Raw genomic sequence first — 57,671 nt, 5'->3', positions numbered from 1 at the left:
ACACCTGGGACGACGGCGGCGTGCGGCTGCGGGACGGTTCGACCGGCGCGACGGCCAACGTCTTCATCGAACGCCTCGGCCCCGGCATCATCGCCGACGCGTTCCGCTGGGCGCACGAGGCGGACCCGGAGGCCAAGCTGTTCCTCAACGACTACGCCGTCGAGGACATCGGCCCGAAGAGCGACGCGTACTACGAGCTCGCGCAGCAGCTGCTCGCCGAGGGCGTCCCGCTGCACGGGTTCGCCTTCCAGGCCCACCTGGACCTGCAGTTCCCCTTCCCGGAGACCCTCGACGAGAACATGCAGCGCTTCGACGACCTGGGGCTGGAGACGGCGGTGACCGAGCTCGACGTCCGCTTCACCCTCCCCGAGGACGGGGTGCCCACCGCGGAGCAGCTCGCCGAGCAGGCCGACACCTACCAGGGTGTCCTCGAGGCATGCCTGTCGGTGGACGAGTGCAACTCGTTCACCATCTGGGGCTTCAACGACAAGTACTCGTGGGTGCCGAGCTTCTCGCCCGGCCAGGGTGCGGCGACGGTGATGTTCGAGGACTACGAGCGCAAGCCCGCGTACTGGGCCCTGCACGAGACGCTCGCGGAGGCGTCCGGCCGGTGATCCGCCCGGTCCGGCTCGCCGGACCCGCCTGAACGCCGGGCGGTCGCTCCTCCACCGGGAGCGGCCGCCCGGTCGGCGTCCGGGCGGCGCCGGCCCGGCCAGGTGATCATCTCCGTCCCCCTGGGTAGGGCCGGGGCCGACCCGAGAGGAGATCACGATGGCGAAGACGACGAAGAAGGGCGACGCCAAGCAGTCGGAGCTGCCGAGCACCCTGCAGCGGTCGCCGAAGAAGGCGCAGCGGACCTACACGAAGGCCTACGACTCGGCGGTCGACGAGTACGACGACGAGGAGCGCGCGGCGCGGACGGCGTGGGCCGCGGTGAAGCACTCGTTCGAGAAGGTCGGCGACCACTGGGAGAAGAAGGAGGGCGGCAAGAAGGGCCCCTCCGACGCGCAGGCCGCGGGCGGCCGGGGGACGGGTAAGCAGACCAAGGGCGGCGTGGACGCCAACGCCTCCAAGTCGCACCTGATGGACCTGGCCAAGAAGCTCGACGTCTCCGGCCGGTCGAAGATGAAGAAGAAGGAACTCGTCGACGCCATCCAGAAGGCGAACGACAAGAAGACGGCGAACTCCCGCAAGAAGTAGCGCCCCGTCGTGCCGCCCCCGCCCGCGGGTGGGGCGGCGCGACCTCAGCCGATGAGCAGGAAGCCGGTCTGCCGGCCGTCGAGGTACTCGACGCCGTCCCCGGTGAGCGCGATGCCCTCCTCCAGGCCCAGCCGGACGCACTGGCCGCCCCACTCGGGCACCGTCCGGCGCACCGCGAGCTCCAGGGCGTAGGCCGTGTCGAGGTGCACCGGGTGGTCGCCGGCGCCGGGCACGCCCTGCTGCTGGTCCCACTGACCGATCGCCGGGCCGGCGCCGTGCCCGTGGTAGCCGATCGGGTGGGAGTAGACGTCCCCGTCGAGGCCCTCGTCGGCCGCCGCGGCACGGGCGGCGGCGAGCACCTCGTTGCCGGTCCGCCCGGGCACGAGCGCGGCCGTGGTGAGGTCCTGCAGCCGGTTCGCCGCCGCCAGGGCGGCCCGCAGCCCGGCCGGTGCGTCGGTCTCGCCGGGGCGCAGGACGTAGGCGTTGCGCTGGGTGTCGGTGCGCAGGCCCAGGCAGCTCAGGCCGACGTCGCAGTGCAGGAGGTCGCCGGGGAGCACCTCCGCGTCCGCGGGGACGGCGGGCAGCAGCGTGCCGCCCTCCTCGGCCAGCGGCACCCCGGCCCGCTGCAGCAGCACCGAGGGCTGGAACCAGGGCTCCACGCCCAGGTCGTGCAGGCGCTGGCGGATCCACCACGCCACGTCGAGGGCGGTGGTCTCGCCGACCCGGACGACGGCGGGGGAGAACGCCTCCGCGATGACCTGGTGCGCCAGCAGGTTCATCCCGCGGAGCGCGTCGATCTCCTCCGGCAGTCGCGTCTCCAGCCAGCTCACCGCCAGCCGCTCGGCCGAGACCAGCCGCTCGGCGTACGGGCCCAGCGCCTCGGTGAGCAGCCGGTGCTCGGTGTGGGAGAGGCCGTCGGCGAGCGCGAAGTCCTCGGAGACGTCGATGCCGATGCGGCGCGGGTCGGCCTGCTCCACGAACCGGCGGACCTCCGCCCACTGGCCGCCCCCCGCGCCCTCGCCGGTGGTCCACGCGGGCAGGAACTGGCCCACCGGGTAGCGGGAGACCGCCGCGGGGGTGACGCCGTCGTCGCTGCGGTGCAGCAGCAGGATGGTGCGCCGACGGGCGGACAACCAGGACGCCGGCAGCAGCGTGGCCAGCACCGGGTCCTCGTTGTACTCGCGGCCGGCGACGATCCACAGGTCGATGCCCGCCCGGTCCATCAGGCCGGGGAGGACGTCGAGCAGCCGCTGGGTCAGCCACCGGTCGCGCACGTCGGCCTGCACGCGCAGCGGGGGCGGCACCGTGCGCGTCGGGCCGGGCGCGACGAGCGACATGCCCCCTAGCGAAGCAGAAACCCGCCGGATGCACCGGTCGAGCGGCCCGCCGCGGGCCCCGGCCTAGGAGCTGGTCTCCTCCGCGCGGGGGCTGCGGGCTCGCGGCACCCCGGCGGTGGCCACCCGGTCCCGGCCCTCCTGCTTGGCCCGGTACATCGCGCCGTCGGCCTCGTCGACCAGCCGCCAGAGCGCCGCGACGGGGTCCTCGCCGTCGGCCGGCCGGGTGACGGCGAGGCCGATCGAGGCGGTGACCCCGTGCCCGCCGGCGCCCTGCCCCCGGGCCACGGCCGCCCGCAGCCGCTCGGCCAGCAGGCCGGCCTCCGCGGCGTCGCTCACCGAACCCAGGACCACCAGCTCCTCCCCCCCGATGCGGGCGAGCACGTCGGCCGGGCGGACGGCGGCGGTGAGGGACGCCGCCACGGCGTTGAGGACGGCGTCGCCGACGGCGTGCCCGAACTCGTCGTTGAGCCGCTTGAAGTGGTCGAGGTCCAGGACCATCGCGCACACGCGGGTGCCGTCGCGCCGCGCCTGCCGCCAGAGGCGGTCGGCCTGCTCGACGAGGTAGCGGCGGTTGTGCAGGCCGGTGAGCGGGTCCAGCCGGGTCAGCGTCTCGGTCTCGGCCAGCAGGCGCTGCACGCGGCGGCGCAGCAGGTAGACCGAGGTGGCCGCGCCGTTGAGCGTGCAGGCGCTGACCCCGGCCTGGACGCCGAGGGCGGCCGCGCTGTCGTAGCTGGGCCACAGCGCCGCCACGCACACCACGGTGGTCACGGCCATGTGCAGGGTGAGCGCCCGCGGCCGCAGGAACCAGCCGGCCGCGAGGGCGGGGAACAGCAGCATGAGCGGGGTGGCGTAGCGCAGCGGGTCCTCGATGCAGAGCACGACGACGAGGTAGACCAGGTCGCCCAGCAGGACCAGGGCGAGGGTGTGCCCGTGGCCGAGCCGGCCGCGCGCGACGAGCGAGGCGGCGATGGCGAGCAGGAGCAGCATCGTGCCGGCGTAGGACCACCGCGCAGGGCCCTCGCGCAGCACGCCGTCCACGACGAGGTTGACCGAGCCCATGAGGGCGCCGGTGGCCAGCAGCACCGCGATGGTCAGGGCGGCGAGGCGGTGCTCGTGGCCGGACGGGTCGAGGGGCTCCGGAGAGGGAGTGGCCAGGTCAGGGGCGCGCTCGTCCGGGCCGGTCACCGGTGCAGGATGCCGTACGGACCGGTGTTCCGGCACCCCCTGTTCCTGCCCCGTCACCGACAGGTGCCCGTCCGGGTGACCGAGGGGATCGCGTCCGCCGCCCCGCCGCCGTCCGAGCGGGTCCGCGCGACCGGTGGAAGGCTGGTGGGGTCCGACGAGCGAAGGAGGTCGTGCATGAGCACGGGGCCCTGGTTCTACTGCCTCAAGCACCGCACCGTCGAGCCGCGCGACGGGTGCGCCGAGCGGCACCGGCTCGGCCCGTACGAGACCCGCGAGGAGGCGGAGAACGCACTCGCCTCCGTCGCCGAGCGCAACGAGCAGCTCGACGAGGAGGACCGCGCCTGGGAGGAGCGCTGACCTCCGGTCCCGGGGCCAGGCATGATCGGTGCCAGCCGCCGGGTCGTCCGGCGCCGCGGAAGGGGTGGACGTGACGGACGGTCGCGCGGTCGAGGAACTGGTCGTGGGTGTGCTGGGCGGCACCGGGCCGCAGGGGCGGGGGCTGGCCGTACGGCTGGCCGCCCAGGGGCAGCGGGTGCTGCTCGGCTCCCGCGACGCCGAGCGCGCGGCCGAGGTGGCCGCCGAGGTCGCCGAGCGCGCCGCGACGGTGGCCGGCGGCGGCGAGGTGTCGGTGACCGGTGGCTCGAACGTCGACGTCGCGGGCGCGGCGGACCTGGTCATCGTCGCCGTCCCCTTCGCCGGGCACGCCGCGACGCTCGCCGAGCTCGCCACCCCGCTGGCCGGGAAGATCGTCGTCGACTGCGTCGTGCCCATGGGCTTCGACGAGCTCGGCGCCTACGTGCTCGACGTCGAGGAGGGCAGCGCCGCCCAGCAGGCGGCCGCGCTGCTGCCCGACTCGCACGTGGTCGGTGCCTTCCACCACCTGTCGGCCAAGCTGCTCGAGGACCTCTCCCGGCCCACCATCGACGGCGACGTCATGGTGGTCGGTGACGACCGGGCGTCGATGGACACCGTGCAGGCGCTGGCCGGCCGGCTGCCGGGGATGCGCGGCATCTACGCCGGCCGGCTCCGCAACGCCCGCCAGGTCGAGGCGCTGACGATCAACCTGGTGTCGGTCAACCGCCGGTACAAGGTCCACGCGGGTGTCCGGATCACCGACGTCTGAAAGGACCCCGTCCTCCTCACCCTGCGCAGGCTCGGGGTGAGCCCCTCGACGGGGCCACCGTGCTCTCTCGACGACGTCGGCACCCCGTTTCGCGGGCGGCCGCCGCGGCGGGTCGTCTCGCTGGTGCCGTCGCTGACGGAGGCGATCGCCACGACCGACGCCGGGCTGCTGGCGGGGGCGACCGACTGGTGCACCCACCCCGCCGGGCTCGACGTCCCGCGGGTGGGCGGCACCAGGTGGCCCGACGTCGGGCGGGTGCTGGACCTGGCGCCCGACCTCGTGGTCGCCAACGCCGAGGAGAACCGGGACGAGGACCTCGCCGCGCTCCGGGCCGCCGGGGTGCCGGTGTGGGTGACCGCACCGGCCACCGTCGACCAGGCGCTGGACTCGCTCGGCCGGCTCTGCGCGGTGCTCGGCCACGCGGACCCGGCCTGGCTGGCGGAGGCGCGGGCGGCCTGGACCGCGCCGGCCCGGCTGCCGGAGGTCGCAGCCGTGGTCCCGATCTGGCGCCGTCCCTGGATGGTGCTGGGCCGCGACACCTTCGCCGGTGACGTGCTGGCCCGGCTCGGCGTCCGCAACCTCTACGCGGGGCACGCCGACCGCTACCCGAAGCTGGGCCGGGACGAGCCCGCGACGGTGCCGGCGGAGCTCGTCGTCCTCCCCGACGAGCCCTACGCCTTCACGCCCGAAGACGGCCCCGAGGCGTGGCCGCAGGCGCGGCCGGCGTTCGTGAGCGGCCGGCACCTCACCTGGTACGGGCCCTCGCTCGCCGAGGCGCCCCGGGTGCTGCTGGCCCAGCTCGCCGGCTGACCGGCCACGCGCTCGAATGCCGCCCGGGTGGCACAGTGGGGGAGTGCTGCTCGCGAACGCGGTGGCGCTCGTGCACGCCGCCGCCGTCCTGTTCATGCTGGTCGGTGCCCTGCTCGCCCTCCGGTGGCCCCGGCTGGTGCTGCTGCACGCCCCCGTCGCCCTGGTGATCCTCGGCGTCAACCTGGCCGGCGCCGACTGCCCGCTCACCGACCTCGAGCTGTGGCTGCGCGAGCGCGCGGGTGCACCGGGCTACGAGGGCGGCTTCCTGGGCCGCTACCTGTTCGACCCGCTGGGGCTGGAGGTCGACGCGGCCGGCACGCAGCTGGGCATCTACGCCACCGCGATCGGCCTCAACGCCGTCGGCTACGGGCTGCTCGCGGCCCGCGCACCCGGCTCCGGGGGTGCTCCTCGTGCCCGGGGGCCGCTGCAGGACCCGGAGAGCGCGAGTCCGGCCCCCGCAGCGAGCTGGAGCGGGCCTACTCGAACGAGTGCTCCGGCCCCGGGAAGGTCCCGCCCCTGACCTCGTCGGCGTACTCCCGGGCCGCGCGGAGCAGCTCACCGCGCAGGTCCGCGTACTTCTTGACGAACTTGGGCACCCGGCCGCCGTTGAGCCCGGCCATGTCCGGCCACACGAGCACCTGGGCGTCGCAGTCCACGCCCGCCCCGATGCCGATGGTCGGGATGGTGAGCTCCTCGGTCACCTGCCGGGCGACCGTGGCCGGGACCATCTCCAGGACGACGGCGAACGCGCCGGCCTCCTGGACGGCGTGCGCGTCGGCCAGCAGCTGCTCGGCCCCGGCACCCCGGCCCTGCACCCGGTACCCGCCGAGGGCGTGCTCGCTCTGCGGCGTGAAGCCGATGTGCGCCATCACCGGGATGCCGGCGTCGTGCAGCAGATCGATCTGCGGTGCCACCCGCTCCCCGCCCTCGAGCTTGACCGCCTGGGCCCCGCCCTCCTTCATCATGCGGACGGCGGTGCCGAACGCCTGCTGCGGGCCGGACTCGTAGCTGCCGAAGGGCAGGTCGGCGACGATCAGCGCCCGCTTGGTGGAGCGGGTCACCGCCTTGGTCATCAGCAGGATGTCGTCGACCGTCACCGGCACGGTGCTCGTGTGGCCGAGGACCACGTTGCCCGAGGAGTCGCCGACCAGCATCACCGGGATGCCGGCCTCCTCGAAGACGGCGGCGCTGAAGGTGTCGTAGGCGGTGAGCATCGCCCACTTCTCGCCGCGCTCCTTGGCCTGCTGCAGGTGGTGGATGCGCACCCGCGCCGTCGACTGGCCGCCGTACAGGACCGACTCGGTCACGCCTGTGCTCCTTCGCGGACGGTGGGCAGGGTCTCGCGCCACCGGTTGGTGATGGGCAGCCGCCGGTCGCGGCCGAACGCCTTGAGGCTGATCTTGGTGCCGGGCGCCGACTGGCGGCGCTTGAACTCGGCGGCGTCCACCAACCGGAGGACGCGGGCCACCACGTCGGGGTCGTGCCCCCGCTCGAGCAGCTGCGCCAGGCCCAGGTCGCGGTCGACGTAGTCGGCGATCACCGCGTCCAGCTCCTCGTAGGAGGGCAGCGAGTCGCTGTCCACCTGGCCCGGCGCCAGCTCGGCCGACGGTGGCTTGTCGATGGAGTTCCGCGGGATGGGCTCGGTCTCCCCGCGCCCGGCGGCGTACGCGTTGCGCCAGCGGGCCAGCTCCCACACCAGCGTCTTGGGCACGTCCTTGATCGGGGCGAAGCCCCCGGCGGAGTCGCCGTAGAGGGTCGAGTAGCCGACGGCGACCTCGCTCTTGTTGCCCGTCGTCAGCAGCAGGTGCCCGTGCTGGTTGGACAGCGCCATGAGGAGCGTGCCGCGCACCCGCGCCTGCAGGTTCTCCGCGGCGACCCCGGAGAGCTCCACCGAGGCCTCGAACGCGTCCACCACCGGGGCGATCGGCACCACCGAGTAGTGCAGGCCGGTGCGGCGGGCGAGGTCCTCGGCGTCGGCCAGCGAGTGCTCGCTGGACCACTTCGACGGCAGCCCGACGCCGTGCACCCGGCCGGCGCCCAGGGCGTCGACGGCCAGCGCCGCGCAGACCGCCGAGTCGATGCCGCCGGAGAGCCCCAGCACCACCGAGGGCATGCCGTTCTTGTCGATGAAGTCGCGCAGGCCCAGCACGAGCGCCCGCCAGACCTCCTCGCACTCACCGAGCGGCTCGGCGACGCCGGCCGGCCGGGGCTCGTAGGCGGGCACCGGCTCCTCGCCCAGCACGTGGCGGGTGACGGTCATCGGGCCGATCCGGCCGGCACGCCGCTCGGGGACCCGTGCCCGGTCGATCGACAGGTCCACGGTGAGCAGGTGCTCGACGAACTGGGGCGCCCGGGCGAGCAGCTCGCCGGTGGGGGAGACGGCCATCGAGTCACCGTCGAACACCAGCTCGTCCTGGCCGCCGACCTGGTTGCAGTACAGGACCGCCGCCCGCGCCTCGGCGGCGCGGCGGCGCACCAGCGGCAGCCGCAGGTCGTCCTTCGCGCGCTCGTAGGGGGAGGCGTTGGGGGAGACGACGAGGTCGACGCCGGCCTGGCCGGCGACCCCGCACGGCCCGCCCTCGACCCAGAGGTCCTCGCAGATCGTCAGCGCGACGTCGACCCCGTGCAGCCGGACCACCGGCAGCTCGGTGCCGGGCACGAAGTAGCGCGCCTCGTCGAAGACGCCGTAGTTGGGCAGGTGCCGCTTGTAGTAGCGGACGACGACCTCGCCGCCGTGCAGCAGGGCCGCGGCGTTGCGGGGGGCGCCCCGGCGGGGGTTGGCGTCGCTGGGCCGGTCGTCGTCGGTGGGCGGCTCGTCGACCGGGGCCGGCCCGCTGCCCTCGGTGTGCGCCAGGTACCCGACGACGACGGCGAGCTCGCCCAGACCCTCGGCCGCCAGCCGGCCGGCGAGCTCGACCAGCGCGCGCTCGCTGGCCCGGGCGAAGGACTCCCGGAGCACCAGGTCCTCCGGCGGGTAGCCGGTCAGCGTCATCTCGGGGAAGACGACGAGGTGGGCGCCCGCCTGCGCCGCCTCCGCCGCCCGGCGGACGACCAGGTCGCCGTTGCCCGCCAGGTCACCGACCCGCGTGTCGACCTGGGCCAGGGACACCCGCACCTGCACCGGCTGCTGATCGCTCACGGGCCCATCCTGGTCCCGGACCTGCTCCGGGTGCGAGGCGGGGCCGGTGGTCACGGCCGCCAGAACGCCACCACCTTGGTGCGCAGGTCGGCACCCAGCCGCCGGTAGAAGCGCTGGGCGGCGACGTTGTCCTCGCGGACCTCCCAGCGCACGGCGAGCCCCTCGCGGGCCGCCAGGGCGCCGAGCTCGGTCATGAGCAGCCGGCCCACCCCGGCGTCCCGGTACCCGGCCCGCACGAACAGGTCGTCCAGGCCGAGGATGTCGCGGCCCAGCCACAGGTGCAGCCGGCGGCCGGCGGACACGTACCCGGCCGGCTCGCCGTCCCGCTCGGCCAGCAGGACGACGACGTCGGGCCGGGCCAGCATCGTCGTCCACGTCCCGAGGCCGCCGGCGACGGCGTCCGGGGGGCCCTCGTGCGCGGCGATCTCCCGCACCATCGCCAGGACGGCGGCGGCGTCGCCGGGACCGGCGCGGCGCACCTCCACGTGGCTGGCGGTCGTGCGCAGCGGGTTCTGCGGAGGCGTTGCCGCAGCAGGGTGGTCGGCCATGGCTGGAGCATGCCGGTCCGTCGAGCGACACCCGTCAGCGGCTCGAGGCGCTCCGCAGGCCGCGCCGGCCCGGCTCCGCGTCGCACCCCTCCGGCCCGATGACCACGACCGGGCCGGCGACCCCGGCCAGCACCCTCCGCCCCACCGACCGGACGGCCCCGGTCGGCCGGCGCCGGCCCGGGATCCCCAGGACGACGAGCGCCGCACCGCCGGAGGCCGCGACGAGCGCGGAGGCGGCGTCGCCGCAGCGGAGCTCCGCCGTGACCGGCACGTCGAGGAGCTCCTGCCGCCACGAGGCGAGCGTCCGGTCCACCAGCCGCGCGGCGCCGGCCTCGGTGACGGCACGCGGTGCGCACACCCCCTCGAGGTCCGCGGGGGTGTCGGGGCTCCACGCGTGCACGACGGTCAGGGGCAGGCCCCGTCCCCGGGCCGCCCGGACGGCGAAGCCGAGAGCGGGGCCGGAGGACGGTGCGCCGTCGATGCCGACGACGACGCGGGGTCTCGACCGCTGGTCGGTGGCGCGCGGGAGGGCGCGTACCACCGTGACCGGGCACGCGCCCGAGGACGCCAGACGCAGCGGGGCGCGCCCGGACCCGAGGCGGGTGAGCCCGGTCGCAGCGGGGGCGCCCAGCACCAGCAGGGCTGCCGTGCGGCTCTCGCGCAGCAGTGCGGGGAGCGCCGACCCGCTGAACCGGCAGCTCTCCACCGCGAGGTCCCGGTCGACCGCGCGGGCCCGCGACGCCGCGGCGCCCAGCTCCCCGGCCGTGGCGCCCTCCGGGCTCACCAGCCGCAGGGGCAGCCCACGGATCGAGGCCTCGGCGGCGGCCCAGTCGACGGCGTCGTCGGAGGCGGCGGTGACCCGGACGACGACCGGCGCGGAACCGTGGCGGGCACCGGGCTGCCTGCGCACGAGGGCCTCCTCGCCGACGCCGGGCGGGAGCCGCCCGGGACGTCGCCGAACGTATCGCAGCACGATAGAAGTGCACCAGGGCCGCGCTCGCGGTGTCGTGGTGTGATGACGCCGTGACGGGGCTCGGGGAGGACGGCGGTCCGGTGCCCCTGAGCAAGGCCGACTTCGAGGCCCTGGCCCGGTTCCGGTTCGGCATCCGGCGCTACCTGCGGTTCAGCGAGGAGGTCGTCCGCCGGCACGGCCTGACGCCGCAGCAGTACCAGCTGCTCCTGGCGCTGAAGGGTTTCCCGGCACGGGACTGGGCCACGGTGCGCGAGCTGGCCGAGCGGCTGCAGCTCCGCCACCACAGCGTGGTGGAGCTGGTCGACCGCGCCCAGAAGCAGGACCTCGTCGGGCGGACCGCGCACCCCGACGACGCGCGCGCGGTGCGGGTGGTGCTCACCGCGGCGGGGGAGGAGGTCCTCGGCCGGCTGGCCGCCCTGCACCGGGCCGAGCTGAGCCGGATGGCAGCCGTCCTGAGCCCGCCGGACTGGCACCCGCCCGGCTGATCGGGCGCGGGCGGCGCGACACGCGCCGTCCGGGGCGCGGGACGGTGCGCGGATCGCCCGGACGGGGCAGGCTTGCGCCGACGTCACATCCACGAAACGAGCGGACTGGATCATGGCCGGCATGGACCGACAGCAGGAGTTCGTCCTGCGGACCCTGGAAGAGCGAGACATCCGCTTCGTGCGGCTCTGGTTCACCGACGTCTCCGGCTACCTCAAGGCCGTCGCGGTGGCCCCGGCGGAGATCGAGGCGGCCTTCGCCGAGGGCATCGGGTTCGACGGCTCGGCGATCGAGGGCTTCGCCCGGGTCTACGAGTCCGACATGCTGGCCAAGCCCGACCCGGGCACCTTCCAGGTGATGCCGGCGCGCGAGGGCCGCGCCAGCGACACCGCACGGATGTTCTGCGACATCACGCTGCCCGACGGCTCGCCGTCGTGGGCCGACCCGCGCCACGTGCTGCGCCGGGCCCTGGCCAAGGCCGGCGACATGGGGTTCACCTTCTACACCCACCCCGAGATCGAGTTCTTCCTGCTCAAGGACCTGCCGACCGACGGCACCCCGCCCGAGCCGGCCGACAGCGGCGGCTACTTCGACCTGTCCACGCACAACGTGGCGCACGACTTCCGGCGCGAGGCGGTCTTCGCCCTGGAGGCGATGGGCATCTCGGTGGAGTTCAGCCACCACGAGGTCGCCCCGGGGCAGCAGGAGATCGACCTGCGCTACGCCGACGCCCTCTCCATGGCCGACAACATCATGACCCTGCGGCACGTCGTCCGGGAGGTGGCGCTGGCCCAGGGCGTGCACGCGACGTTCATGCCCAAGCCGTTCACCGAGCTGGCGGGCTCGGCGATGCACACCCACCTGTCGCTGTTCGAGGGCGACCGCAACGCCTTCCACGACCCGGCCGACCCGATGCGGCTGTCGACCACCGGCAGGCAGTTCATCGCCGGCCTGCTGACCCACGCCCGGGAGGTCACCGCGATCACCAACCAGACGGTGAACTCCTACCGGCGGCTGCTGGCCGGCACCGAGGCGCCGACCGCGGCCACCTGGGGCCGGGCCAACCGCTCGGCGCTGGTCCGCCTGCCCAGCTACAAGCCGAGCAAGGCGCAGTCGGCCCGGGTCGAGGTGCGCTCGCCGGACTCGGCGTGCAACCCCTACCTCACCTTCGCGGTGCTGCTGGCCGCCGGGCTGCGCGGCATCGAGAAGGGCTACGAGCTGCCGCCGGAGGCCGAGGACGACGTCTGGTCGCTCACCGACACCGAGCGGCGGGCGGCCGGGTACGAGGACCTGCCGGTCAGCCTCGGTGAGGCGCTCACCGCGATGCAGGGCAGCGAGCTGGTGGCCGAGACGCTCGGGGAGCACGTCTTCGAGTTCTTCCTCCGCAACAAGTGGGAGGAGTTCAACTCCTACCGCCAGAACGTGACCCCGTTCGAGCTGCGCCGCTACCTCCCCGGCCTGTGAGGCGGGGGCGGGGGCGGCCGTTAGCCTCGATCGCGTGACCGCCGGCCGCCTGCTCGTCGTCGTCCCCAGCGAGACCGATCCGCCGGCGCGGCTGGGGGAGTGGCTGCGCGCCGCGGGGCTGGAGCTCGACGAGCGCCGGTTGGGCCTGGGCGCCGAGCTGCCCGCCGCGCTGGACGGCTACGACGGGCTGCTGGTGCTGGGCGGGCCGCAGTCCTCGATGGACGACGCGGCGACCAGCCCCGAGCTCGTGGGCGTCCGGGAGCTGCTCCGGCAGGCGCTCGCCGCGGACCTGCCCACGCTCGCCGTCTGCCTGGGCGCCCAGCTGCTGGCCCAGGTCGGCGGTGGCCGCACCCGGGTCGGCGCGGCGGGGCCGGAGGTCGGCGCGACGCTGGTGGCCAAGCGCGACGCCGCCGACGCGGACCCGGTGTTCCGCCCGCTGCCGCTGTCCCCGGACGTCATCCAGTGGCACCACGACGAGATCTCCGAGCTGCCGGCCGGCGCGACCCTGCTGGCCGGCAACCCGCACTACCCGCACCAGGCCTACCGGGTGGGGACCGCCGTCTACGGGCTGCAGTTCCACATCGAGACGACGCCGGAGATGGTGCGGGCCTGGGCCGCCAGCGACCCCGTCGGCGTGGCGGCCAGCCCGCTCGACGTCGAGACGCTGTGCGCCCGGGCCGCCGCCGCCCACGACGACCTGGACGAGGTCTGGCGCCCGTTCGCCGGGCGGTTCGCCGATCTGGTCCGGTCCCGGGCGCAGGTGCGCGCGTGAGCGTGCCGCAGGCGGAGGTCCCGCGGCGGGCGGTGGTCCGCCTCGTCCGGTTCGGCTTCGAGGACGGCGAACGCGCCGCCCGGCTGCTGTCGGACCCGTCGCTGGGGCTCTGGGACCTCGACCGCAACGAGCCCGCCGACCCCGAGGCGGGGCCGGTCGTCGCCGCCCTGGCCCGGGCGGGCGACCCCGACCTGGCGGTCCGTTCGCTGCACCGGCTGGTCGAGGCGCTGGACGCCGAGGACGACTCCGGTGGCGCGGCCGCCACGCTGCTGGCCCGGCTGCGGGGCTCGGGCCACCTGCGCGCCCGCCTGCTCGCCGTCCTCGGCGCCAGTTCGGGGCTGGCCGACCACCTGGCCGCCTACCCGCTGGACTGGGAGGTGCTCGACGACAGCAACGGGCCGAGCCGGCCCACGCCGCACGCGCTGGAGCAGCAGATGCTGGCCGCGGTCGGCGCCGACCCCGACGACCCGCCCTGGGGCGTCCGGCTGGGCTCGGCCGCGCCCGACGCCGGGCCCTCGCGGATCGCGGCCCTGCGGCACGCCTACCGCCGGGCGATCCTGTCGCTGGCAGGGCGCGACCTGGCCGACGGCGTGCCCGCCGACGAGGCGGCGGCCGAGCTCGCCGACATCGCCGCCGCCGTGCTCGCCGCCGGTCTCGCGCTCGCCGTCGCCGAGCAGCCGGCGGACACGGCGGCCTGCCGGCTGGCGGTCATCGCGCTGGGCAAGACCGGCGGCCGGGAGCTCAACTACGTCAGCGACGTCGACGTCGTCTTCGTGGCCGAGCCGGTCGAACCCGGGGAGGCCGAGGCGGCCGCGCTCGCCGGCGCGACCCGCGTCGCCGCGTCGCTCATGCGCATCTGCCGGGAGGCGGCGTGGGAGGTGGACGCGGCGCTGCGCCCCGAGGGCAAGGCCGGCTCCCTGGTGCGGACGGTCGCGGGGCACGCCGCCTACTACGAGCAGTGGGCCGACACCTGGGAGTTCCAGGCGCTGCTGAAGATGCGCCCGGTCGCCGGCGACCCGCACCTCGGGCGCGGCTACGTCGACGCGCTCTGGCCGCTGGTGTGGAAGGCCGGTGACCGGCCCGGCTTCGTCGGCGAGGTGCAGGCGATGCGCCGCCGGGTGGAGGCGAACATCCCCCCGGCCCAGGCCGAGCGGGAGCTCAAGCTCGGCCGCGGGGGCCTGCGCGACGTCGAGTTCGCCGTCCAGCTGCTGCAGCTGGTGCACGGCCGGGCCGACCCGACGCTGCGGGTCGGCGGCACGCTGCCGGCGCTGCTGGCGCTGTCGGCCGGCGGCTACGTCGGCCGGGAGGACGCCGCCACGCTGGTCGCCTCCTACCGCTTCCTGCGCACCGTCGAGCACCGGCTGCAGCTGCTGCGGCTGCGGCGCACCCACCTGCTGCCCACCGACGAGCAGCAGCTGCGCTGGCTGGCCCGCTCGCTGGGGTACAAGCCCGACCACCGGGGCGACGCCGTCGACGTGCTGCGGGCCGAGCTCGCGCTGCACACCCGCGAGGTGCGGCGGCTGCACGAGAAGCTCTTCTACCGGCCGCTGCTCTCCGCCGTCGCCCGCGTGCCCGGGGAGCACCTGCACCTGGGGTCGAAGGCGGCCGGCGACTGGCTGCGGGTCCTCGGCTTCGCCGACCCCGAGGGTGCGCTGCGGCACCTGGCGGCGCTCACCGGCGGGGTGTCGCGCTCGGCGTCGATGCAGAAGTACCTGCTGCCGGTGCTGCTGCAGACCTTCGCCTCCTGCCCCGACCCCGATGCCGGGCTGCTGGCCTACCGGCAGGTGAGCGAGGCGCTCGGCGGGAACCAGTGGTACCTCCGCCTGCTGCGCGACGAGGGCCAGGTCCCCGAGCGCCTGGCCCAGCTGCTGGGCTCCAGCCAGTACGTCGCCTCGCTGCTCACCCGCACACCCGAGGCGCTGCGCCTGCTCGCCGACGACGCCGAGCTGGAGCCGCGGTCGGCGGAGACCCTGGCCAAGGCGTGGCGGCAGGCGGCCGGCCGGGCGCCCGACCCGCAGGCGGGCGTGCGGGTCATCCGGGGGCTGCGCCGACAGGAGCTGCTGCGGATCGCCGCCGCGGACCTGCTCGGCCGCCTCGACGTGCACCGCGTGGGCCGGGCGCTCACCGACGTCGCGGCCGCCACGCTGCAGGCCGGGCTCGACGCCGCCCTGCGGGCGCACGCGCAGGAGACCCGGGTCGCCGTCGAGGACCTGCCCGTGGACCTCGCGGTCATCGGCATGGGGCGCCTCGGGGGCGGCGAGCTCGGGTACGGCTCGGACGCCGACGTCCTGTTCGTCCACCGGCCCCGCCCCGGTGCGGACGAGGCGAAGGCCTCCGCGGCGGCGAACGCCGTCGCCCACACGCTGCGGCGGCTGCTCGCCGAACCGGCCCCGGACCCGGCGTTCGAGGTCGACGCCGACCTGCGGCCCGAGGGCCGCCAGGGCGCCCTGGTGCGCAGCCTCCCCGCCTTCCGCGAGTACTACCAGCGGTGGGTGTCGGTGTGGGAGGTGCAGGCGCTGCTGCGCGCCGTCCCGGTCGCCGGCGACGAGGCGCTGGGAGCGGAGTTCGTGGCCCTGGTCGACCCGGTGCGCTACCCGGCCGACGGGCTCTCCGCGGAGCAGGTCGCCGAGATCCGGCGGATCAAGGCCCGCGTGGAGCGCGAGCGGCTGCCGCGCGGCGCCGACCCCGCCACCCACACCAAGCTGGGTCGCGGCGGGCTCGCCGACGTGGAGTGGACCGCCCAGCTGCTCCAGCTCCAGCACGCCGCCCGCGTGCCCGCGCTGCGCGTGCCCTCGACGGTGGGCGCGCTGACCGCGCTCGCCGAGGAGGGGCTGCTCCCGGAGGACCAGGCCGAGGCACTCACCGCGGCGTGGGAGCTGGCCACCCGGGCGCGCAACGCGGTCTTCCTCGTCCGTGGCCGCCCCAGCGACCAGCTGCCCCGGCCCGGCCTGGAGCTGGGCGGGGTCGCCCGCGCCTGCGGCTACGGGCCGGACGACGAACCCGGCCGCTTCCTCGACGACTACCGCCGCACCACCCGGCACGCGCGCACGGTGGTGGAGCAGGTCTTCTACGGCCAGCCCGCCCCGGGCTGAACGGCGCGGCCGGGTGACCGAAGGACCCTGGCCGGCGGCGACGCCGCGGCGCAGGCTCCTGGTGTCCGCACCGGTGCCGCCGGGGGCCGGGTGCGGCCGGGCCAGGAGGTTCCCGTGTCCCCCGTCCTCGTCCGCTCGCTCGTCGCGGAGTTCCTCGGCACCGCGCTGCTCGTCCTCGTCGCGGTCGGTACCGCGGTCGTCGGCCTGGAGAGCGTCGGCCCCGTGGGCGTGGCGCTGGCCTTCGGCTTCACGCTGCTGGTGCTCGCCTACGCCATCGGGCCGGTGTCGGGCTGCCACGTCAACCCGGCGGTGACCCTCGCGGTGCTGCTGTCACGCGGCATGACCGCGGTCGAAGCGGCGCTCTACTGGGTCGCCCAGTTCGCCGGTGGCATCACCGGCGCCGCCGTCCTGTGGCTGCTGACCAGCGACTTCGGCGGGGTGACCGACCAGACCGGGGCCCTCGGGGCCAACGACTGGGGTGCCGCGATCAGCGGTGAGGGTGCCTTCCTGCTCGAGCTCCTGCTCACCTTCGTGCTGGTGGTGGTCGTGCTCCTCGTGACCGGGACCGCCGCCGCGCCGGGATTCGCCGGGCTGGCCATCGGGCTCACCCTCGCGGCCGTGCACCTGATCGGGATCCCGCTCACGGGGACGTCGGTGAACCCCGCCCGCTCGCTGGGGCCCGCGCTCCTCGCCGGCGGTGAGCCGCTGGCCGGCGTCTGGCTGTTCGTGCTGGCCCCCGTGGTCGGGGCCGTCCTGGCGGTCCCGGTCGCCCGGCTCCTCGCCCGGCCGGCGCCGGCCGCGGAACCGCTCGGCGCACCGGTGGACGAGACGGGCGCCGAGCTGCCCGGCGCAGACCCCGGGGCGGCGCCGGGTGGGGACGGCCCGCTGCCCATCAGCCGGACCTCGGCGACCGGTGCCGGCCAGCCGGGTGATCGCCGTCCGACGAGCTGACCGGCCCGGAGCGCTGGTTCCGGCGCGTGCGGAGGGTTCGGCACGGGCGGTGCTGGCAATGGCAGGGAGGGCCCGACGTCCCCGAGACCCCCTGGATCTTCGATGCGCCTCCTGCCCCTCGGGCTCTGCGCGGCCGTGCTCGTCACCGCCTGCGGCACCGACGAGGAGCCTCCGGCCGACGCCGGGCCCACCACCTCGCCGACCGCGCCGTCACCCGACGTCGAGGACGCCGTGGAGCCCGTCGGCGAAGGCAGCACCGACGAGTCCGTGGCCTCGGGCGACAGCCCCCCGGTGACCCTGACCGACGTGCGGCTGGCAGCGCACGGGGGGTTCGACCGCGTCGTCTTCGAGCTCGCCGGGGAGGGGGAGGCGGGCTGGCGGGTCGGCTACACCGACGACCCGCGGGCGCAGGGGTCCGGGGAGCCGGTCGAGGTGCCCGGGGACGCCGTCCTCGGCATCACGCTGACGAACATCGCGCTGCCGGGGGACGCGCCGGAGGGCGTCGCGCCGTGGGAGGGCGCCGGGCGGCTGGCGGTCGCCGATCCGGTGGTGCTGGACGCCGTGGTCGAGGACACCCTCGTCGAGGGGCGCTACAGCTTCTTCGCCGGGGTCGACGCGCGGCGGCCGTTCGCCGTCGCAGCGCTCGACTCCCCGCAGCGCATCGTGGTCGACCTGCTCGACGAGGAGCCGGCGGAGCCCGATCCGCTCGCCGAGCGGTGCGAGAGCCCGGAGGGCTACGCCATCTCCTATCCGGAGTCCTGGGAGGTGAACCCGGGGACGGAGGTGCCGGCCTGCAGCTTCTTCTCACCGGACTCCTTCGAGGTGCCCCCGGCCACCGACGCGCGGGTGGCCCCGATCAGCGTCCGGGTGGAGGGCATCCCCTTCGACCGGCTGGTCACCACCGGGCGCGGCGAGGAGCTGAGCCGCGAGGAGCTCACGATCGACGGGCGGCCGGCCGTCCGCGTCGAGCGGGTCACCGCCGGGGAGGGGCTGTGGCCCCAGGGCCTGCCGGTCACCCGCGTCGTGGTCGACCTCGGGGCGGACGACGGCTCGCCACGCGCCCTGGTGGCCGACACCGTCGGGCTCCCGCGGTTCGACTACCCGCGCAACGTCGAGGTCCTGGACCGGATGGTGGCGTCGCTGGGCCTCGACGGCTGACCCGCCGGTGGACCTCCGGGTTGGGGTCGGGGAGGGCGGGGCATGCTGGAGGGCGTGTCGCCATCACCGTCGGCCGAGCCCGAGCCGTCCGAGGACCGCACCGCCGGAGCCGACCCCGCAGCGGGCGCCACGATCACGCCCTACCGCGACGGGCCGCTCATCGTGCGCGGCAGTTTCCGCCTGCAGGACCAGGACGGCGCCGAGATCGACCCGGGGCGGGACACCATCGCGCTGTGCCGGTGCGGCAAGTCGGGGATCAAGCCCTTCTGCGACGGCTCGCACAAGCGGTCCGGGTTCTCGGCGCCGAGCGCGCCCAGCCGGCCCCGGCCGGCCGCGCAGATCCTGCGGGACGGACGCCGGGAGGCCTGACCCCGCGCCCGCCTGCACGGCGTCCAGCTGACCGACCACCGCGCTGGTCGCGTTGACGCCGGTGGTGACCGATCCGGTGCCGGCCTGGGTGCCGGCGATCTGCTCGGAGACCCGGCTGGTCGCCTCGGCGGTCTCCCGCGCGAGTTCCCCGACCTCGTTGGCCACCACGGCGAAGCCCTTGCCCGACTCCCCGGCGCGGGTGGCCTCGATCGTGGCGTTCAGCGCGAGGCCGGTTGCGTTCTGTGACCCCGATCGCACAGGATGCGCGGGACGTCCTGCCCGGCGGGCTCCCCGGCCGGTGCCCGATCGGAGGCTCCATGGATTCCGCGCTCACCGCCGTCGCGCTGCCGCTCGCGCTGGCCGTCGTCATGTTCGGGTTGGGCCTCTCGCTCACCGTCGGCGACTTCACCCGCATCGCCCGGCAGCCGAAGGCGGTTGTGGTCGCCCTCGCGCTGCAGCTGCTCGTCCTGCCGGTGGTGTGCTTCGGCCTGGTGCTGCTGTTCGACCTGCCGCCGCTGCTCGCGGTCGGGATGCTGCTGCTCGCGGCCTCGCCCGGCGGCACCACCGCGAACCTGTTCAGCCACCTCTACCGGGGTGACGTCGCGCTCAACATCAGCCTCACCGCGCTGAACTCCGTCATCGCCGTCGTCACCCTGCCGGTGGTCACCAACCTGGCGATCGGGTGGTTCGACCCGCCGGGCGCCGGCAGCCTCGGGCTGCAGTTCGGCAAGACGGTGCAGGTGTTCGCGATCGTGCTCGTCCCCGTGGCCCTCGGCATGCTGGTGCGCCGGTCGGCGCCCGGCTTCGCCGACCGCTCGGACAAGCCGGTGCGCATCCTGTCGGCGGTGGTCCTCGCCCTGGTCATCGTCGGCACGATGGTGGCCGAGCGGGAGAACGTGGGGAGCTACCTGCGCGACGTCGGCCTGCCGGCGCTCGCGTTCTGCCTCGCCAGCCTCGCCGTCGGGTACAGCGTGCCCCGTCTGCTCGGCATCGGGCAGCGGCAGGCGATCGCCAGCTCCTTCGAGATCGGCGTGCACAACAGCACGCTGGCGATCGCCGTGGCCATCAGCGTGCTCGACAGCGTGGAGCTGGCCGTGCCCGCCGCCGTCTACGGCGTGCTGATGTTCCCGGTGGCCGCGGCGTTCGGCTGGCTGATCACCCGCAACCGGGCTACCGCCCCGCAGCGCGACGAGGCGGTGCCGGCCGGGTAGCCGGGGGCGCGCTCAGGCCGCCAGGGCCGCCTGCCCGCGCAGGCCGGAGGCGCCGGCCTCCCACGCGCCGAGGAGGTGGTGGGCCGCCAGGCCGTCCATGGCCAGCGAGCTGGCCGCCCCGAACAGCACGTCGGGCAGCAGCTCCGGCTCCGCGGCGACCAGCGAGCCGCACATGTCCACCGAGGCGATCTGCTCGTGCACCGCGTCGGCCTCCACGTGCTCGTCGTAGAACACGGTGGTGCGCTCGTCGAAGCCCAGCCGGCGCAGCCCGGCCGAGTAGCGCCGGCTGGGCTCGGAGGAGGTCATCTCCACCGTCGCCAGGTGGCCCAGCGCCGCACCCCGCCAGCGGCGGTGCAGGCCGAACAGCGACATCGTGTTGACCGACGCGAACGCCACGGCCGGAGCCTCGTCCCACAGCGCCCCGTAGCCCGGGTCCAGCCCCAGGTCCCGCAGCAGCCCGGCGAACAGCTCGCTGTGCATCCGTTCGGCCGACCCGCCGCCGTACTCGTCGGCCTGGATCTCGACCATGGCGGCCTTGGCCCGCCCGGACAGCCGGGGGACGGCGAAGGTGTGCGGGTCGGCCTCCTTGAGGTGGTAGACCGAGCGGAGGACGAGGTACTCCCGCCACTGCTCCAGCGTGCCCTGCTTGGCCATGTAGGCCGAGAGCGAGGGGCCGTCGTCGGCGGCGATGAGCGCGGTGAGCTGCTGGTCGACCGGGTCGCCGCTGACGGCGACCTCGCCCACCAGCCCGCGCAGCCCGGCCAGGTGCGCCCGCTCCAGCCCGGCGCGCAGGCGCAGCAGCTCGGGGTGCCACTCCCACTCCTCGGGGACGCCGTCGAACCCGCGGTAGTGGAGCTCGTAGCAGATGGCGAGGCCCAGCTGCAGGTCGTCGTCGGTCAGCACCCCGGCGGGGTCGGCGTCCAGGCGGGCGGCGTACCCCACCGTCGCCGCCGAGAGGTCCGAGCCGCTGGTGAGGTCACGGGCGAGGGTGTCGCTGAGCGGGCCGCGTGGTTCGGGCAGGCGCATGATCGCCAGCATGCCCACCGGTGGCCGGTTCGATGCACCGGGAGGGTGTGATGTCACCCGGCCGGTCCGCGGGCGCCGGGCGACCGCGGGGAGGGGGAGCGGTGCCGTTCGAGTCCGACGACGTCGTGGTGCGGCGGCTGGACGCCGACCGCTGGGAGCTGGTCGAGCCGCTGGTGTACCGGGGCAGGCGCGACCGTTTCGTCGTCCCGGCGGGCTTCCCCACCGACTTCGCCACCGTCCCCCGGGTGGTGGTGTGGCTGGTGCCGCGGTTCGGGCGGTACACCGCCGCAGCGATCCTGCACGACTGGCTGGTCACCGCGGGCATCGCCGGCGGCGTGGTGACCGGCCGGGAGGCCGACGGCGTCTTCCGGCGGGTGCTGCGGGAGAGCGGCGTGCCGGTGCTGCGCCGCTGGCTGATGTGGTGCGCCGTCCGGTGGAGCGCCCTCGGTCACCCGCTGCGGGGCGACGGGTGGTGGCGCAGCGCGCCCGGTGTCGTCGGCATCTCGCTGCTCGCGGCGCCGGTGGTCGTCCCGCCGGCCGTGCTCATCGCCGTCTCGCTGACCGTGTACGGGCTCGCCGAGGCGGCGGTGGGCGTCGTCACCGGGCGCCGGCCGGAGGACGCCGGGTCGATGCGGACCTGAGGCGGGGCGGTCAGCCGGCCGCCAGGTAGGCGTCGAGAGCGGCGGCGAGCTGCGCGTGGCCGGTCGCGGCCGGGTGGACGCCGTCACCGGACATCCCGAACTGCGGCAGGTCGGAGAGGTCGGCGAACGCGTGGCCCTGCTCCGCCGCGACCCCGGCCATGGCCTCGAGGTAGGCATCCCACGCGGCCGCCGGGACGTCCGTGCGCGGCGGGTAGCCGACGACCAGCACCGACGGGTCCGGGCCGGCGTCCGGGCCGAGCAGGTGCGCGATCGTCGTGGTGAGGTACCCGCGGAAGTCGGCGGCGCTGAACCCGGCGACGACGTCGTTGTAGCCGAGCGCGACCACGACCAGGTGCGGCGCGGCGGCGGCGACGGCCTGGCCGTGCTGCGGCGCGGTGGGGCGGTGGGCGTAGTCCTCGGCCTGCCAGCCGGAGTGGCCGGCCTCCCACAGGCGGACGCCGGCGGCCTCGTCACCGTCGTACACGCTGATGCCCTCGACGAGCACCGTCCGGCCGCTGGTGTTGGTGAGCGTGACGGTGTGCGTGCCGCGGGGGAGCGGGGGCGAGGTCCAGCTGCCGCCGTCCCTCGGCGTCCAGTCGCTGCCCGTCGTGGACACCGGGGTGCCGGGCCCGCCGTCGACGGAGACGGTGACGGTGCCGGTGTTCCGGCTGCTGGCGTAGTGGAGCTCGAACGACGTGCCGGTGAAGGTGGTGGCCATCGAGTTGCCGACGCCGGAGGGCATGTGGTTGGCGCGCATGCCGAACCCGTACTGCGAACCCAGCGTCGGCGTCCCGCCGAAGGTGAAGCGGTCGGCCATGCCGCCGGCGGCGTAGTAGGCCGGCACGTAGCCCTCGCCCCCGGGGACGCCGGCCGGCTGGTAGCGGTCGCGCAGCAGCCGCAGCAGCACGTCCACCCACCGGTTGCCCTTCCCGACGTCGCGCCCCTCGGTGACCGAGTCGCCGACGACGACGACGTCGAGCGGGCCGCGCCCGGCGGCGCTGTCGGCGCGCGCGGCGCGGAAGGCGGCCAGCGCCGCGGAACCGGCCGGAGGTGTCGTCGTCGGGACAGCGGTGGTGGTCGGCGCCGTGGTCGTCGGGGTGGTCGTCGGGGTGGTCGTCGGGGTGGTCGTCGTCGGTGGTGCGGTCGTGGTCGGCGAGGAGGTGGTGGTGGTGGGCGCGGTGGTGGTGGGCGCGGTGGTGGTCGGCGTGGAGGTCGGCGCGAGGAGGGGGGAGGTCGCGATCTCCTGCGCCGCCTGCAGGAGCAGGGGGCGGTAGCCGGTGCCGGTGTGGATCCGCGAGGCCTCCTTCAGCGCCGACAGGGACGGGCTGACGCCGCGGTGGAGCAGGCGCGCCGCGTCGAAGTCGCAGGCGAGGTCCCGGGCGAGGCAGAGGTCGAGGACCGGCGGCGTGGCGGCCACGTCGCGCCCGCCCGGCTGCAGGGCGGTGCGCACGCCCTGCGCGGTCGCCGCCGCCGTGCCGCGACGGGTGGCGGCGGTCTGCGCCACGCGGTCGCCGTCGGCCACCAGCACGGTGGCGGCGACGCGCGAGAGCAGGGCGGTGCGACCGTCGTCCGCGAGCCGCGCCAGCGCACCGTGCAGCGCCATGGCGCCCTGCGAGTACCCGGCCAGGACGAAGGTCGTGCCCGCGCAGCGGTTGTGCAGGGCGGTCATCTGCTCGACGGCGGAGGTCATGCCCTGGTCGACGCTGCGGGTGTAGGTCGCCAGGTTGCCCGTCCGGTAGCGCTCCATCGCCGCATCGCGCCGGGCGGGGTCGGCCAGCGCGGTCAGCTCGCTCCGCGTCGGGGTCAGCGCGCCGATCGAGGTGGGCGAGTGCGCGACGGCCAGGCTCTGCACCGCGAGGGCACCGCCGTACCGGGCGGTGAGCTCGCGCTCCAGGGAGTCGGCGAAGTAGTCCGCGTTCGTCCCCATGCCGCGGTTGGTCGTCGTGACGGTGTCCGTGGAGCCGCGCGCCCCGACGATGGCGACGTCCGGGCAGTCGTCCGCCGCCGACCCGGCGGCGAGGGTGACGACGGCGGACGAGGTGAGCAGCGCGACGACGCCCACGGCCGTCAGCGCGCTCCGGCGTGCAAGGCCCACGACATCCCCCCGCGACCGGGACGGGCACCGCAGGACGGGAGAGGGCCGCCGGGTGCGCATCCACCTGAGGGTGCGGACGCTACGCCGCGGCGCGGTCCTCGGCTACGGCCCCGCGACCGGCCGGCGCGGGCCGCGTGCCTGCACCACCGTCCGCCCGCCCAGCGGACGCTCGTGCTGGTGCTGCGGGCCGACATCGACCTCGACGTCGAGAAGACCGTGGCGATCGTGGCGGCGGTGCCGGCCGAGCCCCCGGTAGGGCCGCGCGGCGATGCCGGCTGCTGCCGTCGGCGCAGCACCTGGCGTGGTCCAGGTCCGGCCGACTTCACCACCGGGCGGAGTCGGCCGGCGCCGGTGGGACGTCCTCCGTCCGGGAGGCCGGTCGTCCGGTCGCCGGATCCTGGGGCACGATGCCCTGCTGGACTGCGTACAGCGCGGCCTGAGTGCGCGACCGCAGCCCCACCTTGTTCAGGATGCTGCTGACGTGGGTCCGGGTCGTGCGCTCGCTGATCCCCAGCCGCGAGGCGATCTCCCGATTGGACATCCCGGCGGCCACCAGGCCCAGCACGTCGAGCTCCCGAGGGCTGAGAGCGCTCAGCGCGGCCCTGCCGGGTGCGCTGAATGCCCGCGCGAGTTGCCGGGAGACCGCCGGTCCGAGCGGCATCTCCCCGTGGTGGGCCCTGCGGATCCCGTCGGCCACCTCGTCCGCCTCGGCATCCTTGAGCAGGTACCCGGAGGCGCCGGCTTCCAGGGCGCTGCGGATTCGGTCCACCTCGCTGTAGCTGGTCATGGCGACCACCGCCGTCCCGGCGTACCGCTGTGTCAGGAGCCGCGTGGTGGTGACGCCGTCCGTGCCGGGCATGACCAGATCCATCAGCACGACGTGCGGGGCTCGGCCCTCGGCGACCAGCGCGGCCACGAGGTCCACGGCGGCTCGGCCGTCACCGGCCTCACCGACGATCTCGATGTCGTCGACCAGCTCCAGGTAGCCGCGCAGGCCCCGCCGCACCATCCCGTGATCGTCGACGAGGCAGACCCGGATCCGGTCGCCCCTCGGCTGGGGCTCGTTCATCGCGGACCGCCCGGTGGCTCCATCCGGGCCCGCACGGCCGTGCGGCTGCCGGCCGGCGGCAGAGGGACGGTGGCGGAGAGGCGGGTGCCCCGGCCGGGACTGGAGTCCACCTGGAGGACTCCGCCCAGCTGCCGGACCCTCTGGGCCATCGTGGACAGCCCCAGATGGCCGGGTTGGCCAGCGCAGGGGTCGAAGCCAGCGCCGTCGTCGACGATCTCGACCAGCAACCCTGGCGGCTCTGTGCGTCTACGTCCCAGCCGCACCGTCGCTCTGCTCGCCCCGGAGTGCTTGGCGATGTTCGCGAGCGCCTCCTGCACCACCCGGTACACCTGTTCCTCGACCTCGCACGGCAGGCGGATCCGCTTCTTCGGCACCCGGACCTCGACGGCGATCCCGGTCCGTCCGCTCATTCCCTCGGCCTGCTTGCTGACCGCTGCCGCCAGGCCCTCCTGCCGCAGCGCTTCCGGGCGCAACTCGAAGATCAGGGCGCGCATCTCCGAGTGTGCCGCTTGGGTCAGCTGGCGCAGGTAGCTCAACCGCTCGCCCAGCGGTCCGTCGGCCGGCAGCCCCGTGCGTTCGAGCAGCAGCTGCGCGGTGCGGGTCTCGAGGGTCATCGAGAACAACGCCTGGGAGACGGAGTCGTGCAGCTCGCGGGCGAGGCGGTGACGGGCCTCCAGCGCCAGCCGTCGCTGCGCCTCGTCGAACAGTCGCGCATTCTCGATCGCCACGCCGGCCTGCGCGGCCAGTGTGACCACGGCGCGCTCGTCCCCCTCGGTGAAGTCGGTGCCGCCACGCTTCTCGGTCAGGTAGAGGTTGCCGTAGACCCGGCCCCGCACGCTGATCGGCACACCCAGGAACGAGGTCATCGGCGGGTGCTGCGGCGGGAAGCCGACCGACCTCGGATCGTCCTGGATGCGGCTCAGCCGCAGCGGACGGGCGTCGGTGATGAGCGCGCCGAGGATGCCGCGGCCGATGGGCAGGCGGCCGATCGCGTCACGCTGTTCGTCAGGGACGCCGTGGGTGATGAAGTCCTCGAGCCGGCCGTCCCCGCCGAGCACCCCGACCGCCCCGTAGCGGGCGTCGGCGACGTCACAGGCCAGCTCCACGATCTTGCTGAGCACCGCTGGCAAGGAGAGCTCGGATGCCAGCGCCAGCCCCGCCGCGATCAGACCCTCATCGCGGCGGGACGACGCGGAGGCGTCGGCGAGCAGTCGGGCGTTGTCCACGGCGGTGGCGGCCTGGTCGGCGACGGCAGCGAGGAACCGGAGCTCCTCCCCGTCCGGAGGCGCCCCCCGCCAGAACGTCTCGATCGCGCCGACGGCCTGGTTGCGGGCGATCATCGGGATCGCCACGATGCTTCGCCACTCCAGGTCGCCGTCGAGGTGTTCCAGCAACCGGAGCGCCGGGTGGTCGCGCTCTCGGTCGACCACCACCGTCCGCCGGCCGCGGAACGCGGACAGCGTGGGCAGGACCTCGTCGCAGAGGCGAAGCGCCCGCCGGACGCGTTCTGCGTAGTCACGCGGTAGGGACGCAGTGCCGGCACCCCGCAGCTGCGCCGGATCTCCCTCGAGGACGATCGCCGCGCATGCGCTCGTCTCCGAGGACTCCACCAGGCACTCGGCGACCGTCTTCAGCGTGGCCTCGAGCGTCTCGGCCCGCGCCACCCGGGTCGCGACCTGGCTCAGCACGGCCAGCCGGCGCGTCGTCCGTCGTCGCTCGACGACGTCCCGGACCGTGTGCCGGACCAGCGGCTGCCCGGGCACCTCCGACGGGTAGTCGGTGTTCTCGACACCCCCCGGCGCTGCGTCACCGGCCGAGGCGCTGGCGCGGAGCTGCGGGACCTGGCCCCCAGGCGCCGGGAAGCTCCCCACCGGACGATCGCACCCCGCACCGCGCGTTGCGCCGCCGGCCGGGTCGACGTGCAGGGTCTGCTGGTCGTCGGTCACCACGGTCACGGCGGCGGGGAGGCCATCGACCATCGCGACGAGGGCGCCGCCCCTGGACGTCGCCAGCCGGGGGTCGCACGCAGCAGCGGCACCCGTGTCGCTCGACCTGTCCACCGGCGACCACCACCCACACGGTCTGGTCTGCCCAACCGTACTCGGGCGCGGGGCCCCCGGTCCGGCCCTCCGCTGGTGCACGCTCTCGCTGGCGACCCTAGTGCGCGGGCATCTGCTGCATCGCCACGAAGAGGTAGGCCGTTCCGAGCGCCAGGAGACCCAGGGAGAGGCGATCGACCCGGGTCGCGGCGAACGCCGGCTGCTCCCCGGCCAGGACTGGGCGGGGCACCGTCGTGTCCACCCTGGTCGGGTGCACCGTGGGTGCCACGGTGGAGGGCCTCACGCCTGCGTGCTGCCGTTCGGCAGCTGTCCGTCCAGCCGGTGGCGGTGTCGAGACACGGGACCGCCAGCACAGCAGGCCGGTGAACCAGCCGAGCGCCTCGCAGGCCAGCCAGGCTGCCGCCGCGTAGGTCAGCGGCGCCACGGAGACACCCGCCATCATCAGCCACATGTAGGCCGTGGCGGCCAGTCCGACGACGAGGGTGGTCCACGGCACGTCGACGCGGACGCCGTCCCAGTGGCGCAGCAGCGCGTACACGGCGGCGCCTCCCGCCGCGCCCCCCGCGCCGATGGACCACAGCGGCGCCCAGGTCACGCCGACCTCGGCCGGGAGGAACATGCCCGCCATGGCGGCGGCCATGAGAGCGTGCCCCCCGTACCAGAGCCGCTGCACACCGCGCACCCGGCGGACATGCCGCAGGTGCGCTCCGAGGAGCAGCACGAAGAACCCGAGCCACAACCAGCGCAGCGGGTCGCCCGTCGAGGGTGCCATGTCCGTCCACGCCGCCACGGCACCAGGGGGATCAGCGGTAGCAGTACGAGTCCGAGGACGCGTCCCCGCCCTGCAGCCGGACCTGGTGCGGCCGCAGCCCGCGCCAGTCCTCACCGTGCGGGAAGAACTGCTCGTCGAGGCTCATCCCGCCCTCCTGCGGGTCCGTGTCGATCTTCGCCATCCACGAGCCGACACCCTGGGGGTAGAACTGGTCGTCCCAGGCGCCGTAGAGCGAATTGGTGACGTAGACCCGCCGTCCGTCGCGGCTGATCTCGACCATCTGCGGTCCGCCGGCCAGCGCCTCCCCGGGTGCGGCCGGGTGCGGGGTCCTCCGGACGATCCCACCGAGGTGCACGGAGCCGACCTCGTGGGGTGCCGTCGGGTCGGAGACGTCGTACTGCTTGAGCTCGCCGGTGCCCCAGCAGGAGACGTAGAGCATCCGGTCATCGACCGACAGGTCGATGTCGCTGACCAGCGGTGGTACCGCGCCGAAGGGCTGCAGCGCCGGCGGCAGGTCGGCGGGGTCGGCCGGCTCAGCCGGGATGGTGATCAGCTTGTCGGCCGTCCACTCGCCGCCGTCGCGGTGCCAGCGCCAGACCGACGCCGACAGATCGGCGGTCGAGATCACGACGCCGGCGAACCCCCACGTCGCCTCCGGGTCGTGGGACGGGCGCAGCTCGAGCACCATCTGGTGCTCAGGACCGAGATCGACCGTCTGCAGGTGGCGCCCCTCCGACAGGTCCCAGAAGTGCAGGCGGTGACCGTACTTCTGCCCCAGCAGCAGCTCGGGCACCAGGCCGTCCTCGATCATGGAGGGCGTGCCCCACTCGCTCGAGACCAGCGTGTTCTGGTTGAGGTGCCACCAGGCGTCGTAGGCCAGGTACTGGTCCCCGCGGTCGGTCTCCCAGGCCCGGAGGACGTCGAACGTGCTGTGGTCCAGCAGCGCGATCCCTCCGGGCCCGTCGTCGCCGTTCCCGGCGCCGAGGCACGTCAGGAACACGCCGTCCGGACCGCAGTGCAGTGTGTGTGGGCGCGAGTAGCCGGCCTTCCCGGCCAGCTCCTTGGCGTCGATCGTCTTGTGCAGGCGGGGCGAGCGCGGGTCGGGGTGCGTGTCGTAGACGTGGACGCTGGAGCTGCGCAGCCCGGGTAGGAGGAGGAACCGTCGCTGCAGCCCGTCGTGGCCCATGTCGTGGCCCTCGTGCTTGAGCGCGCTGGAGCAGGCGTTCCAGCCGAAGTGGTGCAACTCGTCCCCGACCGTGGGCAGGTCGGCCCAGCCGACGATCCCGCCGTAGCTGGCGGAGCCGGGGTCGGTGTCGACGACAGTCAGCGCATCGGGCTTCTGCGCAGCTCGGTCGAAGGCGACGACATAGGCCAGTCGCTCGGTCGGCGCGGCGATCGCGCAGCAGCGCTGCGGTAGAAGGTGGGGTCGGTCGGTGCGGACATCCGGACTCCTACTGAGGGCTGGGGCGCCGGTCTCCGAAGGCACGGTCCTCACCCGGCCCGTCCACGGCGGCTCGAGCGCCCACTCGGCGGGCGATCCGACGTTCAGCACCCCGCCTGGGTGCCGGGTCGGCCCAGCGACAGTCTGGGTGAGGGCTGCGCTGCGGAGCATCGGCCCGATGACCGGAACCAAGGGGGCTCTTCGTCGTAGTCCCCTTGTCGCGGTCCTCCCGGCCACCGCGGAGCGCACCCGGCGTTCCGCCGGTCCCGGCCGTGCGCGACGTGCTCGAGGCAGATGACGCGTCCGCCCCTCCGCCCTCCCGGTGTGCACGATCGCGGCGGACGGGGGGCAGCCCGGTGGGAAGGTGGCTGCGGCGACGCGGCGGCTGGCACGATGGCCCCGTGCGAGAAGCACCGCAGCCGCACGGTGGCTCCGATCCCCAGGTGCTCGACCGGACCGGCTACGAGGTGGCGTTCGACGAGCACTTCGCCGGCTCCGAGCTGGACCCGGAGCGGTGGGTGGCGCACTACCTGCCGCACTGGACCACGCCCGAGCGTTCCGCCGCCCGCTTCGACCTCCTCGGCGGCGCTCTGCGCCTGCGGATCGACGCGGACCAGCCGGCCTGGCGGGTGGAGGACGGCGAGATGAGGGTCGCCAACCTGCAGACGGGCACCTTCTCGGGTCCGGTCGGTTCCCACGTCGGGCAGCACCGTCACCGCCCCGACCTCCAGGTGAGGACGGCGCAACCCACGCGTCGCCTCTACACCCCGTCCGCCGGCCTGGTCGAGGCCGTTCTGCGCGCGAGCGCCGACCCGACCTGCATGCTGGCCTTCTGGCTGGTGGGGTTCGAGGAGGGCTCCGGTGAGGACTCCGGGGAGATCTGCGTCGCCGAGCTCTACGGCCACGCCGTCGAGCCGGGACGCTCTCGCGTGCGGATGGGGGTCAAGGCCCATCACGACCCGCGCCTGCACGACGACGTCGAGGACGTGACCCTCGCGCTCGACACGGGCGACTGGCACAGCTACGCGGCCGAGTGGACGGCCGGGTCCGTCCGCTTCTTCGTCGACGATCGTCTGGTGCGGACGGTGCACCAGCGCATCGACTACCCGCTGCAGCTGATGGTCGATCTCTTCGAGTTCCCCGAGGACAGCGACCGCGACCCGGCGTCCTATCCCAAGTGGGGAGAGGTCGCCGCCGTCCGCGGGTACCGGCCGGCGCGCGCCACCTGACGCCTGAGGTGGAGGCGGACGGGCGGCTCCGCGCGGTCGGTGACCCCGGGGCCGAGGGGGCGCGGGTGGTCCGGCGCCTGGCGGGCGCGCGAGGACTGGTCGAGGCAGCACCGCAGCGGCGAGGATCATCGGTGCACGGGGCGGACGGCGCGTGAGGGCACGGAGGAGCGGCGATGACCGGCACCCCGGGGTTCCAGCACGGCAACGCCCTGGTGGCACCGGGTGTGCGGATCCACCACGTGGTGGCCGGGGGGTCCGCGCCGGGCGGGCGGACGGTGGTGCTGGTGCACGGCTACCCGCAGTCCTGGTGGTGCTGGCGGCACGTCGTCGGCCCGCTCGCCGAGGCCGGGCACCGGGTGGTGGCCGTGGACCTGCGCGGCGCCGGGGTGTCGTCCCGCCCGGCGAGGGGCTACGACACCTGGACGCTGGCCGGGGACGTGCACGCGCTCGTGCGCGACCACCTCGGCGTCGACGGCCGCGTGGCGGTGGTCGGCCACGACATCGGGTCGATGGTGGCGCTGGCGCACGGGCTGCGGTTCCGCGGCGACGCCGACCGGCTGGTGCTGATGGAGGCCACGCTGCCCGGTACGGCGGTGCACGCACGCTTGGCGAGCGATCCCCGGCACTGGCACTACGCCTTCCACGCCACGCCGGACCTCCCGGAGTTCCTCACCGCCGGCCGGGAGCGGGAATACCTGCGGTTCTTCTTCGACGCAGCCGCCGCCGACCCGTGCGCCCTGACCCCCGAGGACCTGGACCGCTACGCCGCGGACTTCCGGCAGCCCGGTGCGATGAGGGCGGGGTTCGAGCTCTACCGGGCGTTCGCGCAGGACGACCGGGACAACCGGGCCGCGCTGGCATCCGGGGGGATCCTCGCCGTACCGGTGCTCGCTGTCGCCGGGGCGGCCAACCTGTTCGCCGGGGTGAACGAGGAGATGGCCCGGGAGGTCGCCGACGACGTCCGCGCGGTCGCCGTACCGGAGGCCGGCCACTGGGTGCCGGAGGAGAACCCGGCGGGGCTGCTGGAGGTGCTGCTGCCCTTCCTGGCAGGACCTTGACGACGACCGCCTTCACGCAGCCGTGCACGATGTGCGGCGAGAGCCGCAGCCGCCGCGCGATCTCCGTCTCGGAGGTCCCCCGCCGTCAGACGGGCCACCTCCGCGCCGTGAGCGCCGGGCAGGCGTGCGCCAGCGCGTGCCGCACCCCCCCGATCGCTGCGGAGAACCACGGCGCCTGAGCGGGACGGGTCAGACAGACCCGGCCCCAGCAGTCACCGCCGGCGCGGAACACTCCGCGGATCTCGTCACCCGGGCCGAGTGGCGGGTAGAGCCGGCGGTGTCGGTCGCTGTCATTGAGCCGTTCTCCGGTTCCGCGGACAAGCGGCCCACTGGTGCACGGCGCTGGGCCAGCGCGGCGGAGGAGTCCAGGTCGGGCGCCGTCCGCTCGTCCTCGATCGACCGGCGCTGGACATCGGGATCGACCCGCTCGCGGGTGGACGGACTACCGATCGGTGTCGCGGTCGGCGTGCTCGTGCTGGTGGGCTGCCGGGGGACGGCCGGGTTCCTGTCCGGGCTCCAGGATGACGAACTGCAGCATCATGCCGCGGTCCTCGTGCCGCAGGAGGTGGCAGTGGATCATGAAGGGCAGGTCGGGGTCGGCGTGGGCCGCGAAGTGCACCAGGATCCGGGTGGTGGTGGACGGGGCCAGGTAGACGGTGTCCTTCCACCCGGACAGCTCCGGGCCGGGACGCCCGCCACCGGCGTCGAGGACGGTGAAGCGGGCGCCGTGGACGTGCATGTTGTGCGGTGCTCCGTCCGAGGTCTCGATCTCCCACAGCTCCGTGGTGTCGGCGAGGACGGTCTCGTCGATCCGGTCCATGTCCATCCGCCGGTCGTTGATGCTCACCCCGGAGAACCGGAACTGCCGGGTGGCCACCGCGTCGTCCGGGTCGAGCCCGGGGGTCCCGGCCAGCTGGTCCGGCAGTTCCGGTGAGGGGGTGAGCTCGTCGGAGGCCCGCAGCTGCAGGACGTCGAAGCGGTCGTCCCCGCCGGCGAAGCGGCCGGTCCACGGGTCGGTGCCGAGGTCCGGCGAGGTGCTGCGGAGCACGACTCGCTCGCCCGGCTCCAGGGCGACCACGATCTCGGCCCGCTCGCCGGGGGAGAGCCGCACCGAGTCCGTGCGGTGCGGCGCGGACAGCAGCCCGCCGTCGGTGCCGACGAGGGCGAACTGCCGGCCGTCGTCGAGACCGAAGTCGTAGACCCGCGACGGGGAGGCGTTGAGCAGCCGCAGCCGGATCCGGTCGGTGGTCACCTCGTGGTAGCCGCCGATGGTGCCGTTGGCCAGGACGGTGTCGCCGAGGTGCCCGACCGGGCTGAGCGGGTGCTCGGCCCGGCGGAACTGGCCGTCGCCGTCGAAGGCCTGGTCCTGGACGATCACCGGGACGTCGTCGACGCCGTACTCGTCGGGCAGGTCCAGGGCCCGGCTGGCGTCGTCGTCGAGGATGAACATGCCGGCCATGCCGCGGACCACCTGGTCGGCGGTCGCGCCGTGCGGGTGCGGGTGGTACCAGGTGGTGGCGGCGGGCTGGTCGATCCGCCACGAGGGGTGCCAGCTGGCGCCGGGCGCGATCTCCTGGTGCGGGCCGCCATCCATGGCCGCGGGGAGCTCGTGGCCGTGCCAGTGCACGGTGGTCACCTCGGGCAGGTCGTTGGTGACGTCGACGCGGACGCTCGCCGCGCTCGGCCCGCAGGGTCGGGCCCAGGTAGGCGCCGTCGAACCCCCAGGTGCGCGTGGCACCGTCCCCGACGCCGAAGTCGGTGGTGCCGGTGGTGGCGCGCAGCTCGAAGACCCGGGTGCCTTCCTCGATGCGGGACGGCGCGAGCGGCGGGATGGCCAGCGGCCGGTCGAAGGCGACCTGGCCGGTGGTGTCGGTCGCGGCGCGCGCCCAGGTCACCGCGAGCGCACCGACCGCGGCCAGGGTGAGGACGAGCAGGACGGGCAGCGCGCGCACGGCCCACCGCCGGACGGGGCGCCGGGGGCGGAGGGGAGTGGTGGCGCTGGTCATCGGGTCGCCGCCGTCGGGGCGGGGGTGGTCACGCGGGTGTCCCAGTCGATGTGGTGGTCCCACATCCAGCGCAGCGGGTCGCGGCCGTCGCGGAACAGGTGCCGCATCACGGTCGGCAGGACCAGATCGCGGACGGCGCGGCCGACCGGGCCGGCGGTCTTGCCGCTGCCGTTGCGGCGTCCCTGGGCCCGGATCCTCTCGACGCGGGTGCGGCGCAGCCGCTCGTAGCGGGCCAGGGCGGCCGGGGCGTCGGGAAGGTCGCGCAGGCACTGGGCGAGGACGACGGCGTCCTCGATCGCCAGCGCGGCGCCCTGCCCGGCCGAGGGTGACACGGCGTGCGCGGCGTCGCCGATGATCACCGTGCGTCCGTCGTGCCAGGTGGGCACCGACGGCAGGTCGTACGTGATCCAGCCGGTGAACACGTCGTCGGTCGCACGGACCAGGTCGGCGGCGGGAGTGCGGTCGTCGGCGTACAGGTCCAGCAGCCGGGCGCGCCACAGCGGGGCGGGCACGGCGGCGAGCTCCTCGGGGTCCGGCTCCCGGGCGGCCGGTGGGTTGGCGAACCACCAGACCTCGCCGTCGGGGGCCTTGGTCCAGCCGAAGAAGGCGCGGCGGCCGAAGCAGAAGTGGTTGACACCGGGTGGGCCGACGACGTCGACGCCGCGGGCGTAGCCGCCGGTGTTGAGGAACCCGACGTAGCTGGCGCCGGGCGCGGCGGGGTCCAGCAGCCGCCGGACGGTGGAGCGGATCCCGTCGGCGCCGACGAGCACGTCGGCGACCGCGGTGCTGCCGTCGGCGAAGTCCGCGCGGACCCCGGAGCCGGTGTGCCGGGCGCCGGTCATCCGCTTGCCGTATCGGGTGGGGATGCCGCGCCGCTCGGCCTCGTCGCGCAGCGCCGCGTACAGGTCCGTTCGGCGGATGGTGATCGCGTGCGTGCCGTCGGGCAGCGTGCCGCCGTTGGGCACGTCGGCCAGCACCCTGCCGCGCCCGTTGAGCATCACCGTGCGCGGGCTGGCGAAGCCGCGGGCGAGGACGGCGGTGTCCATGTCGACGGTGCGCAGGGCGCTGATGCCGTTGAGGCCGAGGCCGAGGAAGGCGCCCACGCCGTCGGCGCCGGTGGCGTGGGCCTCGTACACGGTCGGTTCGATGCCGGCGCGGTGCAGGGCGACGGCGGCCACCTGGCCGGCGATGCCGCCGCCGATGACGTGTGCGGTGCGAACTCGGGTCATGACGTGTCCGGTGCGATCGGGGGTCCGGGGTCCGTCGGCGGCCGGTTCCCGGGCGAAGCGGGTAGGCCGCGCGACGGGGTCGACGCTAGGAACGCGGGGCCCTGCCGCCATCGGCGCGACGGCGCGAGCCGGCTACCGCATCGGCGGTAGGGCGACCGGCTGCGGCTGCTGCGATCGGGTCAGGTCGGCCCGACCAGCCCGGTCTCGTGGGCGATGACGACCAGCTGCGCGCGATCGCGGGCGTGCAGCTTGGTCATCGCCCGGTTGACGTGGGTCTTGGCGGTGGCCGGGCTCATGAACAGCGCCCGGCCGATCTCGGCGGTGCTCAGCCCGCGACCGACCAGGGCGACGACCTCGCGCTCGCGCGGGGTGAGCGCGTTGAGCCGTTCGGGCTGCCTGGGCCGCTGGTCGGGCCGCGACCGGAAGGTCTCCAGCAGGCGGCGGGTGACGCTGGGGGAGAGCAGCGCATCACCGGCGGCGACGACGTGCACCGCCCGGCGCAGGTCGTCGGGTTCGACGTCCTTGAGCAGGAACCCGACGGCACCGGCCCGCAGCGCGTCGGTGATGTAGTCGTCCTGCTCGTAGGTGGTGAGGACGACGACGCGCGCGGCGTCCGGCCGCCTCTCGCCGGCGAGGATGCGGCGGGTGGCCTCGATGCCGTCGACGACCGGCATGCGGATGTCCATGAGCACGACGTCGGGGGTGTGCTGCCGGGCCAGTGCGACCGCTTCCGCGCCGTCGGCGGCCTCGGCGACCACCTCGATGTCCCCGTCCCGTTCGCGGACGAGGCGGAACCCGGCGCGGACCAGTGCCTGGTCGTCGGCGAGCAGCAGCCGGACGGGGCGGTGACCGGCGCCCACGCCGGTCACCGCGTCCCCTCGGGCAGCGGGAGCGTCGCGGACACCCGGAAGCCCCCGCCGGGTCGGTTCTCAGCGGACAGATCGCCGGACAGCGCCCGGACCCGTTCGGCGAGGCCCAGCAGTCCGGCGCCGGGGTCCGAGGCCTCCACGCGGCCGGTGCCGTCGTCCTCCACGGTCACCTCGACCGCCGCAGGTGCCACGGAGACGCACACGGCCGCCCGGGACGCCCCGGCGTGGCGGATCACGTTGGTCAACGCCTCCTGCACGATCCGGTACACGGTCAGCTCCACGGCGGCGGGCAGCTCGCGCCGCTCGCCGCGTACCTCCAGGTCGACCGGCAGGCCCGCCTGCCGGACCCCCTGCACGAGGTCGTCGAGCCGGGCCAGCCCCGGCGCGGACCGCCGGGTCGGCTCCTCGTCTCCCGAGCGGAGCACGGCGATCGTCGCGCGCACCTCGGCCATCGCGTCCCGGCCGGAGGCGCGCAGGGTCGCCAGCGAGCGGCGCGCCTGCTCCGGCTGGTGGTCCATCAGGTCGGCGGCGGCGCCGGCGTGCACGGTCATCGTGGTGATGGTGTGCGCCAGGACGTCGTGCAGCTCCCGGGCGATCCGCATCCGCTCGCCGCTGACCCGGGTCCGTGCCTCGAGCTCCTTCTCCACCGCCGCCGCCCGCAGCCGCTCCCGGACCTCCGCCCGCAGCCGCCGCCGGGTGGAGACGCTGTCGCCGAGCAGGAACGCGAGCACCAGCAGCGCGACGGTCACGGTGATCTCGAGGAACGACTCCCGCTCCACGACCGCCCGGTGCACCGCACCACCGCCGCCGAACAGGACGACGACCAGCACGGTCTCCCACCGCTGGCCGGCCGCGGCGATGCTGTAGAAGGCGACCATCAGCACCGGCAGCTCCGGCCCGCCGGGGTAGTCCAGCGCCAGGTAGACCAGCGTCAGCCCGACCGTGCCGAACAGCGCGATCCGTGGCCGGGGCCGGCGCATCAGCAGAGCCCCGGCAGCCGCGACGAGCAGGCCGACGGCGACCGCGTCCGGTGGCCGGCTGCCCGCCTCGCCGGCGGAGAACAGCGCCGCGAGCGACGCCAGGCCTGCGGACGCGGCCACGCCGGTGTCGACGGCGGCGGTCGCCCAGCGCGAGCCGATGCCGCGGCGGGTGCGGCCCTCGGGTGTCGCGGGGGGAGACGGTCGACCTGTCACATCCAGCCCTCTGCCGTGCGCCGGCCCCGGCCGGCGGGGCCGCGCGCGCTTGCCGTCCAGCCTAGGCCTGAACAGCTGCGGCACCGTCGACCCGGCGGCGCGACGGCGGTACCGCACCCGTCGTGTCCGGCGCGTGAGGTGGTACCGCTGTCGCGGTAGCCGGCGGAGGGTCGGCGGCCGGATCGTCGGCGGCGCAGCGGCGCCGGACGCAGCACGGCCCCCGCCAGGGGAATCCCGGTGGAAACCTGGCGGGGGCCGTGCGACGTGCAGGTCAGGGGCGGTGCCGCCCCCTCGGCTCAGATGTCGTAGTACATCGCGAACTCGTGCGGGTGCGGGCGCAGGCGGATCGGGTCGATCTCGTTGGCCCGCTTGTAGTCGATCCACGTCTCGATCAGGTCGGGGGTGAACACCCCTCCGTCGACCAGGTACTCGTGGTCGGCCTCGAGGTTGTCCAGCGCGGCGTCCAGCGACGCGGGCACCTTCTCGATGCCCAGGGCCTCCTCGGGCGGCAGCTCGTAGAGGTCCTTGTCGATCGGCGCCGGCGGCTCGATCTTGTTCTTGATGCCGTCGAGGCCGGCCATCATCATCGCCGAGAAGGCGAGGTAGGGGTTGGCCGACGGGTCGGGCACGCGGAACTCGATGCGCTTGGCCTTCGGGCTGTCGCCGGAGATCGGGATGCGGAGGCAGGCCGAGCGGTTGCGGGCCGAGTAGACCAGGTTGATCGGGGCCTCGTAGCCGGGCACCAGGCGGTGGTAGCTGTTGACCGTCGGGTTGGTGAAGGCCAGCAGCGACGGGGCGTGGGCCAGCAGGCCGCCGATGTAGTGGCGGGCGGTGTCGGACAGCCCGGCGTACCCGGTCTCGGCGTGGAAGAGCGGCTGCCCGTCCTTCCAGAGGCTCTGGTGGCAGTGCATGCCCGAGCCGTTGTCACCGAAGAGCGGCTTGGGCATGAACGTCGCGGTCTTGCCGTGGGCCCATGCGGTGTTCTTGATGACGTACTTGAACAGCATCAGGCTGTCGGCCGACCGCAGCAGCGTGTCGAACTTGTAGTTGATCTCGGCCTGGCCGCCGGTGCCCACCTCGTGGTGGCCCCGCTCGAGCTCGAGCCCGACGTCGATGAGGTTCTTCATCATGTCGGCGCGCAGGTCGCTCTGCTGGTCGTACGGCTCCACCGGGAAGTAGCCGCCCTTGGGGCGGGCCTTGTAGCCGCGGTTGGGGCCGATCCCGTTCTCGCCGGTCGTCGAGCCGGTGTTCCAGGAACCCTCGACCGAGTCGATGTGGTAGTAGCCCTCGTTGATCGAGGTGTCGTACCGGATCGAGTCGAAGACGTAGAACTCCGCCTCGGGGCCGAAGTACGCGGTGTCGGCGATTCCGCTGGCGGCCAGGTAGGCCTCCGCCTTCTTCGCCACGTTGCGCGGGTCGCGGCTGTAGGCCTCGCGCGTGATCGGGTCGTGGATGAAGAAGTTGACGTTCAGCGTCTTGTGCTTGCGGAACGGGTCCACGAACGCGCTGTTGGCGTCCGGCAGCAGCAGCATGTCCGACTCGTTGATCGCCTGGAACCCGCGGATCGAGGAGCCGTCGAAGCCCAGGCCGTCGCTGAACGTGTCCTCGCCGAACGTCGACGCCGGGATGGTGAAGTGCTGCATGACGCCGGGCAGGTCGCAGAAGCGGACGTCGACGAACTCGACGTCGTTGTCGCGGATGTAGGCGGCGACCTCGTCGGGACTGGTGAACATCGATCCTCCGGGTGTGGGCGGATTGCCGAACGGCACGCTACGAGCGGGGAGTTGCCCCGCCGTGTCCCGAGTGTTTCGGGGCGGTAACAACGCGCTGGGCGTGTCGCAGGCGGTGGCCACCCTTCGAGCGCGGGGAAGGGGTGGCCCTGTCATTACCCTGGCTGTCATGGTCAGTGATGCCGGTCAACCCTCTCAGGCACCCGCCCGCGGCGCCTCCCTGGGGTTGCCGTCGAGCGGGTCGGGCTCGCTGGCCCCGTTCACGCGGCGGGTCGGCGGCTACCTCGTCGACGCCGTCGCCTCCGCCCTGATCGCCTGGGCGTTCACCGCGCCCGCGGGCCCGGGGAACTGGAGCCTGCTGGTGTTCGGCGTGCTCACCGTCGTCACCCTGGTGCTCTTCGGCCAGACGCCGGGGCACAAGGCCTTCGGCATGCGGCTGGCCCACCCGACGCCGGAGGCGCGGCTCGCGCCGTGGCGGGCCGTCGTGCGGACGGCCCTGCTCATGCTGCTGGTGCCGGCGCTGCTGGTCGACGCCGACGGCCGCGGGTTGCACGACCGGCTCACCGGCACAGCCGTCGTCCTCGAGTGAAGCGTCGGAACCCGGTGGACCGCTGAGCGGCTGGAGCCGCAGACTGCGCCGGTGATCGTCCGCCGCGAGCGCCCCGAGGACCACGCGGCCGTGCACGCCCTGCACCGCGCCGCCTTCGCCACGGACCCCGCGACCGGCGTCGCCCGTGCCGGGACGGACGTCCCGGAGGCGCGCCTGGTCGACGCGCTGCGGGCGGACGTCGCGTTCCTCCCGCACCTGTCGCTGGTCGCCGTGGAGCGGGACGAGGTCGTGGGGCACGCGATGGCGACGCGGGCCTGGCTCGAGCCGCTCGGGAACACCGCGCTCGGGCTCGGGCCCCTGGGGGTCCGCCCGGACCGGCAGCGCGGCGGGATCGGCACCGTCCTGGTGCACGCGGTGCTGGCGGTGGCCGAGGCGGCGGGGGAGCGGCTGGTCGCGCTGCTGGGCGCACCGGCCTACTACCGGCGGTTCGGGTTCCGGCCGTCGGCCGATCTGGGCGTCACGCCGCCCGACCCCGCCTGGGGCGCGCACTTCCAGGCGCGCCGGCTGGCGGGGCCCCCGGTCGGCGGCACGTTCCGGTACGCCGCGCCCTTCGACCGGCTGTGACCAACGACCTCCCCGCCCCCCACCCCGCTCGCGTCTCGCGCCGGGACCCTGCAGGAAGGCCGTCAGCGGCGGCGGACCTGGCGCTGGCTGACCGACATCTGCCGGCCGCCGGGGAGCGGGCCGCCGGGCACCGGCATCTTCGGGCCGCCCAGCGCGCTCATCCGCCGGCCGAGGGCGTTGACCTCCGCGGCGCTCAGGTTGCGCGGCAGCTTCATCACGTGGGTGCTGAGCTTCTTCAGGGGCACCTGCCCCTCGGCGTCGCCGATCGTCACGTCGTAGATGGGGGTGTCGCCGACGACGCGGGCGATCTTCTTCTTCTCCTGCGCGATCAGGCCGCGCACCCGGGCGGGGGAGCCCTCGCCGACCAGGATGATGCCCGGGCGGCCGAGCACCCGGTGGACGGCGTCCAGCTGCGGGGTGCCGGCCACGCCGGAGGTGACCCGCCAGTCGCCGCGCATGCCCTCCAGCACCCAGGCGGCCGCGCCCGGCTGGCCCTCGACCTGGGTGTAGGCGGAGCGCTGGGCGCGGCGCCCGAAGACGATGAGCGCCGCGAGGGCGCCGAAGAGCAGCGCGAGGGGGATGAACAGGAACGGCGCGCCGAGCAGGATGCCGATCAGCTCGACGACGGCGGCGACCGCGACGAACCAGATCAGCATGACCCAGGGGAGCTTCGGGTCGTTGCGCCGGGTCAGGCTGTAGGCCTGCTTGATCATGCTGCCCTGGCTGCGCATCTTCTTGAGCCGGCCGACCTTGGGCTGGCCGTTCTTGTCGAGCTTCGGGGCCTTGCCGGCCTTGCCCGAGCTCGCGGCGGTCGCCCCCGAGGCCCGGCCACCGTCCTTCGGGGTGCGTCCGGCGGTGCCGCCCGGAGCGGTGGGGTCAGAGGACTTGCTGCGCGCCATGACCCCAGGATAGAAGAAGGGGCGCCCTGGCCTGCGCCACTCGCGGGCTCGCGCCGGGGCCGGGCGGCGCTCAGATGGTCGGGGTCAGCCCGCGGGCCGCGATCGCCTGCTGGTACAGCCGGCCGGCCCGGTAGGAGCTGCGGACCAGCGGCCCGGCCAGCACGCCCGGGAAGCCGATCGCCTCGGCGTCCTCCTGGAACTGCACGAACTCGTCGGGCTTCACCCAGCGGACGACGGGGTGGTGCCGGGGGGAGGGGCGCAGGTACTGGGTGATGGTGAGCAGGTCGCAGCCGGCCTCGTGCAGGGCCCGCATCGTCTCGACGACCTCGTGCGGCTCCTCACCCATGCCCAGGATCAGGTTGGACTTGGTCACCAGCCCGGCCTCGCGGGCGGCGGTGATGACCGCCAGGGAGCGCTCGAACCGGAACCCGGGGCGGATGCGCTTGAAGATCCGCGGGACGGTCTCGACGTTGTGGGCCAGCACCTCCGGCCGGGACGAGAACACCTCGGCGAGCTGGTCGGGGTCGGCGTTGAAATCGGGGATCAGCAGCTCGACGCCGCAGCCGGGCAGCTGGGCGTGGATCTGGCGCACCGTCTCGGCGTAGAGCCAGGCCCCGCCGTCGGGAAGGTCGTCGCGGGCCACACCGGTGACGGTGGCGTACTTCAGGCCCATCGTGGCGACGCTCTCCGCGACGCGGCGGGGCTCGTCGGCGTCGAAGTCGGCGGGCTTGCCGGTGTCGATCTGGCAGAAGTCGCACCGCCGGGTGCACTGGTCGCCCCCGATGAGGAACGTGGCCTCCCGGTCCTCCCAGCACTCGTAGATGTTGGGGCAGCCGGCCTCTTCGCAGACGGTGTGCAGGCCCTCGCGGCGCACCAGCGACTTGAGCTCGGTGTACTCGGGACCCGTCTTCAGCCGCGTCTTGATCCACTCGGGCTTGCGCTCGATCGGGACCTGGCTGTTGCGCACCTCCAGGCGCAGCAGCTTGCGGCCGGCGGGCTCGATCCGGGAGTCCTGGACGGGGGTCTGCTCAGGGTTCCTCGCCGGTGCCTCGCTCATGATCCCCACCGTACTCGCGCAGACGCCGCAGCCCCCGTCGCGCGAGGCGGCGGGGGCTGCGGCGGTGGACCGTGGATCGGTCAGACCTGGCGGTCGTCCGGTCCGGCGGTCGGACCCTCGGTGGCACCGCCGCCGGAGCTGAACGGCTCCGGGGTGTTCTTGATGTCCTCGCTCGCGCTGTCGGCGCCGTCCCCGTCGACGAACTGGGCGTCGCGGACGCCCATGTCCGACTCCGGCGGCGCGGAGTCGCCGGTGGTGTCGGCGGTGGACACGGTCTTGCCGGAGTCGCTGGAACTCGGGGAACTGGGCACGGGGTCCTCTCGGTAGCTGGGCACCGGGCCGTCACCGGCCGGAGCGGGCGTCCACGACTCCTGCTTGCTGCGCCGGAGGAGGACGAAGGCAGCGGTACCCGCGGCCAGCAGTGCCAACACCCACGGCCAGCGGCGGGGCTCGGGCTCCACGCCCGCCCGGCGCTTGACGGCGGTGGCGGTGGCCAGCGCCGCCTTCTCGAACTCACGCCGCTTCTTCCCGGCGTCCTTCCGGGCCCTCTTCGCGGCCTTGCGCGCCTTGCGGGAGGACTCCGCGGCCGCGGCTGCGAGCTCGGCGCGGCGCGCGTCGAGCTCGCTGCGGGCGCTGTCGACGCCGGCGAGGAGCGTGCCGCGGGCGCTCTCCAGGGCGGGCGACACCGCGTCGCGGGCCGCGACGACCCGCGGGGTGGCGTAGGCCAGCGCCGCGGCCTGCGCCGCGGTCAGCCGCGGGCCGACGTCCTCCCTCAGGGCCTTCTGGGCCGCCTCCACCCGGGGGGCGAGGTCGGCGGCGGCCCGGTTGGCGGCCGCCTGCGCCGACACGACCGCGGCGGCGACCCTGGGAGCCGCGGCCTCGCGGGCGGCGTCGACACGGGGGCCGAACGCCTCGCGGGCGGCGTCGACCCGCGGGCCGAGGGCGTCACGGGCGGACTCCACCCGCGGGCCGAGCGTGTCGCGTGCGGAGGCGACGGCCGGGGCGGCGACGGCGGCCGCGGCGGCCACCTTCGGCGCGACGGCCCGCTGGGCGGCCTCCACGCGTGGGGCTAGTTGTTCGGCGGCGGCGCGACCCGCCTCGGTCACCGCCGTCCCGAGGTGGGACAGGCCTTCCTGCACTTCGGCGCTGATGATCTCGCCGCGCGTCTTCTTGCGGAACACGTGCTGCACCTCCGAGTTGACGTCTGGCGGTCATCCTGCCCGGTCCGGCCGGTGAGCACACCCCGAGACGCAGCCGGACGAGCGACCGGGGGCGGTCCTGGTTACGGTCCGGCGGTGCTGTTGCGCATCTTCACCGAACCGCAGATGGGCGCCACCTACGACGACCTGCTGGCCGTCGCCCGGCGCACGGAGGAGACCGGCTTCGACGCCTTCTTCCGTTCCGACCACTACCTGACCATGGGGGGCGACGGCCTGCCCGGGCCCACCGACGCCTGGGTCACGCTGGCCGGGCTCGCCCGGGAGACCAGCCGGATCCGGCTGGGCACCCTGATGACCGCCGGCACCTTCCGGCTGCCCGGTCCGCTGGCGATCTCCGTCGCCCAGGTCGACGCGATGAGCGGCGGCCGGGTGGAGCTGGGCATCGGCTCGGGCTGGTTCGAGGCCGAGCACACCGCCTACGGCATCCCGTTCCCGCCCCTGGGGGAGCGGTTCGACCGGTACGAGGAGCAGCTCGCCGTCATCACCGGGCTGTGGGGGACGCCCGTCGGCGGCACCTTCGACTTCGACGGGCAGCACTACCAGCTCTCCGGTTCCCCGGCGCTGCCCAAGCCCGTGCAGGAGGGCGGGGTGCCGGTCCTGGTCGGTGGCCGGGGGAAGCGGCGCACCCCGCGGCTGGCGGCCCGTTACGCGCGCGAGTTCAACGTGCCGTTCATGCCCGCCGACGAGAACGCCCGCCTCTTCGCCGGGGTGCGCGAGGCCTGCGAGGAGGCCGGTCGCGACCCGTCGTCCATGGTGTTCAGCTCGGCGCTGGTGCTCTGCGTCGGCCGGGACGAGGCCGAGCTCGCGCGCCGCGCGGCGGCGATCGGGCGCGACGTCGACGAGCTCCGCGAGCACGGCGTCGCCGGTACCCCGGCGGAGGCGGTCGAGGTCCTGGGCCGCTACGCCGAGGCGGGGGCCCAGCGGGTGTACCTGCAGGTGCTCGACCTCGCCGACCTGGACCACCTGGACCTGGTGGCGGGCGAGGTGGCGCCCCAGCTGCGCTGAGGCGCCACCCGCGCGGCCTACGGCCGCCGGCCGTGCGTCAGCGCGTGCATCGGCGTGAGCTGCACCGAGCCCGGGTCGACCCCGCACGGGGACGTCGGGAGGTGCCCGCCATGCCCTCGCAGTACGGCCAGTTCTGCCCGGTGGCCAAGGCCGTGGAGCTGCTCGACGAGCGGTGGACCCTGCTCGTCGTCCGTGAGCTCATGCTGGGGAGCCGGCACTTCAACGCCCTCCGCCGCGGCCTGCCGCGGATGTCGCCGGCGCTGCTGTCGAAGCGGCTGCACATGCTCGTCCGGGCCGGCGTCGTGGAGCCCCCGCCCGGTCACCCGCACGCCGGCTGCCCAGCCGGCGTGAGGGACCCTCGTCACGAGGGGGCGACGTCGGCGTCGGCGGCCGGGAACGGGCTCGGCAGCCGAGGCGCCGGCACGTGGTCCAGGGAGTCCGCGACGTACCGGCGGACCCCGCCGCCGGCGCCCTTCGCGGCGTACATGGCCACGTCCGCGCACCGCAGCAGCGCGGCGGGGTCGGTGGCGTCCCCCGGAGAGGCGAGCGCGAGCCCGATGCTCACCCCCACCCGGACCGGCACGCCGGCGACGGTCACGGGGCGGCTCACGACCCCGGCCAGCCGCTCCGCGCACTCCGGGGCGACGTCGGGGTCCGTGGCATCGAGCACCACCACGAACTCGTCGCCCCCCAGACGCGCGACCAGGTCGGTCGGCCGCACCGCCGCCCGGAGCCGCTCGGCCAGCCGGCGCAGCAGTTCGTCCCCGGCCTCGTGCCCCAGGCCGTCGTTGACCGCCTTGAAGCCGTCGAGGTCGAGCAGCAGCAGCGCGGTGGGCCGGCCGGTGGCGAGGTCGGTCTCCAGGCGGCGCACCAGCGACCGGCGGTTGGGCAGTCCGGTCAGGTCGTCGGTCCCGGCCTGGCGGCGGGCCTCCTGCAGGGCCCGGCCCTCCGCGAAGGTCACGGTGCTGCGCACGAGGAAGGCGGCCAGGCAGGCGAGGGCGCAGATCTCGCCGGGGCCGGTGCGGCCGTCACCCCACTGGACGCCGAGCACGACCAGCGAGCCGACCGCGCACGCCAGCGGGATCGCGAGCGAACGCCAGCGGAGCCGGTGCTCCAGCAGGTCCGGGTCGCGCCGGCGGGGCCTGGTCAGCCACGCGCCCGCAGCGGTCAGGCTGGCGTTGACCATCCACAGCAGGTCCAGCGGGCCGCCCGGGACGTACCCGCCGGCCGCCTGCTCCCGGGCCAGCAGCAGGTCGCCGGCGAACTTCACGGCCACGATCAGGCAGACGGTGGAGAGGACCAGGTCGGCCCGGTGCCCGATCATCGCCAGGACCGCACCCACGAGCGCCAGCAGCACCACGTCGGCGACGGGGTAGGCCAGGTTCACGGCCACCCCGAGGCCGGACATGCCCGGGGCCGCGACGTCCGGGTCGAGGACCGCGACGGCGACGGCGGTCGCGCCGAGGGCTCCGACCAGGCCGTCCAGCCACGTGCCGGGACGCGGGCGGGCGAGCCGGGCGTGCACCATCAGCAGCGGGGTGGCGAACAGCGCCGGGTAGGAGGCGAGCCAGAACGCGTCCGCGACCGACGGGAACGGCGGGTCGGCGTCCCCAGCGAGCACGAGCCGGTGGGCCAGGTCGCCCACCAGGTTGCAGATCCAGGCAGCGGCCGCGGCCCACCAGACGTACCGCTCCGCGGGTACCCGCCGCGCCGCCCGGAGGCAGACCGCCACCGCCAGCAGCGGGGCCGCGACGGCGAGCGCACCCGAGTCGACGAGGACGGCCGCCGGTGTCCCCGGCGGCTGGGACACGCCGAGGGCGAAGACCGCCGTGCTGGCGAGGGTGGTCGCCACCACCAGCCGCCACCCCGTCTCCGACCAGCCGCTTCTCGTCTCCCCGGCCCGGTCAGCGCGCACGCGCGCACCTTGGCACACCAGCGGCTGAGGGGAGGGTGAACCCCGGGTCCGACGCGCGCATTCAGACCCGGGCCCGTTCCCCCGGCGTGCGGGGAGCGGGGAGCGCCGGCCGTGAGGTGCCCCGCCGGGTGCGGTCGTCCAGCCAGGCGAGGAGCTCCTCGACCGGCATGGGGTGGGCGACCGCGTACCCCTGGGCGACGTCGCAGCCCAGCTCGGCCAGCGCCGCCGCGGTGTCGTCGTCCTCCACGCCCTCGGCGACCAGGGTCAGGCCCAGGTCGTGGGCCAGGGCCACGGTGTGCCGGACGATGGCCGTCGCCCGGGGGTCCCGCCCGACGTCGGTGGTGAGGCTGCGGTCGAGCTTGAGCTCGTCGGCCGGCAGGTGGCGCAGGTAGGCCAGGGAGCTGTACCCGGTGCCGTAGTCGTCGATCGACGTGCGGACGCCCAGCCGGCGCAGCTCGCCGAGCACCGTGCGACCGCGGTCGGGGTCGGCCATGAGGGTGTCCTCGACCAGCTCGAGGGTGAGCGCCCGCGCCGGCAGCCCGTGCGCGCGCAGCAGCGCCGCGACGGTGGCCGGGAGGTCGGGGTCGGTGACGTTGGCGGCGGACAGGTTGACCGAGACCGGCACCGCCCGCTCCGGCCACCAGCGGGCCGCCGCGGCCAGCGCGAGGTCGAGGACGGCGTCGGTGAGCGGGCGCATGAGCCCGGCCTGCTCGGCGGCGGGCAGGACGACGCCGGGGGAGAGCAGCCCGCGCCCCGGGTGCTCCCACCGCACGAGCGCCTCGACCCCGACCACCTGCCCGCGCGCCAGCGCGACCTGGGGTTGGAGGTGCACGACCAGCTGTCCCTCGTCGAGGGCGGTCCGGAGGTCCTCCATCGTCCGGAGCCGGTCACCGGAGCCGCTCCGCGGGTCGGGCACGTAGGAGCGCACCCCCTCGCGCGCGTTCTTGGCCGCGTACATCGCCACGTCTGCGCAGCGCAGCAGCTCGGTCACGGTCGCGGCGGGCACCGGCCCGGTGGCGATGCCGACGCTGACCCCCACGTGCAGCCGCTCGCCCAGGACGACGAACGGTTCCAGCAGGCGCCCGCGCAGCCGCCCGGCGCGTTCGGTGGCGCCGTCCACCCCCGTCCCGGGCAGGAGGACGGCGAACTCGTCGCCACCGAGGCGGGCCAGCAGGTCACCAGGCCGCAGCTCCGGCTCCAGCCGCGGGCCGATCTGCCGCAGCAGGTCGTCGCCGGCGGCGTGGCCGAGGCTGTCGTTGACCTCCTTGAACCCGTCGAGGTCCAGCAGCAGCAGGGCGACCGGCCGCTCCGTGCCCGGGGTGAGCGCCGTCCGGGCGCGCTCCAGCAGCGCCCGCCGGTTGGGCAGCCCGGTCAGCTCGTCGGTGCGGGCCTGCTCCTGGATCTCGTGCAGGCCGCGGAGCTCCTGGACCGACATGGCCGTGCGCGCCAGGGTGGAGAGCAGGCAGGTGACCGCGGCCCAGCCGGGGATGCCCAGGCCGGGGGTCCCCCACGTCGACACCAGGACGGCCACGCTCATCACGTTCGCCCCCAGGGGGACGACGGCGACCCGCCAGCCCAGGCGGGCGAGCGGATCGGTGTCGGCCGGTTCGATGCGGGGCGTGCGCCCGGCGACGTGCGCGGCCAGGGCGGTGCACGCCGCGCCGCTGAGCCAGGTGAGCGTCAGCGGCCCGTCGACGGCCGGCGCACCGGCCACCACCCGGTTCACGAGGACGGCGTCGGCCGCGAGCGTGCACAGCAGGCCGGCGGTGATCAGCACCAGCGGCCAGTCCCGGCGGAGACCCATGACGGCGCAGACGGCCGAGACGGCCGCCAGGAGCAGCGTGTCCGCGATCGGGTACAGCTGCACGACCGCGAGCCGGCCGTCGGCCGGGGGCGAGGCGATCGAGGGCAGCAGGGTGACGGCGAAGATGACGGCACCGCAGGCCCCGGTCAGCGCGTCGAACCACATGCTCGGGTGCGGCTTGCCGACCCGGGACCGCACCACGCCGAGGAGGGCGATGCCCATCGCCGGGTAGGCGGGCGCCCAGAGGACGAGGGTCAGCCAGGCCGGGACGGTGCCGAGTGCGGGCTCGAGGACCAGGGCGTACAGGGTGGTGCTGGATGCCACGGCGGCGAGCGCCACCGCCAGCGCGTTCCAGATGAGCCGGTCGTCCCGGCGGTGCAGCGCGGTCCGGCGGCAGACGGCCGCGCCGAGCAGGTAGACGGCGTCGTAGACCACCAGGTCGTAGGTGAGCGCCAGGGCGTTCCCGGACGGGCGCCACAGCTCACCGGCCGCGTAGGCGGCGACCGCGACCAGGCAGGCCAGGGTCGGCCCGCCGGTCCGGGGTGCGCGGCTCCGGCCGGTGCGCGCGTCGAGAGGGTCCACGGTCCGGTCATCGACCGCGGCGAGGAGGGTGTCGAGACGAATGCGTCCGGTATGACCCCGAAGGGTGGCCCCCCGGCTCCCGGCGCCCGTGGCCGCTCCCGGGGTGGCCAGGCGGTAGGCTCGGGGCCGTGACCGGGCGGCTCCTGCTTCTCCGGCCGTGCTGACCAGATCCCCCGCGACCAGCACGGCGACCCCTCCTGCGTGAGGGGTTTTTTGTTGCCCACCACCGGTACCGCACCGCGCACGACGATCCGGGAGCACGAGACGATGAGCCAGACCGACAGCCGCAGCACCGAGGCCGCGGGCGACGGCGTCCCGCCCCACCGGTACACCCCGGCGCTGGCCCAGCAGATCGAGCTGGCCTGGCAGGACCGCTGGGAGGCCGAGGGCACCTTCCACACGCCCAACCCGGTCGGGCGGCTGAGCGCGGGCTTCGAGCGGGTGGCCGACCGGCCGAAGTTCTTCGCGATGGACATGTTCCCGTACCCCTCGGGCGCCGGCCTGCACGTCGGGCACCCGCTGGGCTACCTCGGCACCGACGTCACCAGCCGGTTCCGCCGGATGGACGGCGACAACGTGCTGCACCCCATGGGCTACGACGCCTTCGGCCTGCCGGCGGAGCAGTACGCCGTGCAGACCGGGCAGCACCCGCGGATCACCACCGAGGCCAACATCGCCGCGATCAGCGCCCAGCTGCGCCGGCTCGGCGTGGACCACGACCAGCGCCGCACCTTCGCGACGATCGACCCGGGCTACTACAAGTGGACCCAGTGGATCTTCCTGCAGATCTTCGGCTCCTGGTTCGACCCGGAGGCCGGCAAGGCGCGCCGCATCGAGGAGCTCGTCGCCGAGCTGGACGCCGGCGTCCGCGAGCCCGGCCCGGGCACCAACCCCTACGGCCGCCCGTGGGCCGAGCTGGACGAGGTGCAGCGCGGCGTGGTCGTCGACGCGCACCGGCTGGCCTACCTCCACGAGGCGCCGGTCAACTGGTGCCCGGGCCTGGGCACGGTGCTGTCCAACGAGGAGGTCACGCCCGACGGCCGGTCCGAGCGCGGCAACTTCCCGGTGTTCCGGCGCCCGCTCAAGCAGTGGATGATGCGCATCACCGCCTACGCGGACCGGCTGCTGGCCGATCTGGACCGGCTGGACTGGCCGGACTCGCTGAAGCTGATGCAGCGCAACTGGATCGGCCGCTCGACCGGTGCGCGCATCCGCTTCGCCGCGGGCGAGCAGACGATCGAGGTCTTCACCACCCGGCCGGACACGCTCTTCGGCGCCACCTACATGGTGCTGGCCCCCGAGCACCCGCTGGTCGAGGGGCTGACCGCCGCGGCCTGGCCCGACGGCACCGACCCCCGCTGGACGGGTGGCGGGGCCACGCCGGCCGAGGCGGTGCGCGAGTACCAGCGCCAGGCCTCCCGGCGCTCGGAGCTCGACCGGCAGGACACCGGCCGGGAGAAGACCGGTGTCTGGCTGGGCGTCACCGCCGTCAACCCGGTCAACGGCCGGGAGCTGCCGGTGTTCATCGCCGATTACGTGCTCACCGGTTACGGCACCGGCGCGATCATGGCCGTGCCCGGCGAGGACCAGCGCGACTGGGAGTTCGCGCGGGAGTTCGGCCTGGACGTCGTCCCGACCGTCGAGCGCCCCGAGGGCTTCGACGACGAGAGCGGCGCGTACAGCGGCCCCGGCCGGATGATCAACTCCGCCAACGACGAGATCTCGCTGGACGGGCTGGACAAGGCCGAGGCGATCGCCCGCGTCACCGACTGGCTGGTGGCGAAGGGCGCCGGCGAGGCGACCACGACCTACAAGCTGCGCGACTGGCTGTTCAGCCGGCAGCGCTACTGGGGTGAGCCGTTCCCGATCGTCTACGACGAGAACGACCGCCCGGTGGCCGTCCCGCAGGCGATGCTCCCGGTGCTGCTGCCCGAGGTCGACGACTACTCGCCGAAGACCTTCGACGACGACGACGCCGACTCCGCGCCCGAGCCGCCGCTGTCCCGGGCCACCGACTGGACGACGGTCGAGCTGGACCTCGGTGACGGGCCGAGGAAGTACCGGCGCGAGACCAACACGATGCCCAACTGGGCGGGCTCCTGCTGGTACTACCTGCGCTACCTGGACCCGGGCGACGACGAGCGGATGGTCGACCCGGAGCTGGAGCGGTACTGGATGGGGCCGCGCGAGCCCGGGGACACCGGCGGCGTCGACCTGTACGTCGGCGGCGTCGAGCACGCCGTCCTGCACCTGCTCTACGCCCGCTTCTGGCACAAGGTGCTGTTCGACCTGGGCCACGTCTCCAGCGAGGAGCCGTTCCGCCGGCTGGTCAACCAGGGCTACATCTCGGCCTACGCCTACACCGACGAGCGCGGGTTCTACGTGCCCGCCGCCGACGTGGAGGAGAAGGACGGCCGGTTCTCCTACCAGGGCAAGCCGGTCAACCGCGAGTACGGGAAGATCGGCAAGAGCCTGAAGAACATGGTGACGCCGGACGAGATGATCGGCGCCTACGGTGCCGACACCTTCCGCGTCTACGAGATGTCGACCGGCCCGCTGGAGCAGTCCCGCCCGTGGGAGACCAAGGCCGTCGTCGGCTCGCAGCGACTGCTGCAGCGCATCTGGCGGGTCGTCGTCGACGAGGAGAGCGGCGCGGTGCGGGCCGCCGACGTCGAGCCGGCCGAGGAGACGCTGCGCGCGCTGCACAAGGCGATCGACGGCGTCCGCGACGGCTACGCGACCCTGCGGTTCAACATCGCGATCGCCCGCATCACCGAGCTGACCAACCACCTCACCCAGGCCTACGGGGCCGACCGCCCGGTGCCCCGGTCGGTCGCCGAGCCGCTGGTGCTGATGGTCGCCCCGCTGGCGCCGCACCTGGCCGAGGAGCTGTGGTCGCGGCTGGGTCACGACGGGTCCTCGGCGTGGGCGCCGTTCCCGGTGGCCGACGAGCGGTGGCTGGTCGAGGACACGGTGCAGGTCGCCGTCCAGGTCAACGGCAAGGTGCGGGCGCAGGTGCAGGTGCCCGCGGACGCCGACGCCGCCGCGCTGGAGGCCGCCGCCCGGGCCGACGAGAAGATCGCCGGCTACCTCGAGGGCGCCACCGTCCGTCGCGTCGTCGCCGTCCCCGGCCGGCTCGTCAACTTCGTCCTCGGCTGAGCTCTGCGGCCAGGTCCGCGGGTCAGGCCGGTGCGGGGGCCCCGGCCAGCACGCGGGTCATCGCCGCCTCGACCGGCGCCGTCGCCTCGGCCGTCGTGAGGTCCCGGCCCAGCTCGGCCGACAGCGAGGTGACGCCGGCGTCGGGGATGCCGCAGGGCACCATGTTGGCGAAGAAGCTCAGGTCGGGGTCGCAGTTGAGCGCGAAGCCGTGCATCGTCACGCCGCGCGCGACCCGGATGCCGATCGCGGCCACCTTGCGTTCCGGCCGGTGGCCCTGGCCGGGCTCGTCCGCGGGCACCCAGACACCGCTGCGGCCCTCGACCTGCCCGGCCGCCAGCCCGAAGCCCGCGCAGACCTCGATCAGCGCCTCCTCCAGCCGGCGGACGTAGGCCACGACGTCGACCGGGTCGGGCAGCGCGACGATCGGGTAGCCGACCAGCTGGCCGGGCCCGTGCCAGGTGATCTTGCCGCCGCGGTCGACGTCGATGACCGGTGTCCCGTCGAAGGGGCGCTCGTGCGGTTCGGTCCGCTTGCCGGCGGTGTACACCGGCGGGTGCTCCAGGAGCAGCAGCGTGTCGGGGGCCTCGCCGGCCACCCGCCGGGCGTGCAGCTCGCGCTGCTGCGCCCAGGCCTCCTCGTAGGGAACGGTGCCGGCCCGGATGATGCGCAGCTCGCTCACGCCCGCCAGCCTATGCCCGCGTCAGGCGAGGCGGCGGGGTTCCAGGCGGGTCTCGACGGCGGTGCCTCCCGGGCCCGGCTCCACCCGGTAGGCGGCGGCGCCCGGTCGGTCGCTCACCACGTCGACCAGGTCGGTGCCGCGGTACACCAGGCCCGCCCCGTCGTCGGTGGCGTGGCCCCCGGGGAGCGTGCCGTCGGCCACCAGCCGGTGGTAGAGCGGGCGGCGCTGCTCCTCGGAGTCGTGGTGGACGCCGTTGGACGTCGGGATGAGCCCGAGCCCGTTCGTCACCGGCCGCAGATCGGGGCCGTAGGAGTCGGTGGTGCCGCCGACGTGCCAGCACAGCGAACCCGCCGAGACGCCGGCCAGCACCACCCCGGCCTCCCACGCCTCCCGGAACACCTGGTCCAGAGCGTGCACCCGCCACACCGCCAGCAGGTTGGCCACGCTGCCGCCGCCGACCCACACGACGTCCTGCGCGAGCAGGTGGGCGCGCAGGTCGGGGACCGTGGGCATCGGGAACAGGCTCAGGTGGCTGACCTCCACGTGGCTCCCGGCAAAGGCGCCGTAGACGGCGGCGACGCCGGCCGGGTCGTCGCCGGTCGCGGTGCCCAGGTAGCACAGCCGTGGCCGTTCCGGCGCACCGGCGAGCTCGACGGCGAGGTCGAAGACCGGGCCGGGCCGCCAGTCGGCCGGGCCGCGCCCGCCCGGGGTGAAGCCCGTGCTCGTGGCCAGGATCGTCGGCGCGGTCGCGGGCATCAGGCGGCCCCGGCCGGGCGGAGGCGGCGCAGCACGGCTCGGGCGGCCCGGGCGCCGCTGGCCATCGCACCCTGGATGGAGGGGGTGTCCCGGTGGTCGCCGCAGACGAACAGCCCGTCCCCGAGGTCGACGGGGCGCCGCAGTTGCAGGGGCGGCAGCGCGGCCGGCTGCGCGCCGGGCACGGTGACCGACGTCAGGTGCTCGAGATCGGTGGGGGAGACGCCGTGCGCGGCGGCGACCTCGCCGCGGACCTCGTCCTCGCGGCTGCGGTCCAGCGTGGAACTCGCCACCAGCGCCCGGCCGTCGGGGCTGTACCGCGGCTGGGCGTCGGACACGACCGCGGTGTTCACCACCCGTCCGCGCGGCTGCCCCAGGACGATCAACGGCGAGGACCACGGCGACGCGGGCAGCACGTGCAGGTGGGTGGTCACCTCCCGGGGTGCGTCGGCCTCGACGGCGGGCAGCAGCCGGGACGCCGTCGCCGGGTCGGTGGCGACAACGACGGCGCCGGCCGACCAGGTGCCTGCGTCGGTGGTCACCGATCCGGGCGAGACCGACCGCACCGCGGTGCGCAGGTGCACCCGCCCGCTCTCCAGGCGCCCGGCCAGCTGCTCGCCGATCGCCTGCATCCCGGCGGCGGGCAGCCCGGTCGAGCCGCGCACGAAGCTGCGCCACAGCAGGTCCAGGTAGCGGCTGGAGGTGGCGAGCTCGTTCTCCAGGAGGACCCCGGCGAGGAACGGGCGCAGGAAGCGCTCCAGCGCCGCCCCGCCCACGCCGGCGGCGCGCAGCGACTCCTCCGCCGCCGTCTCCGGGGCGTGGAGCAGGCGCTCGACGGGGGCGTAGCCGGCGCGCAGGGAGAAGGCCACCAGGGCCGCCTTCTCCCGGAGCGAGCCGAGCGGCGCCGCGGCGGTGCCGACGAGGGCGGTGGGCTGCCGGCGGGGGTCGACGACCCGGTGCGCCCGGCCGTCCACCCGGATCACCGCACCGCGCTCGAACCAGCCGAGCCGGAGGGCGGTGAGGTCCAGGTCGGCCGCCCGCGGGTAGCCGGTGTTGAAGACCTGGAAGCCGCGGTCGACCAGGAAGCCGTCGACGCGCTCGGTGGCCAGCCGCCCACCGGTGTGGCCCGCGGCCTCCAGCACGTGCACGTCGACGCCGGCCGCGGCCAGCCGGGTGGCGGCGGAGAGCCCGGCCAGGCCGGCTCCGACGACGAGGACCTCGGCCCGGGGCGACGTGGACACCGCCCGACGGTAACGGGCAGCGGAGGTCCGCGCGGCCCTGGCCTGTGGACGGCGGCAGCGCGGGGCAGCCGGGTCCGCCTAGCGTTCCGCCTCGTGCCGACCGCCGAACCGCCCGCGACGCCGGGGACCCAGCTGCCCCCGGTCGTGCCGGGCTACGTCCTGCAGTCCCTCCTGGGCCGCGGTGCGACAGGAGAGGTGTGGCAGGCGGTCCCGCGGGCGGGCGGCGACCCGGTGGCGGTCAAGGTGCTGGTCGCCGGGGACCCCGCCCGCCAGGCGCGGGAGGCGGAGCTGCTGGGCGAGCTCGACCACCCGCACCTCGTCCGCCTGGTGGAGGTCGTGCACCAGCCGCGCCGGGGTGCGGCCGCCCGCGTCGCGCTGGTGCTGGAGCTGCTGGCCGGGGGCAGCCTGGCCGCGCTGCTGGCCCGCCGCGGCCGACTCCACCCCGGGGAGGTCGTGACGGCGATCGCGCCGGTCGCCGCGGCCCTGGCGCACGCCCACGAGCGCGGCGTGGTCCACGGCGACCTGGCGCCGGGGAACATCCTGTTCACCGACGAGGGGCGCCCGGTGCTCACCGACCTGGGGGTCGCGCGGCTGCTCGGCGAGACGGCGGCGGCGGAGGTGACCCCCGCCTACGTCGACCCGGTGGTCGCCCGGGGCGCTGCCCCCGGTCCGTCCTCCGACGTCTTCGGCGTCGCGGCGGCGGCCTTCCACGCCCTCACGGGCGTCGCGCCGTGGAACGCGGCGACGCCGGCCGGCACGCTCGCGGTGGCGGCGGCCGGTCAGCTGCCGGAACTGGCGGAGCTCGCCCCGGCGGCGCCCGCGCGGTTGGTCGAGGTCATCGCGCGGGGTCTCGCTGCCGACCCGGACGCGCGCGGTACTGCGGCGGAGTTCGCGCTCGACCTGCGGCACGCCTGCCGGGCCGAGCCCGTGCTCTTGGAGGCGGGGGCGCCGACCGGCGGCCACGGCCGGCCGGGCACGCGGGCGGCCCTCACCCACGTCGTCCCGGGACGCCGTCCCCGGCCCGGGGCGATGGCCGAGGCGCCGCCGGCCCGGCGGAGGTGGTCCGGTCGCGCGCTCGTGGGCTCGGCCCCGCTCGCCCGCGGGCTGCTCGTCACCGCCCTGGTGGTCGCGGCGCTCGCCGTCACCGCGTGGCTGGGCACCCGGTGGGGTGGTGGCCCGGACGCCCCCGGGGAAGCCGTCGCCGCGACACCCGCCGGGCAGGCGAGCCCGTCCCCGTCCCTGACATCCCCGACGTCCCCGACGTCCCCGACGTCCCCGACGTCCCCGACGTCCTCGGCGGCCCCGGTGGCCGAGCCCGTGCCCGGCGGGAGCGTGACGCCCGTGGACGCCGAGGGCTGGCGGGTGCTGGTCGGCGAGCTCTACGCGCGGCGGGCCGAGGGGCTCAGCGGCTCCCCGGGCCTGCTGCGCGGCGTCCACCTGGCCGGCAGCCCGCTGCTGGCGGCCGACGAGGAGCACGCCCGAGCGCTGGCGGAGGCAGGCGAGGTGCTGAGCGGTTTCGCGCCGGTCGTGGTCGACGTCGAGGTCGTCGGGACGCCGGGGGAGCGGGCCGAGCTGCTGCTGATCGACCGCTGGCCCGGCTACCGCGTCGTCCGCGCCGAGGACCCGCTCGGTCCCGCGGTGCGCACCGTCCCGGGGCGCCCCGACGCGCAGGTGCGGATGGTGCTCCTCCGGACCCCCGAGGGCTGGCGGATCGAGCGCGCCGAACGCGTCGCCTGACCGGGCGGCATCGCGGCTCGTGGGACACCGCGCCGCCGTGCCCGGGCGCATCGCCGCGCTCGTGCGCACGGATGCGGTTCTCCTGCGCGTGCTGACCGCAGTGAGGCGTATCCCGGCGGTGTGGTCCCGTGTCCAGCACGCGGTGGGTGGCTGTGGGACCAGGCGGTGCCGCCTGCGGACAGCGTGGGGGGCACTCGCGGGATCACGGCGCCCAGCGATGCGCGCCTCAGCCCCGGCCGACCGCCGCCCGCACCGCGGCCTCGACGTCCCCGTGCGTGAACCGGTAGCCGGCTTCGGTCAGCTTCGACGGCACCGCGCGCTGCCCGGCCAGGACGCCGACCTGCGCGAACTCGCCGAGCACCACCCACAGCGCGGGGCCGGGGACGGGCAGCATGACCGGCCGGTGGAGGACGCGGCCCAGCGTCCCGGTGAACTCCCTGTTGGTCACCGGCTCGGGCCCGCACAGGTTGACCGGCCCGGGCACGGGGTGGGTGAGCAGGAACCGGATCGCGCCGACCTCGTCCTCCTGGCTGATCCAGGGCACGTACTGCCGGCCGGAGCCCAGCCGCCCGCCCAGCCCGGCGCGGAAGATCGGCAGCATCCGTGCGAGCAGCCCGCCGCGGCCGAGCACCAGCCCGGTGCGCAGGGTGGTCACGCGCACCCCCGCGTCGGCGGCCGGCGCGGTCGCGCCCTCCCATGCCACGCAGACCCGGGCGAGGTAGTCGTCGCCAGGAGGCGCGGACTCGTCGACGACGCGGTCACCGGTGTCGCCGTACCAACCCACCGCGGAGCCGTTCAGCAGCACGCGGGGCCGGTCGGGGTCGGCCGTGGCGGCCTCGGCGAGCGCCTCGGCGAGCGTGGCCGTGCTGTCCACCCGGCTGCTGAGGACCGCCTGCTTGTGCCGCTCGTTCCAGCGCCGGTCACCCACCCCGACGCCGGAGAGGTTGACCACCGCGTCCACGTCCCGGAGCAGCGCCGGGTCGATGCGCCGGTGCTGGGGGTCCCAGCGGTGCTCGTCGGCCGTCCGGGGGGTGCGCCGCACCAGCTGGATCACCTCGTGCCCGTCCGCGCGCAGCGCGGGCAGCAGGGCGCTGCCGATCATCCCGGACCCACCGGACACGGCGATCTTCATGCGGCACTCCCCGACGGGCACTCGTGCTGGCTGCGGAAAGGGCTCGGGGCCCCGGTTGGTCACCGGGGCCCCGAGCGGAGGTGCACTAGGCGAGACCGAGCTCGCCGTGGAACTGGCCGGCCTCCAGGCGCTCGCGCACCGTGGTGAGGAAGCGGGCGGCGTCCGCGCCGTCGACGATCCGGTGGTCGTAGGTGAGCGCCAGGTAGACCATCGAGCGGACCGCGATGACCTCGCCCAGCTCGGCGTCCTGCACCACGACCGGCCGCTTCACGACCGAGCCGGTGCCCAGGATGGCCACCTGCGGCTGGTTGATGATCGGGGTGTCGAACAGGGCCCCGCGGCTGCCGGTGTTGGTCAGCGTGAACGTCCCGCCGCCGAGCTCGTCGGGCGTCACCTTGTTGGTGCGGGTCCGCTCGGCCAGGTCGCTGATCTTGCGCGCGAGCCCACCCAGGCTGAGGTCACCGGCCTCGTGGATCACCGGCACGAGCAGGCCGCGCTCGGTGTCGACGGCGATGCCGAGGTTCTCGCTGTCGTGGTAGGTCACCGTGCCGGCCTCGAGGTCGATCGAGGAGTTCACCGACGGGTGCTGCTTCAGCGCCTCGACCGCCGCCTTGGCGAAGAACGGCAGGAAGGAGAGCTTCACCCCCTCGCGGGCCTCGAAGTCCTTCTTCGCCTGCTGCCGGAGCTGCGCGATGCGGGTCACGTCGGCCTCGACGACCGTGGTCAGCTGCGCGCTGACCTGCAGCGACTCCACCATCCGGCGGGCGATCACGCCGCGGAGGCGGGACAGCTTCTCGGTGCGGCCGCGGACGGAGGTGTCCGGGGTCGCGGCCGGCGACGGGGTGCGCGCGGCACCGGTGCCCGACGGGGCGGCAGCGGGCTCGGCCGGGCGCGAGGCCTGCTCCGCCGCGGCCAGGACGTCCTGCTTGCGGATGCGGCCGCCCACGCCGGTACCGGAGATCGAGCCCAGGTCCACGCCGTGCTCGGACGCCAGGCGGCGCACGAGCGGGGTCACGTACTGCCCGCCACCGCCGTCGCCCGAGGGGGCCGGCGCCGAGGGGGCCTGCGGGGCCACCTGCGG

General features: G+C 75.2%; 49 protein-coding genes and 2 pseudogenes (1 of these 51 running past the window's edge). 23 read left to right on the top strand and 28 right to left on the bottom strand.

Translation table 11 applies throughout. The features are described 5' to 3' along the window. Both E9565_RS04360 and E9565_RS04355 read left to right on the top strand, forming a co-directional pair. Positions 1-614: the 3' portion of an endo-1,4-beta-xylanase gene (locus E9565_RS04360; RefSeq protein ID WP_236834165.1), read on the top strand. 586 nt of this gene lie to the left of the window's left edge; the window shows 614 of its 1,200 coding nt (coding positions 587-1,200); its start codon lies beyond the left edge, outside the window; its stop codon occupies positions 612-614. A gap of 157 nt (positions 615-771) precedes the next feature. Beyond that, positions 772-1,200 carry a ChaB family protein gene (locus E9565_RS04355; RefSeq protein ID WP_236825652.1) on the top strand — a complete coding sequence of 143 codons (429 nt, stop codon included), beginning with the start codon at positions 772-774 and terminating at the stop codon, positions 1,198-1,200. 44 nt (positions 1,201-1,244) lie between these two features. Here E9565_RS04355 and E9565_RS04350 read toward each other — a convergent pair whose 3' ends face one another. Continuing rightward, positions 1,245-2,537, bottom strand: a complete 1,293-nt coding sequence (locus E9565_RS04350) for a M24 family metallopeptidase (RefSeq protein ID WP_236825653.1) — start codon at positions 2,535-2,537, stop codon at positions 1,245-1,247. A gap of 63 nt (positions 2,538-2,600) precedes the next feature. Then, positions 2,601-3,722, bottom strand: a complete 1,122-nt coding sequence (locus E9565_RS04345; RefSeq protein WP_236834164.1) for a diguanylate cyclase — start codon at positions 3,720-3,722, stop codon at positions 2,601-2,603. A gap of 174 nt (positions 3,723-3,896) precedes the next feature. Here E9565_RS04345 and E9565_RS04340 point away from each other — a divergent pair, with 174 nt between their 5' ends. The 4 genes from E9565_RS04340 (at position 3,897) to E9565_RS04325 (ending at position 6,175) form a co-directional block, all read left to right on the top strand. Next, positions 3,897-4,079, top strand: coding sequence for a hypothetical protein (locus E9565_RS04340; RefSeq protein WP_236825655.1), 183 nt, complete (start codon positions 3,897-3,899; stop codon positions 4,077-4,079). Positions 4,080-4,149: 70 nt separating this feature from the next. Next, complete coding sequence (gene npdG, locus E9565_RS04335) at positions 4,150-4,845, top strand: NADPH-dependent F420 reductase (RefSeq protein WP_236825656.1); 696 nt, start codon at positions 4,150-4,152, stop codon at positions 4,843-4,845. A 36-nt stretch (positions 4,846-4,881) separates the two neighbouring features. Further along, positions 4,882-5,655 (top strand): helical backbone metal receptor, encoded by a 774-nt coding sequence (locus E9565_RS04330; RefSeq protein WP_308196088.1) that lies wholly within the window; start codon positions 4,882-4,884, stop codon positions 5,653-5,655. Between the two features lie 43 nt (positions 5,656-5,698). Beyond that, a complete protein-coding gene (locus tag E9565_RS04325; RefSeq protein WP_236834162.1) occupies positions 5,699-6,175 on the top strand; it encodes a DUF2784 domain-containing protein in 477 nt (158 codons plus the stop codon). Here the strand turns inward: E9565_RS04325 and panB are convergent. From panB to E9565_RS23110, 4 genes are read right to left on the bottom strand one after another with little or no spacing between them, the layout of a single operon-like run. Then, on the bottom strand, positions 6,132-6,962 hold the full coding sequence (gene panB, locus E9565_RS04320) for a 3-methyl-2-oxobutanoate hydroxymethyltransferase (RefSeq protein ID WP_374201719.1): 831 nt from the start codon (positions 6,960-6,962) through the stop codon (positions 6,132-6,134). The two genes, E9565_RS04325 and panB, sit on opposite strands and share 44 nt — an antisense overlap. Continuing rightward, the gene (locus E9565_RS04315) at positions 6,959-8,794 is read right to left on the bottom strand and encodes an NAD+ synthase (RefSeq protein WP_236825659.1); all 1,836 of its coding nucleotides are present in this window, start codon (positions 8,792-8,794) and stop codon (positions 6,959-6,961) included. Before E9565_RS04315 ends, panB begins: the two co-directional genes overlap by 4 nt. Positions 8,795-8,844: 50 nt before the next feature. Beyond that, positions 8,845-9,342 (bottom strand): GNAT family N-acetyltransferase, encoded by a 498-nt coding sequence (locus tag E9565_RS04310; RefSeq protein WP_236834161.1) that lies wholly within the window; start codon positions 9,340-9,342, stop codon positions 8,845-8,847. 34 nt (positions 9,343-9,376) lie between these two features. Then, positions 9,377-10,252: a universal stress protein gene (locus E9565_RS23110; protein ID WP_236825661.1), complete on the bottom strand. Its 876-nt coding sequence runs from the start codon at positions 10,250-10,252 to the stop codon at positions 9,377-9,379. Between the two features lie 143 nt (positions 10,253-10,395). Here E9565_RS23110 and E9565_RS04300 point away from each other — a divergent pair, with 143 nt between their 5' ends. The 7 genes from E9565_RS04300 to E9565_RS04270 all read left to right on the top strand — a co-directional run bounded on the left by E9565_RS04300 (position 10,396) and on the right by E9565_RS04270 (position 18,604). Further along, on the top strand, positions 10,396-10,800 hold the full coding sequence (locus E9565_RS04300; RefSeq protein WP_236834160.1) for a MarR family winged helix-turn-helix transcriptional regulator: 405 nt from the start codon (positions 10,396-10,398) through the stop codon (positions 10,798-10,800). A 121-nt stretch (positions 10,801-10,921) separates the two neighbouring features. Next, positions 10,922-12,262: a glutamine synthetase family protein gene (locus E9565_RS04295; RefSeq protein WP_236825663.1), complete on the top strand. Its 1,341-nt coding sequence runs from the start codon at positions 10,922-10,924 to the stop codon at positions 12,260-12,262. Between the two features lie 34 nt (positions 12,263-12,296). Next, entirely contained in the window at positions 12,297-13,034 is a 738-nt protein-coding gene (locus tag E9565_RS04290) for a type 1 glutamine amidotransferase (RefSeq protein WP_236825664.1), read from the top strand. Continuing rightward, positions 13,031-16,126 carry a bifunctional [glutamine synthetase] adenylyltransferase/[glutamine synthetase]-adenylyl-L-tyrosine phosphorylase gene (locus E9565_RS04285; protein ID WP_236834159.1) on the top strand — a complete coding sequence of 1,032 codons (3,096 nt, stop codon included), beginning with the start codon at positions 13,031-13,033 and terminating at the stop codon, positions 16,124-16,126. Before E9565_RS04290 ends, E9565_RS04285 begins: the two co-directional genes overlap by 4 nt. A 114-nt stretch (positions 16,127-16,240) precedes the next feature. Continuing rightward, a complete protein-coding gene (locus tag E9565_RS04280) occupies positions 16,241-17,077 on the top strand; it encodes an MIP/aquaporin family protein (protein ID WP_236825666.1) in 837 nt (278 codons plus the stop codon). Between the two features lie 102 nt (positions 17,078-17,179). Next, entirely contained in the window at positions 17,180-18,235 is a 1,056-nt protein-coding gene (locus E9565_RS04275; protein ID WP_236825667.1) for a hypothetical protein, read from the top strand. A gap of 42 nt (positions 18,236-18,277) precedes the next feature. Further along, on the top strand, positions 18,278-18,604 hold the full coding sequence (locus E9565_RS04270; protein ID WP_236825668.1) for a CDGSH iron-sulfur domain-containing protein: 327 nt from the start codon (positions 18,278-18,280) through the stop codon (positions 18,602-18,604). A gap of 9 nt (positions 18,605-18,613) precedes the next feature. On the opposite strand, the pseudogene E9565_RS22305 reads toward E9565_RS04270, so the two are convergent. Further along, a pseudogene (locus E9565_RS22305) lies at positions 18,614-18,835 on the bottom strand (methyl-accepting chemotaxis protein); the annotation flags it as partial. Between the two features lie 86 nt (positions 18,836-18,921). On the opposite strand from E9565_RS22305, the gene E9565_RS04260 reads away from it, so the two are divergent. Beyond that, on the top strand, positions 18,922-19,815 hold the full coding sequence (locus tag E9565_RS04260; RefSeq protein WP_236825669.1) for a bile acid:sodium symporter family protein: 894 nt from the start codon (positions 18,922-18,924) through the stop codon (positions 19,813-19,815). A 12-nt stretch (positions 19,816-19,827) separates the two neighbouring features. Here the strand turns inward: E9565_RS04260 and E9565_RS04255 are convergent, their stop codons facing one another. Beyond that, positions 19,828-20,841, bottom strand: coding sequence for an iron-containing redox enzyme family protein (locus E9565_RS04255; RefSeq protein WP_236825670.1), 1,014 nt, complete (start codon positions 20,839-20,841; stop codon positions 19,828-19,830). Between the two features lie 101 nt (positions 20,842-20,942). Here E9565_RS04255 and E9565_RS04250 point away from each other — a divergent pair, with 101 nt between their 5' ends. After that, positions 20,943-21,482 carry a DUF1353 domain-containing protein gene (locus E9565_RS04250; RefSeq protein WP_236825671.1) on the top strand — a complete coding sequence of 180 codons (540 nt, stop codon included), beginning with the start codon at positions 20,943-20,945 and terminating at the stop codon, positions 21,480-21,482. A 10-nt stretch (positions 21,483-21,492) separates the two neighbouring features. Here E9565_RS04250 and E9565_RS04245 read toward each other — a convergent pair whose 3' ends face one another. The 5 genes from E9565_RS04245 to E9565_RS04225 form a co-directional block, all read right to left on the bottom strand. Further along, complete coding sequence (locus E9565_RS04245) at positions 21,493-23,544, bottom strand: GDSL-type esterase/lipase family protein (protein ID WP_236834158.1); 2,052 nt, start codon at positions 23,542-23,544, stop codon at positions 21,493-21,495. Between the two features lie 355 nt (positions 23,545-23,899). Then, positions 23,900-24,646 carry a response regulator transcription factor gene (locus tag E9565_RS04240; RefSeq protein WP_236834157.1) on the bottom strand — a complete coding sequence of 249 codons (747 nt, stop codon included), beginning with the start codon at positions 24,644-24,646 and terminating at the stop codon, positions 23,900-23,902. Next, positions 24,643-26,625, bottom strand: a complete 1,983-nt coding sequence (locus E9565_RS04235) for a GAF domain-containing sensor histidine kinase (RefSeq protein ID WP_236834156.1) — start codon at positions 26,623-26,625, stop codon at positions 24,643-24,645. Before E9565_RS04235 ends, E9565_RS04240 begins: the two co-directional genes overlap by 4 nt. A 178-nt stretch (positions 26,626-26,803) precedes the next feature. Continuing rightward, entirely contained in the window at positions 26,804-27,478 is a 675-nt protein-coding gene (locus E9565_RS04230; RefSeq protein ID WP_236834155.1) for a DUF5134 domain-containing protein, read from the bottom strand. Between the two features lie 31 nt (positions 27,479-27,509). Further along, on the bottom strand, positions 27,510-28,964 hold the full coding sequence (locus tag E9565_RS04225) for a selenium-binding family protein (protein WP_236834154.1): 1,455 nt from the start codon (positions 28,962-28,964) through the stop codon (positions 27,510-27,512). A 356-nt stretch (positions 28,965-29,320) separates the two neighbouring features. Between E9565_RS04225 and E9565_RS04220 the strand changes: the two genes are divergently transcribed. Both E9565_RS04220 and E9565_RS04215 read left to right on the top strand, forming a co-directional pair. Continuing rightward, positions 29,321-30,148 carry a glycoside hydrolase family 16 protein gene (locus E9565_RS04220; RefSeq protein WP_236834153.1) on the top strand — a complete coding sequence of 276 codons (828 nt, stop codon included), beginning with the start codon at positions 29,321-29,323 and terminating at the stop codon, positions 30,146-30,148. A gap of 173 nt (positions 30,149-30,321) precedes the next feature. Continuing rightward, a complete protein-coding gene (locus E9565_RS04215) occupies positions 30,322-31,206 on the top strand; it encodes an alpha/beta fold hydrolase (RefSeq protein ID WP_236834152.1) in 885 nt (294 codons plus the stop codon). A gap of 442 nt (positions 31,207-31,648) precedes the next feature. On the opposite strand, the gene E9565_RS04210 is transcribed toward E9565_RS04215, so the two are convergent. The 5 genes from E9565_RS04210 to glnA form a co-directional block, all read right to left on the bottom strand. Next, on the bottom strand, positions 31,649-32,944 hold the full coding sequence (locus E9565_RS04210; protein WP_308196086.1) for a multicopper oxidase domain-containing protein: 1,296 nt from the start codon (positions 32,942-32,944) through the stop codon (positions 31,649-31,651). 264 nt (positions 32,945-33,208) lie between these two features. Then, positions 33,209-34,441, bottom strand: coding sequence for an NAD(P)/FAD-dependent oxidoreductase (locus tag E9565_RS04205; protein WP_236825676.1), 1,233 nt, complete (start codon positions 34,439-34,441; stop codon positions 33,209-33,211). 179 nt (positions 34,442-34,620) lie between these two features. After that, positions 34,621-35,310, bottom strand: coding sequence for a response regulator transcription factor (locus E9565_RS04200; RefSeq protein ID WP_308196085.1), 690 nt, complete (start codon positions 35,308-35,310; stop codon positions 34,621-34,623). Next, entirely contained in the window at positions 35,307-36,410 is a 1,104-nt protein-coding gene (locus E9565_RS23105) for a sensor histidine kinase (protein ID WP_236834150.1), read from the bottom strand. Before E9565_RS23105 ends, E9565_RS04200 begins: the two co-directional genes overlap by 4 nt. A gap of 389 nt (positions 36,411-36,799) precedes the next feature. Continuing rightward, positions 36,800-38,236 (bottom strand): type I glutamate--ammonia ligase, encoded by a 1,437-nt coding sequence (glnA, locus tag E9565_RS04190; RefSeq protein WP_236825678.1) that lies wholly within the window; start codon positions 38,234-38,236, stop codon positions 36,800-36,802. 166 nt (positions 38,237-38,402) lie between these two features. Here glnA and E9565_RS04185 point away from each other — a divergent pair, with 166 nt between their 5' ends. Further along, entirely contained in the window at positions 38,403-38,822 is a 420-nt protein-coding gene (locus tag E9565_RS04185; RefSeq protein WP_236825679.1) for an RDD family protein, read from the top strand. Positions 38,823-38,873: 51 nt separating this feature from the next. Beyond that, on the top strand, positions 38,874-39,407 hold the full coding sequence (locus E9565_RS04180; RefSeq protein WP_236834149.1) for a GNAT family N-acetyltransferase: 534 nt from the start codon (positions 38,874-38,876) through the stop codon (positions 39,405-39,407). 62 nt (positions 39,408-39,469) lie between these two features. Here the strand turns inward: E9565_RS04180 and E9565_RS04175 are convergent, their stop codons facing one another. The 3 genes from E9565_RS04175 to E9565_RS04165 all read right to left on the bottom strand — a co-directional run bounded on the left by E9565_RS04175 (position 39,470) and on the right by E9565_RS04165 (position 42,544). Then, entirely contained in the window at positions 39,470-40,306 is an 837-nt protein-coding gene (locus E9565_RS04175) for a DUF4191 domain-containing protein (protein ID WP_236825681.1), read from the bottom strand. 70 nt (positions 40,307-40,376) lie between these two features. After that, positions 40,377-41,363 carry a lipoyl synthase gene (gene lipA / locus E9565_RS04170; protein WP_236834148.1) on the bottom strand — a complete coding sequence of 329 codons (987 nt, stop codon included), beginning with the start codon at positions 41,361-41,363 and terminating at the stop codon, positions 40,377-40,379. Between the two features lie 80 nt (positions 41,364-41,443). Then, a complete protein-coding gene (locus E9565_RS04165; protein ID WP_236825683.1) occupies positions 41,444-42,544 on the bottom strand; it encodes a hypothetical protein in 1,101 nt (366 codons plus the stop codon). A gap of 114 nt (positions 42,545-42,658) precedes the next feature. Here E9565_RS04165 and E9565_RS04160 point away from each other — a divergent pair, with 114 nt between their 5' ends. Continuing rightward, positions 42,659-43,588 carry an LLM class F420-dependent oxidoreductase gene (locus E9565_RS04160; RefSeq protein ID WP_236825684.1) on the top strand — a complete coding sequence of 310 codons (930 nt, stop codon included), beginning with the start codon at positions 42,659-42,661 and terminating at the stop codon, positions 43,586-43,588. A gap of 110 nt (positions 43,589-43,698) precedes the next feature. Next, positions 43,699-43,884: pseudogene (locus E9565_RS23505) on the top strand (winged helix-turn-helix transcriptional regulator); the annotation flags it as partial. Between the two features lie 65 nt (positions 43,885-43,949). Here E9565_RS23505 and E9565_RS23100 read toward each other — a convergent pair. Both E9565_RS23100 and E9565_RS04150 read right to left on the bottom strand, forming a co-directional pair. Then, the gene (locus E9565_RS23100; protein WP_236834147.1) at positions 43,950-45,503 is read right to left on the bottom strand and encodes a GGDEF domain-containing protein; all 1,554 of its coding nucleotides are present in this window, start codon (positions 45,501-45,503) and stop codon (positions 43,950-43,952) included. Positions 45,504-45,564: 61 nt separating this feature from the next. Then, positions 45,565-47,889 carry an EAL domain-containing protein gene (locus tag E9565_RS04150; protein ID WP_236834146.1) on the bottom strand — a complete coding sequence of 775 codons (2,325 nt, stop codon included), beginning with the start codon at positions 47,887-47,889 and terminating at the stop codon, positions 45,565-45,567. Between the two features lie 267 nt (positions 47,890-48,156). Between E9565_RS04150 and leuS the strand changes: the two genes are divergently transcribed. Further along, positions 48,157-51,048: a leucine--tRNA ligase gene (gene leuS, locus E9565_RS04145; RefSeq protein WP_236825695.1), complete on the top strand. Its 2,892-nt coding sequence runs from the start codon at positions 48,157-48,159 to the stop codon at positions 51,046-51,048. 22 nt (positions 51,049-51,070) lie between these two features. Here leuS and lipB read toward each other — a convergent pair whose 3' ends face one another. The 3 genes from lipB to E9565_RS04130 are packed head-to-tail and all read right to left on the bottom strand — an operon-like array spanning position 51,071 to position 53,721. After that, entirely contained in the window at positions 51,071-51,727 is a 657-nt protein-coding gene (lipB, locus tag E9565_RS04140) for a lipoyl(octanoyl) transferase LipB (protein ID WP_236825687.1), read from the bottom strand. 21 nt (positions 51,728-51,748) lie between these two features. After that, a complete protein-coding gene (locus E9565_RS04135; protein ID WP_236834145.1) occupies positions 51,749-52,483 on the bottom strand; it encodes a peptidase E in 735 nt (244 codons plus the stop codon). Then, positions 52,483-53,721 (bottom strand): NAD(P)/FAD-dependent oxidoreductase, encoded by a 1,239-nt coding sequence (locus E9565_RS04130; RefSeq protein ID WP_236834144.1) that lies wholly within the window; start codon positions 53,719-53,721, stop codon positions 52,483-52,485. Before E9565_RS04130 ends, E9565_RS04135 begins: the two co-directional genes overlap by 1 nt. A 93-nt stretch (positions 53,722-53,814) precedes the next feature. Between E9565_RS04130 and E9565_RS04125 the strand changes: the two genes are divergently transcribed. After that, positions 53,815-55,458 carry a serine/threonine-protein kinase gene (locus tag E9565_RS04125; RefSeq protein ID WP_236834143.1) on the top strand — a complete coding sequence of 548 codons (1,644 nt, stop codon included), beginning with the start codon at positions 53,815-53,817 and terminating at the stop codon, positions 55,456-55,458. A 226-nt stretch (positions 55,459-55,684) separates the two neighbouring features. Here the strand turns inward: E9565_RS04125 and E9565_RS04120 are convergent, their stop codons facing one another. Both E9565_RS04120 and sucB read right to left on the bottom strand, forming a co-directional pair. Next, positions 55,685-56,590 carry a TIGR01777 family oxidoreductase gene (locus E9565_RS04120; RefSeq protein ID WP_236834142.1) on the bottom strand — a complete coding sequence of 302 codons (906 nt, stop codon included), beginning with the start codon at positions 56,588-56,590 and terminating at the stop codon, positions 55,685-55,687. Between the two features lie 85 nt (positions 56,591-56,675). Then, the coding region (gene sucB / locus E9565_RS04115) for a 2-oxoglutarate dehydrogenase, E2 component, dihydrolipoamide succinyltransferase (protein ID WP_236825692.1) at positions 56,676-57,671 on the bottom strand (996 nt) is incomplete at its 5' end.

It is taken from the genome of Blastococcus sp. KM273129, from assembly GCF_021698995.1.
Lineage (GTDB): Bacteria > Actinomycetota > Actinomycetes > Mycobacteriales > Geodermatophilaceae > Blastococcus.
The sequence above is the reverse complement of the archived record's forward strand: the minus strand, read 5'-3'. Positions and strand labels throughout refer to the sequence as shown.

Excerpts from the sequence above, each read along its gene's own strand:
- E9565_RS04355 (WP_236825652.1), top strand. The coding sequence starts at position 772 with ATGGCGAAGACGACGAAGAAGGGCGACGCCAAGCAGTCGGAGCTGCCG.
- E9565_RS04350 (WP_236825653.1), bottom strand. The coding sequence starts at position 2,537 with ATGTCGCTCGTCGCGCCCGGCCCGACGCGCACGGTGCCGCCCCCGCTG.
- E9565_RS04340 (WP_236825655.1), top strand. The coding sequence starts at position 3,897 with ATGAGCACGGGGCCCTGGTTCTACTGCCTCAAGCACCGCACCGTCGAG.
- E9565_RS04310 (WP_236834161.1), bottom strand. The coding sequence starts at position 9,342 with ATGGCCGACCACCCTGCTGCGGCAACGCCTCCGCAGAACCCGCTGCGC.
- E9565_RS04295 (WP_236825663.1), top strand. The coding sequence starts at position 10,922 with ATGGACCGACAGCAGGAGTTCGTCCTGCGGACCCTGGAAGAGCGAGAC.
- E9565_RS04275 (WP_236825667.1), top strand. The coding sequence starts at position 17,180 with ATGCGCCTCCTGCCCCTCGGGCTCTGCGCGGCCGTGCTCGTCACCGCC.
- E9565_RS04270 (WP_236825668.1), top strand. The coding sequence starts at position 18,278 with ATGCTGGAGGGCGTGTCGCCATCACCGTCGGCCGAGCCCGAGCCGTCC.
- E9565_RS04260 (WP_236825669.1), top strand. The coding sequence starts at position 18,922 with ATGGATTCCGCGCTCACCGCCGTCGCGCTGCCGCTCGCGCTGGCCGTC.
- E9565_RS04255 (WP_236825670.1), bottom strand. The coding sequence starts at position 20,841 with ATGCGCCTGCCCGAACCACGCGGCCCGCTCAGCGACACCCTCGCCCGT.
- E9565_RS04240 (WP_236834157.1), bottom strand. The coding sequence starts at position 24,646 with ATGAACGAGCCCCAGCCGAGGGGCGACCGGATCCGGGTCTGCCTCGTC.
- E9565_RS04235 (WP_236834156.1), bottom strand. The coding sequence starts at position 26,625 with ATGGTCGATGGCCTCCCCGCCGCCGTGACCGTGGTGACCGACGACCAG.
- E9565_RS04230 (WP_236834155.1), bottom strand. The coding sequence starts at position 27,478 with ATGGCACCCTCGACGGGCGACCCGCTGCGCTGGTTGTGGCTCGGGTTC.
- E9565_RS04215 (WP_236834152.1), top strand. The coding sequence starts at position 30,322 with ATGACCGGCACCCCGGGGTTCCAGCACGGCAACGCCCTGGTGGCACCG.
- E9565_RS04205 (WP_236825676.1), bottom strand. The coding sequence starts at position 34,441 with ATGACCCGAGTTCGCACCGCACACGTCATCGGCGGCGGCATCGCCGGC.
- glnA (WP_236825678.1), bottom strand. The coding sequence starts at position 38,236 with ATGTTCACCAGTCCCGACGAGGTCGCCGCCTACATCCGCGACAACGAC.
- E9565_RS04185 (WP_236825679.1), top strand. The coding sequence starts at position 38,403 with ATGGTCAGTGATGCCGGTCAACCCTCTCAGGCACCCGCCCGCGGCGCC.
- E9565_RS04175 (WP_236825681.1), bottom strand. The coding sequence starts at position 40,306 with ATGGCGCGCAGCAAGTCCTCTGACCCCACCGCTCCGGGCGGCACCGCC.
- lipA (WP_236834148.1), bottom strand. The coding sequence starts at position 41,363 with ATGAGCGAGGCACCGGCGAGGAACCCTGAGCAGACCCCCGTCCAGGAC.
- leuS (WP_236825695.1), top strand. The coding sequence starts at position 48,157 with ATGAGCCAGACCGACAGCCGCAGCACCGAGGCCGCGGGCGACGGCGTC.
- E9565_RS04135 (WP_236834145.1), bottom strand. The coding sequence starts at position 52,483 with ATGCCCGCGACCGCGCCGACGATCCTGGCCACGAGCACGGGCTTCACC.
- E9565_RS04120 (WP_236834142.1), bottom strand. The coding sequence starts at position 56,590 with ATGAAGATCGCCGTGTCCGGTGGGTCCGGGATGATCGGCAGCGCCCTG.